The sequence below is a fragment of the Caballeronia pedi genome (genome assembly GCF_001544915.2).
In the GTDB taxonomy this organism is placed as follows: domain Bacteria; phylum Pseudomonadota; class Gammaproteobacteria; order Burkholderiales; family Burkholderiaceae; genus Caballeronia; species Caballeronia pedi.
On the sequence record NZ_FCOE02000022.1, the window covers coordinates 57,672 to 113,874 of the forward strand.

Annotated in this window: 56 protein-coding genes and 1 pseudogene (2 of these 57 only partly in view); 37 read left to right on the forward strand and 20 right to left on the reverse strand. The window is 64.4% G+C overall.

Going from position 1 to position 56,203, the window contains the following annotated elements; all coding sequences use genetic code 11:
* On the reverse strand, positions 1 to 593 hold the 5' end (the start) of the coding sequence (locus AWB80_RS27025; RefSeq protein ID WP_061177738.1) for an MFS transporter. Its footprint begins 805 nt before the window's first position; only the first 593 of its 1,398 coding nucleotides appear in the window; it begins with the start codon at positions 591 to 593; its stop codon lies beyond the left edge, outside the window.
* A 122-nt stretch (positions 594 to 715) separates the two neighbouring features.
* Here AWB80_RS27025 and AWB80_RS27030 point away from each other — a divergent pair, with 122 nt between their 5' ends.
* From AWB80_RS27030 to AWB80_RS27045, 4 genes and pseudogenes are all read left to right on the forward strand, one after another.
* Positions 716 to 928, forward strand: a complete 213-nt coding sequence (locus AWB80_RS27030) for a DUF3820 family protein (protein WP_061177739.1) — start codon at positions 716 to 718, stop codon at positions 926 to 928.
* Positions 929 to 1,621: 693 nt separating this feature from the next.
* Entirely contained in the window at positions 1,622 to 2,866 is a 1,245-nt protein-coding gene (locus tag AWB80_RS27035) for a ribonucleotide-diphosphate reductase subunit beta (protein ID WP_061177740.1), read from the forward strand.
* 103 nt (positions 2,867 to 2,969) lie between these two features.
* Positions 2,970 to 3,297 (forward strand): annotated as a pseudogene (locus AWB80_RS45015) (hypothetical protein).
* 31 nt (positions 3,298 to 3,328) lie between these two features.
* Positions 3,329 to 4,009, forward strand: a complete 681-nt coding sequence (locus AWB80_RS27045; protein ID WP_087131629.1) for a histone H1-like DNA-binding protein — start codon at positions 3,329 to 3,331, stop codon at positions 4,007 to 4,009.
* Between the two features lie 257 nt (positions 4,010 to 4,266).
* Here AWB80_RS27045 and AWB80_RS27050 read toward each other — a convergent pair whose 3' ends face one another.
* The 10 genes from AWB80_RS27050 to AWB80_RS27095 all read right to left on the reverse strand — a co-directional run bounded on the left by AWB80_RS27050 (position 4,267) and on the right by AWB80_RS27095 (position 12,481).
* On the reverse strand, positions 4,267 to 4,746 hold the full coding sequence (locus AWB80_RS27050; RefSeq protein ID WP_061177742.1) for an outer membrane lipoprotein: 480 nt from the start codon (positions 4,744 to 4,746) through the stop codon (positions 4,267 to 4,269).
* A gap of 17 nt (positions 4,747 to 4,763) precedes the next feature.
* Positions 4,764 to 5,702 (reverse strand): carbohydrate kinase family protein, encoded by a 939-nt coding sequence (locus tag AWB80_RS27055; RefSeq protein WP_061177743.1) that lies wholly within the window; start codon positions 5,700 to 5,702, stop codon positions 4,764 to 4,766.
* 120 nt (positions 5,703 to 5,822) lie between these two features.
* Positions 5,823 to 6,323 carry a thiol peroxidase gene (gene tpx, locus AWB80_RS27060; protein WP_061177744.1) on the reverse strand — a complete coding sequence of 167 codons (501 nt, stop codon included), beginning with the start codon at positions 6,321 to 6,323 and terminating at the stop codon, positions 5,823 to 5,825.
* A gap of 123 nt (positions 6,324 to 6,446) precedes the next feature.
* The gene (locus AWB80_RS27065; RefSeq protein ID WP_061177800.1) at positions 6,447 to 7,760 is read right to left on the reverse strand and encodes a DUF3426 domain-containing protein; all 1,314 of its coding nucleotides are present in this window, start codon (positions 7,758 to 7,760) and stop codon (positions 6,447 to 6,449) included.
* A 50-nt stretch (positions 7,761 to 7,810) separates the two neighbouring features.
* Positions 7,811 to 8,713 carry a 50S ribosomal protein L11 methyltransferase gene (gene prmA, locus AWB80_RS27070; RefSeq protein WP_061177745.1) on the reverse strand — a complete coding sequence of 301 codons (903 nt, stop codon included), beginning with the start codon at positions 8,711 to 8,713 and terminating at the stop codon, positions 7,811 to 7,813.
* 20 nt (positions 8,714 to 8,733) lie between these two features.
* Entirely contained in the window at positions 8,734 to 10,101 is a 1,368-nt protein-coding gene (gene accC, locus AWB80_RS27075) for an acetyl-CoA carboxylase biotin carboxylase subunit (protein WP_061177746.1), read from the reverse strand.
* 153 nt (positions 10,102 to 10,254) lie between these two features.
* Positions 10,255 to 10,731 (reverse strand): acetyl-CoA carboxylase biotin carboxyl carrier protein, encoded by a 477-nt coding sequence (gene accB, locus AWB80_RS27080; RefSeq protein WP_061177747.1) that lies wholly within the window; start codon positions 10,729 to 10,731, stop codon positions 10,255 to 10,257.
* A 75-nt stretch (positions 10,732 to 10,806) separates the two neighbouring features.
* On the reverse strand, positions 10,807 to 11,070 hold the full coding sequence (locus AWB80_RS27085; protein WP_061177748.1) for a hypothetical protein: 264 nt from the start codon (positions 11,068 to 11,070) through the stop codon (positions 10,807 to 10,809).
* A 205-nt stretch (positions 11,071 to 11,275) separates the two neighbouring features.
* Positions 11,276 to 11,815 carry a TlpA family protein disulfide reductase gene (locus AWB80_RS27090; RefSeq protein WP_061177749.1) on the reverse strand — a complete coding sequence of 180 codons (540 nt, stop codon included), beginning with the start codon at positions 11,813 to 11,815 and terminating at the stop codon, positions 11,276 to 11,278.
* 18 nt (positions 11,816 to 11,833) lie between these two features.
* Positions 11,834 to 12,481, reverse strand: coding sequence for a hypothetical protein (locus AWB80_RS27095; protein WP_061177750.1), 648 nt, complete (start codon positions 12,479 to 12,481; stop codon positions 11,834 to 11,836).
* Between the two features lie 200 nt (positions 12,482 to 12,681).
* Here AWB80_RS27095 and mpl point away from each other — a divergent pair, with 200 nt between their 5' ends.
* The 16 genes from mpl to pyrF all read left to right on the forward strand — a co-directional run bounded on the left by mpl (position 12,682) and on the right by pyrF (position 30,253).
* Positions 12,682 to 14,076 (forward strand): UDP-N-acetylmuramate:L-alanyl-gamma-D-glutamyl-meso-diaminopimelate ligase, encoded by a 1,395-nt coding sequence (mpl, locus tag AWB80_RS27100; RefSeq protein WP_061177751.1) that lies wholly within the window; start codon positions 12,682 to 12,684, stop codon positions 14,074 to 14,076.
* The gene (locus tag AWB80_RS27105; RefSeq protein WP_061177752.1) at positions 14,073 to 14,669 is read left to right on the forward strand and encodes a YqiA/YcfP family alpha/beta fold hydrolase; all 597 of its coding nucleotides are present in this window, start codon (positions 14,073 to 14,075) and stop codon (positions 14,667 to 14,669) included. The genes mpl and AWB80_RS27105 overlap by 4 nt, the downstream gene beginning before the upstream one ends.
* Positions 14,670 to 14,749: 80 nt before the next feature.
* On the forward strand, positions 14,750 to 16,804 hold the full coding sequence (locus tag AWB80_RS27110) for a ribonuclease catalytic domain-containing protein (protein WP_061177753.1): 2,055 nt from the start codon (positions 14,750 to 14,752) through the stop codon (positions 16,802 to 16,804).
* Complete coding sequence (aroE, locus tag AWB80_RS27115) at positions 16,801 to 17,643, forward strand: shikimate dehydrogenase (RefSeq protein WP_061177754.1); 843 nt, start codon at positions 16,801 to 16,803, stop codon at positions 17,641 to 17,643. Before AWB80_RS27110 ends, aroE begins: the two co-directional genes overlap by 4 nt.
* A complete protein-coding gene (gene mtgA / locus AWB80_RS27120; protein ID WP_208635693.1) occupies positions 17,643 to 18,404 on the forward strand; it encodes a monofunctional biosynthetic peptidoglycan transglycosylase in 762 nt (253 codons plus the stop codon). Before aroE ends, mtgA begins: the two co-directional genes overlap by 1 nt.
* A 340-nt stretch (positions 18,405 to 18,744) precedes the next feature.
* Positions 18,745 to 19,689 (forward strand): IclR family transcriptional regulator, encoded by a 945-nt coding sequence (locus AWB80_RS27125; protein WP_061177755.1) that lies wholly within the window; start codon positions 18,745 to 18,747, stop codon positions 19,687 to 19,689.
* Positions 19,686 to 20,648, forward strand: coding sequence for a 2-dehydro-3-deoxygalactonokinase (locus AWB80_RS27130; protein ID WP_087131631.1), 963 nt, complete (start codon positions 19,686 to 19,688; stop codon positions 20,646 to 20,648). Before AWB80_RS27125 ends, AWB80_RS27130 begins: the two co-directional genes overlap by 4 nt.
* 15 nt (positions 20,649 to 20,663) lie before the next feature.
* Complete coding sequence (locus AWB80_RS27135; protein ID WP_061177757.1) at positions 20,664 to 21,341, forward strand: 2-dehydro-3-deoxy-6-phosphogalactonate aldolase; 678 nt, start codon at positions 20,664 to 20,666, stop codon at positions 21,339 to 21,341.
* A complete protein-coding gene (locus tag AWB80_RS27140) occupies positions 21,338 to 22,117 on the forward strand; it encodes an SDR family oxidoreductase (protein ID WP_061177758.1) in 780 nt (259 codons plus the stop codon). Before AWB80_RS27135 ends, AWB80_RS27140 begins: the two co-directional genes overlap by 4 nt.
* Before the next feature lie 130 nt (positions 22,118 to 22,247).
* Positions 22,248 to 23,255 carry an arabinose ABC transporter substrate-binding protein gene (locus AWB80_RS27145; protein ID WP_061177759.1) on the forward strand — a complete coding sequence of 336 codons (1,008 nt, stop codon included), beginning with the start codon at positions 22,248 to 22,250 and terminating at the stop codon, positions 23,253 to 23,255.
* A gap of 50 nt (positions 23,256 to 23,305) precedes the next feature.
* Positions 23,306 to 24,820 (forward strand): L-arabinose ABC transporter ATP-binding protein AraG, encoded by a 1,515-nt coding sequence (gene araG, locus AWB80_RS27150; RefSeq protein WP_061177760.1) that lies wholly within the window; start codon positions 23,306 to 23,308, stop codon positions 24,818 to 24,820.
* A gap of 18 nt (positions 24,821 to 24,838) precedes the next feature.
* Complete coding sequence (gene araH / locus AWB80_RS27155; protein WP_061177761.1) at positions 24,839 to 25,855, forward strand: L-arabinose ABC transporter permease AraH; 1,017 nt, start codon at positions 24,839 to 24,841, stop codon at positions 25,853 to 25,855.
* Between the two features lie 663 nt (positions 25,856 to 26,518).
* Entirely contained in the window at positions 26,519 to 27,304 is a 786-nt protein-coding gene (locus tag AWB80_RS27160; protein ID WP_061177762.1) for an SDR family NAD(P)-dependent oxidoreductase, read from the forward strand.
* Positions 27,295 to 28,182: an SMP-30/gluconolactonase/LRE family protein gene (locus AWB80_RS27165; protein ID WP_061177763.1), complete on the forward strand. Its 888-nt coding sequence runs from the start codon at positions 27,295 to 27,297 to the stop codon at positions 28,180 to 28,182. Before AWB80_RS27160 ends, AWB80_RS27165 begins: the two co-directional genes overlap by 10 nt.
* Positions 28,183 to 28,272: 90 nt before the next feature.
* Positions 28,273 to 29,376 (forward strand): aldose 1-epimerase, encoded by a 1,104-nt coding sequence (locus tag AWB80_RS27170; protein ID WP_061177764.1) that lies wholly within the window; start codon positions 28,273 to 28,275, stop codon positions 29,374 to 29,376.
* 64 nt (positions 29,377 to 29,440) lie between these two features.
* Complete coding sequence (gene pyrF, locus AWB80_RS27175) at positions 29,441 to 30,253, forward strand: orotidine-5'-phosphate decarboxylase (protein ID WP_061177765.1); 813 nt, start codon at positions 29,441 to 29,443, stop codon at positions 30,251 to 30,253.
* A gap of 15 nt (positions 30,254 to 30,268) precedes the next feature.
* Here pyrF and AWB80_RS27180 read toward each other — a convergent pair whose 3' ends face one another.
* Genes AWB80_RS27180 through thiL form a run of 3 tightly spaced genes read right to left on the reverse strand, consistent with a single transcriptional unit; the run spans position 30,269 to position 32,326 of the window.
* A complete protein-coding gene (locus tag AWB80_RS27180; protein WP_061177766.1) occupies positions 30,269 to 30,769 on the reverse strand; it encodes a CinA family protein in 501 nt (166 codons plus the stop codon).
* A gap of 26 nt (positions 30,770 to 30,795) precedes the next feature.
* Positions 30,796 to 31,338, reverse strand: coding sequence for a phosphatidylglycerophosphatase A family protein (locus tag AWB80_RS27185; RefSeq protein ID WP_208635694.1), 543 nt, complete (start codon positions 31,336 to 31,338; stop codon positions 30,796 to 30,798).
* Complete coding sequence (gene thiL, locus AWB80_RS27190) at positions 31,328 to 32,326, reverse strand: thiamine-phosphate kinase (protein ID WP_061177767.1); 999 nt, start codon at positions 32,324 to 32,326, stop codon at positions 31,328 to 31,330. The genes AWB80_RS27185 and thiL overlap by 11 nt, the downstream gene beginning before the upstream one ends.
* Positions 32,327 to 32,579: 253 nt before the next feature.
* On the opposite strand from thiL, the gene AWB80_RS27195 reads away from it, so the two are divergent.
* The 3 genes from AWB80_RS27195 (at position 32,580) to AWB80_RS27205 (ending at position 36,355) form a co-directional block, all read left to right on the forward strand.
* The gene (locus AWB80_RS27195; RefSeq protein WP_061177768.1) at positions 32,580 to 34,874 is read left to right on the forward strand and encodes an NADP-dependent malic enzyme; all 2,295 of its coding nucleotides are present in this window, start codon (positions 32,580 to 32,582) and stop codon (positions 34,872 to 34,874) included.
* Positions 34,875 to 35,292: 418 nt separating this feature from the next.
* The gene (locus tag AWB80_RS27200; protein ID WP_244206753.1) at positions 35,293 to 35,775 is read left to right on the forward strand and encodes a ribonuclease; all 483 of its coding nucleotides are present in this window, start codon (positions 35,293 to 35,295) and stop codon (positions 35,773 to 35,775) included.
* A 16-nt stretch (positions 35,776 to 35,791) separates the two neighbouring features.
* A complete protein-coding gene (locus AWB80_RS27205; RefSeq protein ID WP_061177769.1) occupies positions 35,792 to 36,355 on the forward strand; it encodes a barstar family protein in 564 nt (187 codons plus the stop codon).
* Between the two features lie 111 nt (positions 36,356 to 36,466).
* Here AWB80_RS27205 and AWB80_RS27210 read toward each other — a convergent pair whose 3' ends face one another.
* Complete coding sequence (locus AWB80_RS27210; RefSeq protein WP_061177770.1) at positions 36,467 to 37,204, reverse strand: 16S rRNA (uracil(1498)-N(3))-methyltransferase; 738 nt, start codon at positions 37,202 to 37,204, stop codon at positions 36,467 to 36,469.
* Positions 37,205 to 37,269: 65 nt separating this feature from the next.
* The gene (locus AWB80_RS27215; protein WP_061177771.1) at positions 37,270 to 37,683 is read right to left on the reverse strand and encodes a VOC family protein; all 414 of its coding nucleotides are present in this window, start codon (positions 37,681 to 37,683) and stop codon (positions 37,270 to 37,272) included.
* 467 nt (positions 37,684 to 38,150) lie between these two features.
* Between AWB80_RS27215 and tkt the strand changes: the two genes are divergently transcribed.
* Positions 38,151 to 40,202, forward strand: a complete 2,052-nt coding sequence (gene tkt / locus AWB80_RS27220; RefSeq protein WP_061177772.1) for a transketolase — start codon at positions 38,151 to 38,153, stop codon at positions 40,200 to 40,202.
* Positions 40,203 to 40,250: 48 nt separating this feature from the next.
* Positions 40,251 to 41,261 carry a type I glyceraldehyde-3-phosphate dehydrogenase gene (gap, locus tag AWB80_RS27225; protein WP_061177773.1) on the forward strand — a complete coding sequence of 337 codons (1,011 nt, stop codon included), beginning with the start codon at positions 40,251 to 40,253 and terminating at the stop codon, positions 41,259 to 41,261.
* 69 nt (positions 41,262 to 41,330) lie between these two features.
* On the opposite strand, the gene AWB80_RS27230 is transcribed toward gap, so the two are convergent.
* Positions 41,331 to 41,720 (reverse strand): hypothetical protein, encoded by a 390-nt coding sequence (locus tag AWB80_RS27230; RefSeq protein WP_061177774.1) that lies wholly within the window; start codon positions 41,718 to 41,720, stop codon positions 41,331 to 41,333.
* A gap of 114 nt (positions 41,721 to 41,834) precedes the next feature.
* Positions 41,835 to 42,530: a FadR/GntR family transcriptional regulator gene (locus AWB80_RS27235; protein WP_061177775.1), complete on the reverse strand. Its 696-nt coding sequence runs from the start codon at positions 42,528 to 42,530 to the stop codon at positions 41,835 to 41,837.
* Positions 42,531 to 42,758: 228 nt separating this feature from the next.
* On the opposite strand from AWB80_RS27235, the gene AWB80_RS27240 reads away from it, so the two are divergent.
* The 3 genes from AWB80_RS27240 to AWB80_RS27250 are packed head-to-tail and all read left to right on the forward strand — an operon-like array spanning position 42,759 to position 45,627.
* Entirely contained in the window at positions 42,759 to 44,084 is a 1,326-nt protein-coding gene (locus AWB80_RS27240) for a C4-dicarboxylate transporter DctA (RefSeq protein ID WP_061177776.1), read from the forward strand.
* A gap of 26 nt (positions 44,085 to 44,110) precedes the next feature.
* A complete protein-coding gene (gene alc, locus AWB80_RS27245) occupies positions 44,111 to 45,121 on the forward strand; it encodes an allantoicase (RefSeq protein ID WP_061177777.1) in 1,011 nt (336 codons plus the stop codon).
* Positions 45,118 to 45,627: an ureidoglycolate lyase gene (locus AWB80_RS27250; RefSeq protein WP_061177778.1), complete on the forward strand. Its 510-nt coding sequence runs from the start codon at positions 45,118 to 45,120 to the stop codon at positions 45,625 to 45,627. The genes alc and AWB80_RS27250 overlap by 4 nt, the downstream gene beginning before the upstream one ends.
* Before the next feature lie 135 nt (positions 45,628 to 45,762).
* On the opposite strand, the gene fur is transcribed toward AWB80_RS27250, so the two are convergent.
* Complete coding sequence (gene fur, locus AWB80_RS27255) at positions 45,763 to 46,191, reverse strand: ferric iron uptake transcriptional regulator (protein WP_035507641.1); 429 nt, start codon at positions 46,189 to 46,191, stop codon at positions 45,763 to 45,765.
* A 175-nt stretch (positions 46,192 to 46,366) separates the two neighbouring features.
* On the opposite strand from fur, the gene AWB80_RS27260 reads away from it, so the two are divergent.
* The 9 genes from AWB80_RS27260 (at position 46,367) to AWB80_RS27300 (ending at position 55,537) form a co-directional block, all read left to right on the forward strand.
* On the forward strand, positions 46,367 to 47,167 hold the full coding sequence (locus tag AWB80_RS27260; protein ID WP_061177779.1) for an outer membrane protein assembly factor BamE: 801 nt from the start codon (positions 46,367 to 46,369) through the stop codon (positions 47,165 to 47,167).
* Between the two features lie 126 nt (positions 47,168 to 47,293).
* Entirely contained in the window at positions 47,294 to 48,091 is a 798-nt protein-coding gene (dapB, locus tag AWB80_RS27265) for a 4-hydroxy-tetrahydrodipicolinate reductase (RefSeq protein ID WP_061177780.1), read from the forward strand.
* A gap of 15 nt (positions 48,092 to 48,106) precedes the next feature.
* On the forward strand, positions 48,107 to 48,772 hold the full coding sequence (locus AWB80_RS27270; protein WP_061177781.1) for a MotA/TolQ/ExbB proton channel family protein: 666 nt from the start codon (positions 48,107 to 48,109) through the stop codon (positions 48,770 to 48,772).
* Positions 48,773 to 48,784: 12 nt separating this feature from the next.
* A complete protein-coding gene (locus tag AWB80_RS27275) occupies positions 48,785 to 49,225 on the forward strand; it encodes an ExbD/TolR family protein (RefSeq protein WP_061177782.1) in 441 nt (146 codons plus the stop codon).
* A 193-nt stretch (positions 49,226 to 49,418) separates the two neighbouring features.
* Entirely contained in the window at positions 49,419 to 52,013 is a 2,595-nt protein-coding gene (gene leuS / locus AWB80_RS27280; protein WP_061177783.1) for a leucine--tRNA ligase, read from the forward strand.
* Positions 52,013 to 52,606: an LPS-assembly lipoprotein LptE gene (locus AWB80_RS27285; protein WP_061177784.1), complete on the forward strand. Its 594-nt coding sequence runs from the start codon at positions 52,013 to 52,015 to the stop codon at positions 52,604 to 52,606. The genes leuS and AWB80_RS27285 overlap by 1 nt, the downstream gene beginning before the upstream one ends.
* A gap of 19 nt (positions 52,607 to 52,625) precedes the next feature.
* A complete protein-coding gene (holA, locus tag AWB80_RS27290; RefSeq protein WP_061177785.1) occupies positions 52,626 to 53,717 on the forward strand; it encodes a DNA polymerase III subunit delta in 1,092 nt (363 codons plus the stop codon).
* Positions 53,718 to 53,826: 109 nt separating this feature from the next.
* Complete coding sequence (locus tag AWB80_RS27295; RefSeq protein WP_061177804.1) at positions 53,827 to 55,098, forward strand: glutamate-5-semialdehyde dehydrogenase; 1,272 nt, start codon at positions 53,827 to 53,829, stop codon at positions 55,096 to 55,098.
* Positions 55,099 to 55,120: 22 nt separating this feature from the next.
* A complete protein-coding gene (locus AWB80_RS27300) occupies positions 55,121 to 55,537 on the forward strand; it encodes a CopD family protein (RefSeq protein WP_061177786.1) in 417 nt (138 codons plus the stop codon).
* Here the strand turns inward: AWB80_RS27300 and AWB80_RS27305 are convergent.
* On the reverse strand, positions 55,524 to 56,203 hold the end of the coding sequence (locus AWB80_RS27305; protein WP_061177787.1) for a hypothetical protein. Its footprint extends 1,186 nt past the window's final position; only the last 680 of its 1,866 coding nucleotides appear in the window; its start codon lies beyond the right edge, outside the window; it ends in the stop codon at positions 55,524 to 55,526. The two genes, AWB80_RS27300 and AWB80_RS27305, sit on opposite strands and share 14 nt — an antisense overlap.

Below are 56,203 nucleotides of genomic sequence, written 5' to 3' on the forward strand. Positions count from 1 at the left end.
AACCAGTCGAGCCGGCCCGGATGCTCCTCGTGCGAGTTGGCGATATGCCGATTGGTCAGCCAGATGCCGATGATGCCGATCGGAATGTTGATGAAGAAGATCAGACGCCAGTGCAGGTACGTCGTGATGAAGCCGCCGAGCAGCGGCCCGACCGCGGGTCCGAGCATTGCGGGCACGGAGAGATAGTTCATCGCGCGGATGAAGTCGGAGCGGCGCACCGAGCGGAAGATGATGATGCGGCCGACGGGCACCATCATCGCGCCGCCGACGCCCTGGATGAAGCGCGCGACGGTGAATGGTCCGAGCGAAGTGGAGGCCGCGCAGAGCAGCGAGCCGACGACGAACACGCCGATCGCCGTGCGGAACACGGCGCGTGCGCCGAAGCGGTCGGCGACCCAGCCGCAGATCGGTATGAAGACGCCGAGCCCGAGCACGTAGCTCGTGACGGCGACCTTCAACGTCACGGGATCGCGTCCGAAGGCGCGGGCCATTTCAGGAATCGCCGTGACGATGACATTGGCGTCGACGCTTTCCATGAACATCGCGCACGCGACGATGAGAGGGGCGATGAAAGCTTTGACGGCAAGCGGCATGGTGAATCGCGATCAACTCTTGGCGGCAAGAGCGGCGATTATGGCACCGATATGGAGCAGTCGCTGAGCGATTGCCACGCGTTGCGTGGTGCGATGAACATTGAACGAGGAGTGAAGAAGCGATGGACCCGCAGGATCTGCAGCGTCTCGTCACGCAGACGATGCCGTATGGCAAGTACAAGGACAGGCTCATCGCGGACCTGCCTGGTCACTATCTCGCGTGGTTCGCGCGTGAGGGTTTTCCAGAGGGCAAGCTCGGCAGGCTGCTCGCGTTGATGCATGAGATCGACCACAACAACTTGCGTGCGTTGCTCGATCCGTTGCGAGGCCGATGACGCGTGGCGCAAGGTTTTACGGTGAGGCGGGTCGCCGCGTAAACACGCTATAGGTTGTATTGGCGATATTTGCAAGCACAAGATATTGTGGAAATACGAGACACCAGATGCTAAACTTCGGCAACGAATTCGCGGCCGCAAGCAGGCAGTAGAGCGCGCTTCGAGATGTCTTCGCGAGAGTCTTTCGAGCGACGCGGCATGGGTTCCATGACATGCATCGAAGGTCATCGAAGAGAGCGCGCGAAGGCAGCAAGTCGATCGCTTCTCGACACATGTTTTGCATCGCATCGCGTGTCGTCGAGCAAGATGGATCGATGAACGAAGCGCGTCACGCTTCGATGCGTTCGAGATCGCACGCACAGCATTGAGCCGATGCTTGCAACGAAACACGATGTGCTTCGCACCGTGCTTTGTGCGTCGGCCGCAAAGCCTTGTGATACAAGGCTTCCAGGGCATCGATGAAGTCACTCGCAAGCACGCGGTGATGCCTTCGAAGTCACTCGATCAGGACCGCTTCACACACGATTGAAGACACGTCGCATCGAGCTTCACACACACAGCGACGAGCCAAGTGTTGTATGCAGGTAGCAACGTCGAATCTAAATCGCATGAAAACGAGAATTTTCATGAGCAAACTCTTTTATCGCTCATGAAAAGATGGTACAAACCGATCTAAATTGATGGTGAGAATTTATGCTCAACTGGGATGACGAGACCACTGCCGTAGCTCCCTCGAGCGCTTCGCAACAGAACGCGTTGCGTCACGCTCAAGGTACGACTTTCGGCACGCAAGGCGCGACGCAAGTGGCGCACGCTCATCAAGCTGCCCAGACTGCTCAGGCGAACAACATCTTCTCCGATGGCTTCGTTCCCCCCGCAGCCGCCACGCCGTCCGCCAGCGCGATCGCCGCGCAGAGCGAAGCGCGCGTCAATGTCGCCGACAAGCGCATCATCAACGGCAAGACCGACGTCAATCAGCTCGTCCCGTTCAAGTACAAGTGGGCGTGGGAGAAGTACCTCGCCGGCTGCGCGAATCACTGGATGCCGCAGGAAGTGAACATGTCGCGCGACATCGCCCTGTGGAAAGACCCGAACGGTCTCTCGGACGACGAGCGCCGCGTGGTCAAGCGCAACCTCGGCTTCTTCGTCACGGCGGACTCGCTCGCGGCGAACAACATCGTGCTCGGCACGTACCGTCACATCACCGCTCCGGAGTGCCGCCAGTTCCTGCTGCGCCAGGCGTTCGAAGAGGCGATCCACACGCACGCGTACCAGTACATCGTCGAATCGCTGGGTCTCGATGAAAGCGAGATCTTCAACGCGTATCACGAGGTCAAGTCGATCCGTGACAAGGACGAGTTCCTCATCCCCTTCATCAATACGCTGACCGACCCGGCCTTCACCACCGGCACGCTCGAAGCGGACCAGAAATTGCTGAAGTCGTTGATCGTGTTCGCCTGCATCATGGAAGGCCTGTTCTTCTATGTCGGCTTCACGCAGATTCTGGCGCTGGGTCGCCAGAACAAGATGACGGGCGCAGCGGAGCAGTATCAGTACATCCTCCGCGACGAATCGATGCACTGCAACTTCGGCATCGACCTCATCAACCAGATCAAGCTGGAAGAGCCGCAACTGTGGACCGCCGAATTCAAGGCCGAGATCCGTGAGCTCTTCAAGCAGGCTGTCGAACTTGAATATCGCTACGCTGAAGACACCATGCCGCGCGGGGTTCTCGGCCTGAACGCGTCGATGTTCAAGAGCTACTTGCGGTTCATCTGCAACCGGCGTTGCCAGCAGATCGGACTGGACCCGCTCTTCCCGAACGAGGAAAACCCGTTCCCGTGGATGAGCGAAATGATCGACTTGAAGAAGGAACGCAACTTCTTCGAGACACGCGTGATTGAGTATCAAACCGGCGGCGCGCTGACCTGGGAATAATAAAAATCCAGGACGTGTTGCAGACGAAATCGACGGGACGGACGGGCAGCAGCGTGTCGCTCACGCGCGCCCGGCCGACAAGGTTTAGGAGAACGGTCGCCTGATGCAAAGTGCGCCTACTGACTTGGCGGGCCAAGTGGCTCGAATCGAAGACAGGCGTTTTGCGTTCCCTGAAAAGGGATGGGCAAACTTCCCCCCGGAATATGCCAGCGGCAAGCTCGCTGGCTCGATCAAGCGATGGCCGGCGCCGCGAACAAGCGGTGCTGACTCAATTTGGCGCGCGGTGCCTCGGGGCACGGCGCGCCTTGCCGTATTCATTAGCGTAAGCAGGTGGGATCAGCGTACGCCGATGAATAATCCGCTTCGTAGCGTGCGCTGTGAGAGGCGACGCGTGGGAAGCGGGTTTTGACGAAGGGTGTAGTTTGAACTGACTCTCATCTGAAAACCTGAAGGAGAAAAACCATGGCAGTTGCCAAGAAAAAACCCGCCGCGAAGAAGGCTGCAGCAAAGAAGGTCACCGCCAAGAAGGCTGCGCCGGCGAAGAAGGTTGCCGCTAAGAAGGTCGCTGTGAAGAAGGTCGCTGCAAAGAAAGTAGCAGCGAAGAAGGTCGCGGCGAAGAAGGTTGCTACGAAGAAAGTCGCGGCGAAGAAAGTCGCCGCAAAGAAAGTAGCGACGAAGAAGGTCGCGGCAAAGAAGGTAGCAGCGAAGAAGGTCGCGGCGAAGAAGGCGCCTGCGAAGAAGGCCGCAGCGAAGAAGGCCGCAGCGAAGAAGGCGCCTGCGAAGAAGGCCGCGGCAAAGAAGGCTGTCGCCAAGAAGGCGCCTGCGAAGAAGGCCGCAGCGAAGAAGGCTCCTGCGAAGAAGGCCGCGGCGAAGAAGGCTGCCGCGAAAAAGGCCCCTGCGAAAAAGGCTGCTGCGAAGACCGCAGCCGCTGCGCCTGCGGCTGCGCCCGCTCCTGCTGCGAAGAAGGCCCCTGCGAAAAAGGCTCCGGCCAAGAAGGCCGCTGCTGCGAAGAAGACTACGGCTGCCGCTCCTGCAACGACGGCAACGACCGTATCGGCGCCCGCTCCGGCTCCGGCTGCGGCTGTCAAGACGGCGTTGAACCCGGCAGCAGCATGGCCGTTCCCGACGGGCAGCCGTCCGTAAGTTCTCGCAGTAGGCAACACCCAGGCACAGCGCGCTGTGCCCTTGGTCCGGGTAGGCCTACCCGGCCTGAACCCGTCGCCGGGGCAACCTGGCGGCGGGTTTTTCGTTTCGGCGAACGAATCGCATGGGGCAACTCACACGAGTCGAGCGCCCAAAGAAAAAGCGCATGCATCTTTCGATACATGCGCTCGTTTAGCAGAGGTGAGCGCCTTGTGGCGCGGCGCCTAATCCTCCGCTGAATGCCTCGGTGCCTCGGTTCAGTGAGTCACGCGCGTGACCCCGCCGCTCGACAACAGACGCACCCGCTCGCCCGCCTGGAACACTTCGCCGTTCGCGGTCTGCGTGATCGCGCGCAGATCGCCGTTATCGAGGCGTACGGTGATCTCCAGGCCGTTCTTCATCGCGACACTGTTCTCGACCGCGTTGCCCGCCACGGCGCCCGCCAGACCGCCGATGATGCCCGCGATGATCGAGCCATTGCCGCCGCCGATCGCGCTTGCCGCCGCGACGCCGCCCAGTGCGCCGCCGCCGATCGTGCCGAGCCCGGTCGGCTGACCATTGTTCGAGCTGATCTTCACGCCACGCACGCTTTCGACCGTCGCCATGCGCACCGTTTCCTCACGCTGCGCCTGCGAGGCCGTGTAGACGTCCGAAGAACTGCTGTTGTAGGCGCAGCCCGTCAGCGCCACCGAGCCGATGAGCGCCATTGCCAGCGCGATACGACTTACCGTTTTCATTCCTTCACTCCAATCATTCAGAACAGGCTGCTTCCGAAAGCCTGCTTGAAACGCTCTTCGATTTCGACGCGCGTCGGCGCGTAGGTTTGCGGTCCCTGATGTTCGATTTTCAGCGAGCCCATCAGACTTGCGAGACGCCCCGTTTTCTCCCAGCCAAGCTTGTTTTCGATGCCGTACAGCAGGCCGCCGCGGAATGCGTCGCCGCAACCGGTAGGATCGACCACCTGACGCGCTTCCACGCAGGGAATCTCAAGTACGCCATCTTCATGATAGATCTGCGCGCCGTGTTCGCCGCGCGTCACGACGACGGCATCGACCCGGCTCTTGATGTCTTCGATCGACCAGCCGGTCTTGTTGCTCAATAACTTGGCTTCGTAATCGTTGACCGCCACGTAGGTGGCGAGTTCAATCATGCGACAAAGTTCCGCACTTTCCAGAATAGGCAATCCCTGGCCCGGATCGAACACGAACGGCACGCCCGCGCGGGCCATTCCTTCGGCGTGTTCGCGCATGCCCTGTGCGCCGTCGGGCGCGACGATGCCGAGCGAGATGCCGCGTGTTTCATCGGCGCGGTTCAGGTGCGATTCCATCATCGCGCCGGGGTGGAACGCGGTGATCTGGTTATTCGCGAGATCGGTCGTGATGAAGCATTGCGCCGAGTGCTGATCGGGCAGCACGCGCACGTATTCCTTTGACAGACCGAGCGCGTCGAGCCGGTCGGTGTAGAGCTGCGAATCGGCCGCGCCGAGCGTCGCCATGATCTTCGGATCGCCGCCGAGCAGCTTGAGCGCATACGCGATATTGCCTGCGCAGCCGCCGAAGTTGCGCCGCATCGTCGGCACCAGGAAGCTGATGTTCAGCATGTGCACCTGGTCCGGCAGGATGTGGTCGCCGAAGCGGCCCTGGAAAGTCATGATGTTGTCGTAGGCGAGCGAGCCGCAGATGAGCGTAGCCAAGGCGAACGTCCTTTATGAATAGGGGCCGAGGAAAAAAATGCGCATACGGCACGCGGCGAGTGGGTCACCGCGCCTCGTATGCGCAGACCGCTTCGATGCGAAGCGGTCTGTCGCGAAGGATTACTTCAGCGCGGCGAGCGCTGCGTCGTAGTTCGGTTCGTTCTTGATCTCAGGCACGAGCTCCGAGTGCAGCACCTTGTTGTTTTCGTCCAGCACGACGACCGCGCGCGCCGTCAGGCCCTTGAGCGGGCCGCTCGTCACGTCGACGCCGTAGGCCTGCGCGAACTCATTGCCGCGGAACGTCGATGCCGTCACGACATTCTCGATGCCTTCGGTCGTGCAGAAGCGCTTCGCCGCGAACGGCAGGTCGCCCGAAACCACGACCACGACCGTGTTGTTCAGGCCCGCGGCCGCTTCGTTGAACTTGCGCGTCGAGGTGGCGCAGGTCGGCGTGTCGAGACTCGGAACGATGTTCAGCACCTTGCGCTTGCCCGCGAAGCTCGCGAGCTTGACGTCGCCGAGATCCGCGCCGACGAGCGTGAATTCGGACGCCTGCTGGCCCGCGCCCGGAAACGTGCCGCTGACGTCGATGGGGTTGCCGCCGAGGGTAACTTGACTCATGTTGCGCTCCAGAGAATTGTCAGATGCTGACAGGAAAATCGCGCGTGCCGAGCCATGAGGGCAGGCACGCGCGTCGTGTGGCACCGGGTTCGCCTTGCGCGCGACGAGGCGCCAAGGCCGTGATCACGGATAAAAGACCTGAACCCGGTAATTCGCGGCGACCGCGTCGCCCGTATCGAGCCGGACGACGACCGGCTGCGCGCTTTGCGGCGGAAGGCCGATGGCGAATATCGTACCCGGTCGCGCGTAATCCTGCGGCCAGAGCACGCGGCGGATCGCGACGTTGTTCTTGTCGTCGAGCAGCGTGAGTTCGAGCGCCGGATACGCGAGCGCGACATCCAGCCGATTGCGCAGCGACAGCTTCAATTCGAGCTTGTGCGGACCGTCCACCTGACGCAGGCCGGAACTCTCGATCTGCAATCCGTCGATGTTGCGCGGCGGCGAGATCGTGCAGCCGATCTGGTCGCAGACATCCGAATAGAGCGAGTGCGATCCGGGCACCAGCACCATCACGGATTCGCGCTGCCACCACGCGAGCTGCACCAGCAGCAGCAACGCCAGCAACACGGCGAAGATGATGCCGACGGCGCGCCCGAGTTTGCTTGGCGCGGCGCGCACGGGCGCGCGGGCCTCCCGCGGCTCCCGCGACTCGCGGATGACCGGAAACGCTTCGTTCGCGCTTGCGCGGCGCGCGGGGGCGGGCGGTTTGGCGCTGAAGGCCGGCTCCTCGTCGTTGCGCCAGGCGGATGCGGCAGGCGCTTCGGGCGCGGGGCGTGCGGGCGGCGCATCGAGTTGCGGAACCGGTCCGATGAACGGCTCGGCGCGATCATCGACGGGACCCGCGAACGGCGCGGCGGGCGGCTCGCCGAGCGGCAAACCAGCGCCGCCTTGCGCGGAGTTCGCGGCGTCGGGATGCGGCGAGCCGACGCGGATGAACTGTTTCAGACGACCCGGTTCGGAAGGCAGCGCGGACGGCTCGTTCGCTGCATCGGACTGCGCGGGCTCGGAGCGCGGAGGCGCTGGGCGCGACTGCCCCGATGCGCTGCCGAGCGCGGGGGAATCGGCGTAGACCGTGCGTTCGCTGTCTTCACCGGGCTTCGTGCCGAAGGGCGGGGCGGGCTGGGAAGGCGTATCGAGATCGAGCTTGCGCGGTGCGAACGGACGCGGCTTCAGCGGTGCTTCGGGCGTGACGGGTGCGCGGGCGGGCGTATCGGGAGAACTGGTCGTGGGCCCGACGGCGACGTCATCGTCGATGATCGCGGCATGCTGCGCGACGCCAGCCGCGGCCGGCTCATCGGGAAGCTCGAAGCGATGATGCGCGGCATCGAAGACTTCCTGGCAGTGTCCGCAGCGCACGCGGCCGTCATGCGGCGCGAGCAGGTGCGGGTCCAGCTTGAACACGGTTTCGCAGTGAGGGCAGCGGGTTGCCAGCGCCATATAAGAAGTGCCGTTGGCCTTGACGGCCATTCGTGGAGGATGGCGCTATTCTAAAGGCTTTCGCGCCGGGTTCCCGCGAGGCATACCCAGCCTTCGTGTTCGCGCCAGACGCCGATGTCGATCCACTTCGCATAGACCGCCGCGACTTCGTCGGCCTGGCGCGCGAGCACGCCCGACAGCGCGATTCTGCCGCCCGGTTTCACCTTCGCGGCGAGCATCGACGCCATCAGTTTGAGCGGATTCGAGAGAATGTTCGCGACGACGATATCGAACTCGCCGGCGGGGCACGCGTCGGGCAAGCCGTAGGTTACGTCCGCGTGATTGCGCGCGCTGTTCTGACGCGCCGACTCGACCGCTTGCGGATCGATGTCGATGCCGACGACCGGCTGCGCGCCGCACTTCTTCGCGAGAATCGCGAGGATGCCGGAGCCGCAGCCGTAGTCGAGCAGCGATTGTCCCGGCTGCACTGATTGCTCCAGCCATTCCATGCACAGGCGCGTGGTCGGATGGCTGCCGGTGCCGAACGCGAGGCCGGGATCGAGTTCAAGCACGAGCGCGTCCGGATCGGGCGCGTCGTGCCACGACGGCACGACCCAGATGCGTTCGCCAATGGCGATCGGATCGAACTGCGCCTGCGTGAGACGCACCCAATCCTGTTCCGCCACGTCACGCACGGTGAAGGCGGGCGTCGCCGCGAGGCCGATCTCGTTCGCGGCGGCGGCGAGCAGCACGTCGGGATCGGCGTCCTCGGCGAGCAGCGCGACCACGCGCGAGCGATTCCACGCGCTCTTCTCGGGCACGAGCCCCGGCTCGCCGAAGAGCGGCTGCTCGTCGGGCGTGTCGGCGTCGGCGTCTTCGACCGACACCGACAACGCGCCGACTTCGAGCAGCGCGTCCGACAGCGCTTCCGCGTGCTCGCGATCCAGCTCGGCGATCAGTTCCCGGTAACTCATGCTCGTCTCTCTCGCTCGGCTTACGACTCTTCCGCCACGGCCGCCTGTCGCGCCGCCAGCTTGTTTTCGAGGTAGTGGATGCTCGTGCCGCCCTCGACGAACTTCGCGTCGATCATCATCTCGCGATGCAGCGGAATGTTGGTCGAGATACCTTCGACGACCATTTCCGACAGCGCGATACGCATGCGGTTGATCGCCTGCTCGCGCGTCGCGCCGTACGCGATCAGCTTGCCGATCATCGAATCGTAGTTCGGCGGCACGAAGTAGTTGGCGTACGCGTGCGAATCCACGCGGATGCCCGGCCCGCCCGGCGTGTGCCACGACGTGATGCGTCCCGGCGACGGCGTGAACTTGAACGGATCTTCCGCGTTGATGCGGCATTCGATCGCGTGGCCGCGGAACTGGATGTCCTTCTGGCGGATCGAGAGCTTTTCGCCGGCGGCGATGCGGATCTGTTCCTGCACGATGTCGACGCTCGTGATGAGTTCCGTCACCGGATGCTCGACCTGCACGCGCGTGTTCATCTCGATGAAGTAGAACTCGTTGTTCTCGTACAGGAACTCGAAAGTGCCCGCGCCGAGATAGCCCATCTTCTTGCAGGCGTCGGCGCAGCGGTCGCCGATGCGCTCGATCAGCCGGCGCGCGATGCCCGGCGCCGGCGCTTCCTCGATCACCTTCTGGTGACGGCGCTGCATCGAGCAGTCACGCTCGCCGAGCCAGATCGCGTTGCGGAACGAATCCGACAGCACCTGAATCTCGATGTGGCGCGGATTCTCGAGGAACTTCTCCATGTACACCTGCGGGTTGCCGAAGGCGCGGCCCGCTTCCTCGCGCGTCATGTTGACCGCGTTGACGAGCGCCGCTTCCGTGTGCACCACGCGCATGCCGCGCCCGCCGCCGCCGCCCGCCGCCTTGATGATGACGGGGTAGCCGACCGCGCGCGCAATCTTCACGATCTCGCGCGGATCGTCCGGCAATGCGCCTTCCGAGCCCGGCACGCACGGCACGCCGGTCTTGATCATCGTCTGCTTGGCGGTGACCTTGTCGCCCATCAGGCGGATGGTTTCGGGACGCGGCCCGATGAAGGTGAAGCCCGATTGCTCGACGCGCTCGGCGAAGTCGGCGTTTTCGGAGAGGAAGCCGTAGCCGGGGTGGATCGCTTCGGCGTCGGTGACTTCGGCCGCGCTGATGAGCGCCGGCATGTTCAGGTAGGACAGGTTCGACGGCGCGGGTCCGATGCACACGGCTTCGTCGGCCAGCTTGACGTACTTCGCTTCCTTGTCGGCTTCGGAGTAGACGACGACGGTCTTGACGCCCAGCTCGCGGCACGCGCGCTGGATGCGAAGCGCGATTTCGCCGCGGTTCGCAATGAGAATTTTTTCAAACATAGTGGGTCGGCTCATCAACGGGCTCGCGCGAGCGGCCCTCGGGGATCCAATCGGCGGCGCGCTTATCGACGGATCGATGCCGCGTGAAGCGCGCCGGCGCGGTGAAGCCGGCGGCGGCTGCGAGGCGCATCCGCGGCACGGCCCGGTGCGCCCTTAGTCGCCGATCACGAAGAGCGGCTGGCCGTACTCGACCGCCTGCCCGTTCTCGACGAGGATTTCCTTCACGACGCCGGCCTTGTCCGATTCGATTTCGTTCAAGAGCTTCATCGCTTCGATGATGCAGAGAGTCTGGCCTTCCTTCACCGTATCGCCGACCTGAATGAACGGGTCCGCGCCCGGCGACGGCGCGCGATAGAACGAGCCGACCATCGGCGAGGTCACGACGTGACCCTGCGGTGCGGCGGCGGCCGGCGCGGCCGCCGAGGCCGGTGCGCCTGCTTCGCCCGCGCCGGCGAAATGCGGCGCGGCCGGCACCTGCATTTGCGGCGCGTATTGCTGCGGCGCCTGCATGTAGACGGGCGCGGCATTCTTGACGATGCGAACCTTGCCTTCGCCTTCCGTCACTTCCAGCTCCGAGATGCCGGATTCCGAGACGAGGTCGATCAGCGTTTTCAGTTTACGAAGGTCCATCGAAATTTCCCCTTTCAATACTTGGAGACCGGGGTTCGCCCGGCACTTGACTTGATTTGTGGGTGTTCTGACTGCTCAGCCGCGAACCGGCGCGGCCAGCCGGCCGACATGCGCAGACACGCCGCGCACATCCGCGCCCGTGCAAGCGCCGACGGAAACAACGGCGGCAGAATCGGTCGGCACGCGTGACGCGTTCAAATCGAACGCGTTGTCGTGGTCGCTTTGAAGCGCGCGCCCGGACGGCATGACGGCTGCGGATGCCTTGACGCGGCCGACACCCGTTTCACGGATGTCGAACTCGACAGCGAGGTAGCCTCGTGGCACCGGCAGAGTAGTCATGGTCGCTTCGGGTTGTGCGGAATTGGGCGCACTTTAGCGCCGTTTAGAGAATTTTGTCTAGTTTTACCGTGCGGACCATTCCGAAACGGCGGGAGAAATTACCATCCCACGCCGTGGGACAAGCCGAATTTCCCGCAAGATCGCCGTACTGTACCCTAACTCGCAGCTTACTCAGCGCAATACACTGCTTAAAAGCAGCGAATTTTTACAGGCTGTCGAGCGTGTGTTTCAGCTCGGTTGGATCGACTTCGCCCAGTTTTGTCGAGCGGATGTGGCCCTTGGCATCGATCACGACGGTGAACGGCAAGCCGCCGGCGTTGTTGCCGAAGCTCCGCGCAAGATCCGCGCCGCCGAAACCGGTGACGTAGACGGGATAGGCGACCGGGACTTTCTTCAGGAAGTCGTTGACGTTCTTCTCGCTGTCGACGCCGAGCCCGATGAACGTGATGCCTTTCTTCTCATAGTCGCGCTGCATCGCGGAGAGCGTCGGCATTTCCTTCACGCACGGCCCGCACCACGAGGCCCAGAAGTTGACGACGACCGGCTTGCCCCGATACGCCGCGAGCGGCTGCGCCGTACCCGAGGCGCCGGGCGGCGTCGCTTTCCAGAGTTGTTCGACGGCGTTGCCGCTCGCCTGCGTCGCGGCAACGGTATCGCTGCCAGTGAACAGATGACCCGCGTAGAAACCGCCGACGGTCGCGGCGACCGCGACCACGAGGGCCGCCAGAATGCGTGTGCTTTTCATGAGCGTCCAGAAGAAAGGTCAGCCGCCGATTTCCAGCGGCGGGACATCAGGCTGATCGAGCAGCGCGCGCACGGCCGCCGCATTCGCGCGCGCGAGCCGTCCGCGGCCGTCCGCGCGCACCGCGCCGCGCAGGTCATCGGCGCCATAGAGCGCGATATGCACGCCGACCGGCTCGTCGCCGCGCACCCGATGCAGGAAACTCAGCGTCTCGACGTAGCCGCGCCCGGCGAAATGCCGCGTCTCGGAGACGTCGTACTGCACGTTCGCGTTCAACAGATAGATCGAGACTTCCTTCGGATTGTCGCAGAAGCATTGCAAGTGGACATCGGAATGCTCGCCCGCCGTGCCGTTGAGCACCGCGCCCGTCAGGTACGGATCGAAGGGCTTCAGCCGCTCCATCCAGTCGAGCGCGACTTCGCGCATGTGGCGCAGCACGGCCGGCTGGGTGTCGCCCTGGAAAATTGCCTGATACGTGCGGATTTCCTCTTCGATCTGGTCGTTATCGGGCAGGAACTCGCCGCCGATCTTCGCTTCGCCGACCACCTGCCGCGCGGCCTTGCGCTTGGCGGTGGCGTAGTCGAGGCCGTCCTCGGCGATCATCCGCGCAGCCGCAATCGCGATTTCCTCGCGCACGCGCTGCGGATCGAAATGTGTTTTGCGAACCATGGCGGGAATGATACTAGATAACGTCGGACGGCCTTTTCCGGACCCGGGCGGCGGGCTTGCGGCGGCGGCAGAACGCCCGGCCTGCTCGGTTACAATATGCGCCTTCAGGCGCCTTTCTGCACGGGTTTGCCCTTAGGTTCCCCGTACGGCGCCGTTTCCTGTTTCGGCATCTCAATCGCCCGCGCGGCGCGACACGGTTTATGCACATCCACATCCTCGGCATCTGCGGCACCTTCATGGGCGGACTCGCCGTCCTGGCGCGCGAAGCGGGCCACAAGGTCACCGGCTGCGACGCGGGCGTCTACCCGCCGATGAGCACGCAGCTCGAAGCGCAGGGCATCGAGTTGATCGAAGGTTTCGGCGTCGAGCAACTCGCGCTCGAACCGGATCTGTTCGTCATCGGCAACGTGGTGACGCGCGGCAATCCGCTGATGGAAGCCATCCTGGATCGCGGTCTGCCGTATACGTCCGGCCCGCAGTGGCTCGGCGAGCATGTACTCAACGGTAAATGGGTGCTCGCGGTCGCCGGCACGCACGGCAAGACGACGACCAGTTCCATGCTCGCGTGGCTGCTCGAAGATGCGGGCATGAACCCGGGCTTTCTGATCGGCGGCGTGCCGCTCAACTTCGGCATTTCCGCGCGGCTGACGGATTCGAGCTTCTTCGTCATCGAAGCCGACGAATACGACACCGCGTTCTTCGACAAGCGCTCGAAGTTCGTCCACTACCGCCCGCGCACGGCGGTGCTCAACAATCTCGAATTCGATCACGCCGACATCTTTCCCGATCTCGCCTCGATCGAAACGCAATTCCATCATCTCGTGCGCACGGTGCCGGGCATTGGCCGCATCGTGACGAACGGGCGCGAGGACGCGCTGGAGCGCGTGCTCACGCGCGGCTGCTGGTCGGGCGTCGAGCGCTTCGGCGTCGACGGCGGCTGGCAGGCGTTGCCCGCGACCGATGGCGCTCCCGTCGACGAACAGTTCGCCGTGTACTGGGAGGGCGAGCGTCAGGGCGTCGTCGACTGGCAGGTGCAGGGCGAGCACAATCGCATGAATGCGCTCGCGGCGATCGCGGCGGCGCGTTCGGTCGGCGTGCCGGCGGCGCAGTCGGCGAAGTCGCTGGCGAGCTTTCGCAACGTCAAGCGGCGCATGGAAGTGAAAGGCAGCGTCGATGGCGTCACCGTCTACGACGACTTCGCGCATCACCCGACCGCGATCGACACGACCGTCGCAGGACTGAGAACGCGCATCGGCCAGGCGCGCATTCTCGCGGTGCTGGAACCGCGCTCTAACACGATGAAGCTCGGCACGATGAAGGCGCAGTTGCCCGCGAGTCTCGCCAATGCCGATCTCGTGTTCGGCTACGGCGCGCGTGAAGGCCGCGACAAGCTCGGCTGGGATCTCGCCGAGGCGCTGTCCCCGCTCGGCGACAAGGCGCGGGCATTCAACGAGATCGAACCTCTGGTGAAGGCGGTCGCGGCAGCCGCGCGCCCCGGCGACCATGTGCTCGTGATGAGCAACGGCGGCTTCGGCGGCGTCCATCAGAAACTGCTCGACGCGCTCTCGGTGCGTGGCGCAGGAGGACATTCGTGATTCTCTATCTGCACGGCTTTCGCTCGTCTCCCCAATCGTTCAAGGCGCGCGTGATGCGCGCGCGCCTCGCGGAACTCGGGAGGCTCGGCGAGTGGCAGTGCCCGGCGCTGCCGGTGTCGCCGTTCGACGCCGTCGCGCTGGCGGAATCGCTCGCGGCGGACGAGAGCCCGGCCGATGTGACCGTCGTCGGCAGTTCGCTCGGCGGCTACTACGCCACGTATCTCGCCGAAAAGCACGGCTGGCGCGCCGTGCTGCTCAATCCCGCGGTCGTGCCGCAGCGCGATCTGAGCCATTTTCTCGGCGATCAGCCGCTGTGGCACGGCGACGGCAGCATCACGGTGTTGCCGCGCCATCTCGACGAGTTGCGCGCGCTTTCCGTCGCGTCGATCACGCGGCCCGAGCGCTACTATCTGATCGCGGCCACCGGCGACGAAGTGCTCGATTACCGCACGATGCTCGACCACTATCCCGGCGTGCGCACGACGCTGATTCAGGGCGGCGATCACGCGATCAGCGACTTCCCGGCCCATCTCGCCGAAGTCCTCGCGTTCTGCGATCAGACGCCGCCGCTCGTCGCGCCGGCCGCCGCGTGACGCGGGCATCGAACCCATTCAACCACCGGCGCGCCTGCCGCACGAGCGCGGCCCGGTCCACCGTATGACGAGAGTATTGAGTGAACGTTTTCTTCGAGGAATCGGGTAGTTTCAAGGCCGGATCGGTGCTGTCCAAACAGGGCGACGCGTTCCAGGTCGAGTTGCCGGGCGGGCGGCGCGCGAAGGTGCGCGCCAAAGACGTGCTGATCGAATTCGACAAACCCGCCGCCGGCGATCTGATGCAGGAAGCCGACGCCATCGCGCAGGACATCGATCTCGATTTTCTGTGGGAATGCGCGCCCGACGACGAATTCCCGTTCGCCACGCTCGGCGCGGACTATTTCGGCGACAAGTTCGGTCCCGCCGAACGCGCGGCGCTCGTCCTGCGCATGCACGGCGCGCCGGTCTATTTCCGGCGCAAGGGGCGCGGCCAGTATCAGCGCGCGCCGCAGGAACAGTTGCAGATGGCGCTCGCCGGGCTGGAGCGCAAGCGTCAGCAGGCGCTCGTGCAGCAGGGCTACGAAGAGGAAATGAAGGCGGGCAAACTGCCCGACGCGCTGAAGGGCAAGGCGCTCGGCCTGCTCACCAAGCCGGACAAGAATTCCATCGAGTACAAGGCACTCGAGGCGGCGGCGGCCGCGCGCGGCATCTCGCAGGCGCGTCTGATGCTCGAATGCGGCGGTATTGCATCGCCGCGCGCGCTGCACGAAGCGCGCTTTCTATCGGAGTATTTCCCGCACGGCATCGGCTTTCCGTCGGTGCAGCCGGGGCCGCTGCCCGAGGATCTGCCTGAAGCGCACGTCGAAGCCTTCTCGATCGACGACGTCACCACGACCGAAATCGACGACGCGTTCTCCGTCGAGCATCTTTCCGATGGCCGCGTGCGCGTGGGCATCCACATCGCGGCGCCGGCGCTCGGCATCACGCGCGGCGACGCGATCGACGCAATCGCGCGCGGGCGTCTGTCGACCGTCTACATGCCCGGCGACAAGATCACGATGCTGCCCGACAACGTCGTCGATGTATTCACGCTCGGCGAAGGCGGGCTGCGTCCGGCGCTGTCGCTGTACATCATCGTGAATCGCGAGACGCAGGATATCGTCGCGACGGAAACGCGCGCCGAGCGCGTGTTCGTGAAGAGCAATCTGCGCCACAACCATCTCGACGAGTTCGTCACCGAGGAAAGCCTCGCGGCGGGCGCGGGCGACTATCCGCACAAGGCGGACATCGCGGTGCTGTGGCCGCTCGCGCAGGCGCTCTTCGAAAAGCGGCAGCAGGCGCGCGCCACCTATGGTTTGAAGCGCGAAGTGCAGCGCAACAACGACTTCAACTTCTATGTCGAGGGCGAGCACATCACGATCACGCCGCGCCGTCGCGGTTCGCCGCTCGATCTGATCGTCGCGGAGCTGGCGATTCTCGCGAACTCGTCGTGGGGCGCGTTCCTGAACGATCACGGCGTGCCGGGCATCTATCGCTCGCAGCGCGGTTTCGGCGGGCCGGGCCCGAAGCGCACGCGCATGCAGACGACGCCCGCGCCGCACGAAGGTCTGGGCGTCGCGCAATACGCGTGGAGCACGTCGCCGCTGCGCCGCTATGTCGATCTCGTCAATCAATGGCAACTGATCGCGTGTGTGCAGCACGGCGTGACGGCGAAGCTCGCCGCGCCGTTCAAGCCGAAGGACGCGGATCTCTTCGCCGTCGTGCAGGGCTTCGACGATACCTACACCGCGTATGCCGATCACCAGCGCCGCATGGAATATTTCTGGTGCCTGCGCTGGCTGAAGCAGGAGAACCGGAAGCAGGTTCCGGCGTCGGTCATCAAGGACGATCTCGTGCGGCTCGAAGAAATTCCGCTGATCCTGCATGTGCCGGGTCTCGGCGTGCATGCGCGCGGCACGCGCGTGATGCTGGAAGTCGTATCGATCGATGAACTGACCGTCGAAGCGTCGTGCCGTTTGCTGCACGTCATCGATGCGCCCGCCGCGAGCGCGCCGGTCGAGGAAGACGAAGCGGAAGAAGAGATCATCGAAGCGACCGATCTTTCCGCCGAAAGCGAAGCGGAAGCGCAGGCGGAAGCGTCGACGGAGCAGCCACAACCGGAAACGCCGGACAACGCGCAGGAACCGACGCCATGAAAGACCAGTACGCGGTGATCGGCAATCCGATCGAACACAGCAAATCGCCGTGGATTCACGCGAAGTTCGCCGCGCAGACCGGCGAGCCGGTCGAATACGGGCGCATTCTCGGGCCGCTCGGCGGTTTCGAGCGTGAGGTGAAGCAATTCATCGCGTCGGGCGGACGCGGCATGAACGTCACGGTGCCGTTCAAGCTCGAAGCGCATGCGCTCGCAGATTCACTGTCGCCACGCGCGGCGGCGGCGGGCGCGGTGAACACGCTGGCCTTCGGTCCCGATGGCGTGCGCGGCGACAACACCGACGGCGTCGGGCTCGTGCGCGACATCGAAGTGAATCTCGGCGTGAGCCTGAAAGGCGCGCGCATCCTGCTGCTGGGCGCGGGCGGGGCGGCGCGCGGCGTCGTGCTGCCGATCTTCGATCGCGCGCCGGCGGCGCTGACCATCGTCAACCGCACGGCGGCGAAGGCGCAGCAGCTCGTCGAGCAGTTCGCGGGCAACGCGGCCGAATGCGGTGTGCGCTTCTCGGGCGGCGGCGCGGACAGCGCCGAAGCCGGCCGTTACGACGTGATCGTCAACGCGACCGCGGGCAGCCTCGACGCCGCCTTGCCCGATTGCGACGACAGCGCGTTCGGCGCGGGCACGCTCGCCTACGACATGATGTACGGCGCGCAGCCGACCGTCTTCATGCAGCACGCATCGAGGCTCGGCGCGCGCGCGTCGGACGGCCTGGGCATGCTGGTCGAGCAGGCGGCCGAATCGTTCTTCATCTGGCGCGGCGTGCGCCCGGACGGTGGCGCGGTGCTGCACGAATTGCGCCAGGCGCTCGCAGCCAAAGCCTGATGACGACCGCGCCGCTCGGCAGCCGCACGCCTACCGGCACGCCGCGCGTGCGACGCGCGGTGCGGCTCGGCCCGGCGCGCTGGATCGCTTATGGCGTCTCGGTGCTCGGCATCGCGTTCATCGCGACGCAGCTCTACTTTTTCGCGCAGATCGGCATCTGGACGGTCGTGAATCCCGGCCCGACCGCGTTCATGCGCGCCGATGCGTGGACGCTCGCCAAGACGCATCCGGGCATTGCGCTGGAACGCAACTGGGTGCCGTACGACCAGATTTCGCGCAACCTGAAGCGCGCGATCATCGCGTCTGAAGACGCCAACTTCGTCAACAACAACGGCTACGAAACCGACGCCATCCTGCAGGCGTGGGAGAAGAACAAGTCGCGCGGGAAGATCGTCGCGGGTGGATCGACCATTTCGCAGCAGCTCGCGCGCAATCTGTTCCTTTCGCGTGAGAAGAGCTATGTGCGCAAGGCGCAGGAGCTGGTCATCACCTGGATGCTCGAATTCTGGATGGATAAGGAACGCATCTTCGAGATCTATCTGAATTCCGTCGAATGGGGCAACGGCGTGTACGGCGCCGAAGCTGCCGCGCAGCATTACTACAAGACGTCGGCGGCGAAACTCACCGCCTGGCAGAGCGCGCGGCTCGCCGTGATGCTGCCGCGTCCCAAGTATTTCGATGACCATCGCAATGCGCCGTATCTGTCGCAGCGGGCCGGCGTCATCGCGCGGCGGATGGGGGCGGCGGAATTGCCGCAGTGAAATTTAGCTTTGCCAAACTAAACAATGTAAAGCCCTGATTTATCAGGGCTTTTTTGTTTTCAAAAGGCTGTCGGTTGTCAGGTTTCCTCCCAACATCTGAGCAGTGCGATCACATATTGAATTATTCGGAGAGGCGGAACTACAATCCGACCAAGCCAAACGGCACATGCGTGCAAAGACCGGGAGAAACCGGCTCGCACGACCAGAACAACGGAGACACGTCATGCACTCGATCGCCTGCCCGCGCTCGCGGGCCTCATCGCACGAATCGCACGCTTCGACTTTGCGCGCCGCCAACCGCGCATCTCGACCGACGCGCTAATCGACGAGGACGCGCGCCATGACCCAATTTCAGAATCCGGAAACCGACACCGCCGAAGCGCAGGCCGCGCATACCAGCGGCCCGCGCGCGAAGCCGAGCGGCGCGAGCGCAACGAAACATCTGCCCGATCCCGACGCGATCGCATTGCCGAGCGCGCTCGTCGACATCACGCCGCAACAGGCCGGCACGCAGACGCTGCTGCGCGGCCTCGCGATTCTCGAAGCCGCCGCCAACGGCGCGCGCGATCTGCGCTCGTTCGGCGCGGCGCTCGGCACGACGCGCAGCACCACGCACCGGCTCGTCAGCTCGCTCGTGCAGGCGCGCTATCTGCGCCAGGTGCAGGGCGGCTATCTGCTCGGACCGAAGCTGATCGAACTGGGCACGATCGCGCTGGAACAGATGCCGCTCACGACGGTCGCGCGCCCGCATCTGCAAGCGCTCGCCGATCACACGCACGACACCATCCACCTCGGCGTGCGCGACGGCGACGACGTGCTCTACATCGACAAGATTCCCGGCACGCGCGGCCTGGAGATGCGCTCGCGCGTCGGGCACCGCATGCCGCTCGCGTCGACGGGCATCGGCAAGGCGATGATGCTCGACCTCGAAGCGAACGCGTGGAAGAGGCTGCTCGACGCGTCGCATCGCGCGCTCGCGAAGACGAGCTTCAAGCCCGATAACCGCCCCGACTTCGACACCTTCCTGCAGCGCATGACGCGCTATTCGCAAGGCGGTTTCACCTTCGATCTCGAAGAGAACGAAGCGTCGATCCGCTGCGTCGCCGCGCCCGTGCGCGATGCGTCGGGCGCGATCGTCGCGGCGTTGTCGGTGGCGAGCACGATTCCCTATATGCCGCACGAACGCATGGAAGAACTGATTCCGGTCTTGCAGCGCGAGGCGCGCGCGATCTCCGAGGAACTCGGCTGGCGCGCGCCGCAGTCCGCGCGCAGGATCAAGCGATGAGCGCGCCTGCACTGATCGCGCTCGACTGGGGCACGACGTCCCTGCGCGCCTATCTGCTCGGCGGCGATGGCGTCGCGCTCGATACGCGCGCGTCGTCGGCGGGCATCATGAACCTGCCCGCGGGCGGCTTCGATCAGGCGTTCGAGGAAACCTGCGGCGCGTGGCTCGATGCTGCCCGGTTGCCCGTCATCGCGGCGGGCATGGTCGGCAGCGCACAGGGCTGGGTGGAAGCGCCGTACGTCGAAACGCCGGCGGGCGCGGATGCGCTCGTCGCGGGCATCGTGAAGGTGAAGACCGCGCGCGGCGTCACGGTGCATGTCGTGCCGGGCGTGCTCGAGCCGGGCGCGTTGCCGAACGTGATGCGCGGCGAGGAAACGCAGATCTTCGGCGCGCTCGCCAGCGACGCCGCATCGGGTGCGGCGGGCGGCGCGCTGATCGGCTTGCCGGGCACGCACGCGAAATGGGTGTTCGTGAACGATGAGCGCATCGAGCGCTTCTACACCTTCATGACGGGCGAGACCTTCGGCGCGCTGCGCGATCACACGATCCTCGGCCGCACGATGCATCCGAGCCCGACGCACGACGAACCGGTGTTTCTGCGCGGCGTCGATACCGCGCGCGATGCCGGTCATCCCGGCGTGCTCGCGACGATCTTCAGCACGCGCACGCTCGGCCTCACGGGTCAGCTCACGGCGGAGCAGCAGCCGGACTATCTGTCGGGCCTGCTGATCGGTCACGAATTGCGCGGCCTGAACGAAGTGCTGGCGCGCCAGCAGGCGTCGCTCGCGGGCCGGACGCTGAGGCTGATCGGCAACGATGCGCTCTGCGAACGCTATCGCACCGCGCTCGCGCGCTTCGGTTGCCACGACGCCGCGACGGTCGCGCACGCCACAGAGCACGGCCTTTACCGTATCGCAGCCCTCGCCGGGCTGGTCGCCGCGCCTGCGCGCGCGGCCTGAGAAGGAGCGAAAACGATGCAGCCTCCCATCAATCTGCCCGCGCCGTACGGCATGCACGCCGGTCTCGCGAAGGCGTTCGCCGCGTGTCCGTTGATCGCGATTTTGCGCGGCGTGACGCCCACCGAAGCCGCCGAGCATGGCCGCGCGCTGTACGAAGCGGGCTTTCGCATCGTCGAGGTGCCGCTCAATTCGCCGCAGCCGTTCGACAGCATCGCGGCGATCCGTCAGACGCTGCCCGCCGATGCGATCGTCGGCGCGGGAACGGTGCTGCATCCGAGTTATGTCGACAGCGTGAAGGCCGCGGGCGGCGAACTCATCGTGATGCCGCACAGCGACGCCGATGTCGTGCGCGCCGCAAAGGCGCAGGGCCTCGCATGCGCGCCGGGCGTCGCGACGCCGAACGAGGCGTTTCTCGCGCTCAAAGCAGGCGCGGACGTGCTCAAGATGTTCCCCGCCGAACAGCTCGGCCCAACCGTGACGAAGGCGTGGCGCGCGGTGATCGCGAACGAGGTGCCGCTCGTGCCGGTCGGCGGGATTTCGCCGGACAACATGGGACCGTTCCTGAGCGCTGGCGCGAACGGCTTCGGCCTCGGTTCGGCGCTGTACAAGCCGGGCCAGAGCGCGGACGTGACCGCGCGCCACGCGAAGGCCTTCATCGACGGCCTCGCGAAAGCGCGAGGCGAAACGAGATGAACCGCCTCGCCGGCAAAGTGACGATGGTCACGGGCGCGGGACGCGGCATCGGCGCCGCGATCGCGCTGGCGTTCGCGCGCGAGGGCGCGGCGGTGGCGCTCGCCGAACTCGACATCGACACGGCGCGCGCGACGGCGGAGCGCATCGAGTCGGAAGTGGGCGGCGCGCGCGTGCTCGCGGTGCGCACGGACGTGACGCAAAGCGCGCAGGTGAAAGAGGCGGTCGAGCACGTCGAAGCATCGCTGGGCCCGGTCGACGTACTCGTGAACAACGCGGGCATCAACGTGTTCTGCGATCCGCTCACGATGACCGACGACGACTGGCGCCGCTGCTTCGCCGTCGATCTCGACGGCGTATGGAACGGTTGCCGCGCCGTGCTGCCGGGCATGGTCGCGCGTGGCAGCGGGAGCATCGTGAATATCGCGTCGACGCATGCGTTCAAGATCATTCCGGGCTGCTTCCCTTATCCGGTGGCGAAGCACGGCGTAATCGGGCTCACGCGCGCACTCGGCATCGAATACGCGCCGAACAACGTGCGCGTGAATGCAATCGCGCCGGGTTATATCGAAACGCAGTTGACGCTGGACTGGTGGGATTCGCAAGCCGACCCGAAGGCCGCGCGTGCCGCAACGCTCAATCTTCAGCCGATGAAGCGCATCGGCCAGCCGCAGGAAGTCGCGATGACGGCGGTGTTCCTCGCCTCGGACGAGGCGCCGTTCATCAACGCGAGCTGCATCACCGTGGATGGCGGGCGCTCCGCGCTGTACCACGACTGAACCACGAACTACCGAAAGAATGACGCACTGGCCGCGGTGCGGCATCACCATAAAAAACACGGCCACACACCTTCGTAGCGCCCGTGCGCGGGCATTTTTTTCGACATCGGAAAAAGTCGGGAGACAAAAAATGAAACGCAGACTGTTCCTCACGCTGATCGCCGCCGCCACGGCAACGAGTGCGACCATGATCGCCGCACCCGTCGCGCAGGCCGCCGACGAGGTCAAGATCGGCTTCCTCGTGAAGCAGCCCGAAGAGCCGTGGTTCCAGGACGAATGGAAGTTCGCCGAAATGGCCGCGAAAGAGAAAGGCTTCACGCTCGTGAAAATCGGCGCGCCGTCGGGTGAAAAGGTGATGAGCGCGATCGACAATCTCGCCGCGCAGAAGGCGCAGGGCTTCATCATCTGCACGCCGGACGTGAAGCTCGGGCCGGGCATCGTCGCTAAGGCGAAGGCCGACAAGCTCAAGATCATGACGGTCGATGACCGGCTGGTCGATGGCTCCGGCAAGCCGATCGAGTCCGTGCCGCACATGGGCATCTCGGCCTACAACATCGGCAAGCAGGTGGGCGATGGCATCGCGGCCGAGATCAAGAAGCGCGGCTGGGACATGAAGGACGTCGGCGCGATCGACGTGACCTACGAACAGTTGCCGACCGCGCATGACCGCACCGCCGGCGCGACCGATGCGCTCGTCGCGGCCGGTTTCCCGAAGGCGAACATCATCATGGCGCCGCAAGCGAAGACCGACACCGAGAACGCGTTCAACGCCGCGAACATCGCGCTCACGAAGAACCCGCAGTTCAAGCACTGGGTCGCTTACGCGCTCAACGACGAGGGCGTGCTCGGCGCGGTGCGCGCGGCGGAAGGGCGCGGCTTCAAGGCGGACAACATGATCGGCATCGGCATCGGCGGTTCGGACTCGGCACTCAACGAGTTCAAGAAGCCGAACCCGACGGGCTTCTACGGCACCGTGATCATCAGCCCGAAGCGTCACGGCGAAGAGACCTCCGAGCTGATGTACGCGTGGATCAAGGACGGCAAGGCGCCGCCGCCGCTCACGCTCACGACCGGCATGCTCGCCACGCGTGAGAACGTGGCCTCGGTGCGTCAGCAGATGGGCCTGGCATCGAACTAAAGCTTTGCGGGCCGTATGAAAGTACGGCCCGCGCGAATTCAGGAGGCGATGTGTCAGCGACGCTGCGTTTTGACAATATCGGCAAGGTGTTTCCAGGCGTGCGCGCGCTCGACGGCGTGTCGTTCGACGTCAACGCCGGCGAAGTTCACGGTCTGATGGGCGAGAACGGCGCGGGTAAATCGACCTTGCTCAAGATTCTCGGCGGCGAGTATCAGCCCGATTCGGGGCGCGTGCTCATCGACGACAACGAAGTGCATTTCGCGAGCGCGGCGGCTTCGATCGCGTCGGGCATCGCGGTGATTCATCAGGAATTGCAGTACGTGCCGGACCTGACCGTATCCGAGAACCTGCTGCTCGGCGCGCTGCCGAACCGGCTCGGCTGGGTGAACAAGCGCGCGGCGAAGGCGCACGTGCGCGAACGGCTTACGGCGATGGGCGTCGATCTCGATCCGAACGCGAAGCTGCGCAGGCTGTCCATTGCGCAGCGGCAGATGGTCGAAATCTGCAAGGCGCTCTTGCGCAACGCCCGCGTGATCGCGCTCGACGAGCCGACGAGTTCGCTCTCGCACCGCGAGACGGAAGTGCTGTTCAAGCTCGTGCGCGACCTGAAGGCGGACAACCGCGCACTGATCTACATCTCGCATCGCATGGACGAGATCTACGAACTCTGCGATGCCTGCACGATCTTCCGCGACGGCCGCAAGATCGCGTCGCATCTGTCGCTCGCGGACGTTCGGCGCGACACGCTCGTGCAGGAAATGGTCGGCCGCGAAATCAGCGACATCTACAACTATCGGGCGCGGCCGCTCGGCGATGTGCGCTTCTCTGTTGCGAACGTGCAGGGCGACGCATTGAGCGCGCCCGCGAACTTCGAAGTGAAGCGCGGTGAAATCGTCGGATTTTTCGGGCTGGTGGGCGCGGGCCGCAGCGAGCTGATGCATCTCGTCTACGGCGCGGACAAGAAGAAGGAAGGCACGATCACGCTCGACGGCCAGCCGATCAAGGTACGCAGCACGGGCGAGGCGATTCGTCACGGCATCGTGCTGTGTCCGGAGGATCGCAAGGAAGAGGGCATCGTCGCGATCGCGACGGTCGCGGAGAACATCAACATCTCGTGCCGCCGTCATTATTTGCGCGCCGGTCTCTTTCTCGATCGCAAGAAGGAAGCGCAGACGGCCGAGCGCTTCATCCAGCTTCTGAAGATCAAGACGCCGAGCCGCAAGCAGCGCATCCGTTTTCTGTCGGGCGGCAATCAGCAGAAGGCGATTCTGTCGCGCTGGCTCGCGGAGCCGGATCTGAAGGTGGTGATTCTCGACGAGCCGACGCGCGGCATCGACGTCGGCGCGAAGCATGAGATCTATAACGTCATCTATCAGCTTGCCGAGCGCGGCTGCGCGATCGTGATGATTTCGTCGGAGTTGCCGGAAGTGCTCGGCGTGTCCGACCGGATCATCGTGATGCGGCAAGGGCGGATCGCGGGCGAACTGCCGCGCGAGAAGGCGAACGAACAGGCGGTGCTGAGTCTCGCGCTGCCGCAGAGCGATAGCGTCGCCGAAGCGGCGTAAGGAAAAGAGGAGCGAATCATGGAAGCAAGAGAAAACATCGTGGGGCAGGCGACGGAAACCGTCGCGAATGCGCTGATCCCGCAGAAGAACGATAAACAGAAGTGGTGGCAGCAGATCACGGAGTACAGCCTGATCGTGATCTTCATCGTGATGTTCCTGACGATGTCGCTGACCGTGGATCACTTCTTTTCGATCGAGAACATGCTCGGTCTGGCGCTGTCGATCTCGCAGATCGGCATGGTCGCCTGCACGATGATGTTCTGTCTCGCGTCGCGCGATTTCGACCTGTCGGTCGGCTCGACGATCGCGTTCGCCGGCGTGCTGTGCGCGATGGTGCTCAACGCGACCGACAACACCGCGATTGCGATTGTCGCGGCCGTGGCGGCGGGCGCGGTGATCGGCTTCGTGAACGGCGCGGTGATCGCCTATCTGCGCATCAACGCGCTGATCACCACGCTCGCGACGATGGAGATCGTGCGCGGACTGGGGTTCATCGTGTCGCACGGGCAGGCGGTGGGGGTGTCGTCGGATACGTTCATCGCGCTCGGCAGTCTGTCGATGCTCGGGATTTCCCTGCCTATCTGGGTGACGCTTGCGTGCTTCATCGTTTTTGGCGTATTGCTCAACCAGACTGTGTATGGACGCAATACATTGGCGATCGGCGGCAATCCCGAGGCTTCGCGGCTCGCGGGGATCAATGTCGAGCGCACGCGGGTGTGGATCTTCTTGATTCAGGGCGCTGTTACCGCGCTGGCGGGTGTCATTCTCGCTTCGCGGATTACGTCGGGGCAGCCGAATGCGGCTCAGGGTTTTGAGCTGAACGTGATTTCGGCTTGCGTGCTGGGTGGGGTTTCGCTGCTCGGCGGGCGGGCGACGATTTCTGGCGTCGTGATCGGGGTGCTGATTATGGGCACCGTCGAGAACGTCATGAATCTGCTGAATATCGATGCGTTCTATCAGTATCTTGTGCGGGGAGCGATTTTGCTTGCAGCCGTGTTGCTGGATCAGTTGAAGAATCGCGGATCGCGGGATTGATGGGGTTTGGGTTGGTGCGCTTGGGGCCTTCGTGGAATCCTGATTTCGTGTTGGTCTATTGGCGTTGCCCCTGTGCGGGGCGGCACCTACTTTCTTTGCTGCTGCAAAGAAAGTAGGCAAAGAAAGCAGCTTTCCCCATCCGGAACGCTTCAAGCCGGCCGCGGCACAGGCGATAGTATTTGGTCCAGCAGTAGCGAGTGCCCTCAAAGGCCATACCGGGCATGGACCGCGCACGGTCTGACGAGCTAGTAAGCCAAGGGCACTGGTTCAGCACGAAAGAGTTCCGGCACAGCGCTACGCGCCGCCGTGGGGTATGCAAGGGAAACCGACGAGCAAAGAGAAACGCAGAAGCACAAGCATCGCCGATGTACCCATCGGCCGCGAAGCGGGCCGGAGCTATTTGGTGCTGAACCAGTTTGTTTTGCGGTGCGATATGGCAGACCGTGCGCGGTCCAAGCCCGGTGTGGCCTTTGAGGGCACTCGCTACTGCTGTGCCAAAGACGATCGCCTGTGCCGCGGCCGGTGTGAGGCGTTCCGGATGGGGAAAGCTGCTTTCTTTGGTTACTTTCTTTGCAGCAGCAAAGAAAGTGACTGCCGCCCCGCACAGGGGCAACGCTAATAGACCGACACGAGTTCAGGATTCCGCAAAAGAGACAAAGAGACATGGCAATCGAAAGCAAACTCGCCCAATACCCCAGCCTGCAAGGCAAAACCGTCCTGATAACCGGCGGCGCGACCGGCATCGGCGAGGCCTTCGTCGAGCACTTCTTCGACCAGGGCGCGAAAGTCGCCTTCTTCGACATCGACACCGACGCGGGCGAATCCCTCGCCGACCGCCTCGGCGCGGCCTTGCAGCCGACCCACACACGCCCGATGTTCCTGAACATCGACCTCACCGACATCGACGCCTTGCGCAAAGGCATCGCGGACGTGCGAACGGCGTTCGGCCCGATCACCGTGCTCGTGAACAACGCCGCCAACGACAAGCGCCACAAGATCGAGGACGTCACGCCCGAATCCTACGACGCGGGCATCGCGGTCAACGTCCGCCATCAGTTCTTCGCGGCTCAGGCGGTGATCGAAGACATGAAGCAATCTGGCGGCGGCTCGATCATCAATCTGGGCTCGATCAGCTGGATGCTCAAGCAAGGCAACTTCCCCGTCTACGTAACGGCGAAATCGGCCGTACAAGGCATGACGCGCGGCCTCGCGCGCGATCTCGGCAAGTTCGGCATCCGCGTGAACACGCTCGTACCCGGCTGGGTCATGACCGAAAAGCAGAAGCGCCTCTGGCTCGACGACGCCGGCCGCGAAGCGATCAAGCAAGGCCAGTGCATCGACGCGGAACTGCTGCCCGCGCATCTCGCCCGCGCGGCGCTCTTTCTCGCCTCGGACGACAGCAGCATGCTGACCGCGCAAGACATCATCGTCGACGGAGGATGGGCCTGATGAACTCGACTCGCGCGCAACTGCTCATCGACAGCCGATGCTCGCTCGGCGAAGGCGCGACGTGGTGCGCCGCGAGCGGCCGCTTCTGGTGGACCGACATCGAAGGCAACACGCTGTGGCGCTACGATCCGCGCGACGGCGCGAGCGAATCGTTCGCCATGCCCGAGCGGCTCGGATGCTTCACGCCGTGCGCGGATGCGCGCTTCCTGCTGCTCGGCCTCGCATCGCGGCTCGCGTTCTACGAGATCGCGACAGGGAAAATCGAGACCCTCATGGAAGTCGAAGCCGATCTGCCGACGCGTCTGAACGACGGCCGCTGCGATCGCGAAGGGCGCTTCGTCTTCGGCACGAAGCACGATGTCGAGGACGCGCAGGCGATCGGCGGGTTTTATCGGCTGAACCGGGATCTGTCGCTCGAACGGCTGCCGCTCGGAGATTGCGCGATCTCGAACAGCATCGGTTTTTCCCCCGACGGCGCGACGATGTATTACTGTGACTCGCCGACGCGCCAGATCCGCGTCTGCGATTACCCGACGTTTTCAAATGACCGCGTGTTCGTCGAGCTGACCGACGCGACCGGCGTGCCCGACGGTTCCATCGTCGATGCCGAAGGCGGCTTGTGGAACGCGCAGTGGGGCGGCGCGCGGGTCGTGCGTTATGGGCGCGATGGCCGCGAGACGGCGCGCATCGACGTGCCGAGCGCGCAGCCGAGTTGCGCCGCGTTCGGCGGCGCGGATTTCGGCACGCTGTATGTGACGAGCGCGCGCATCGGCCTCGACGATAAAGCGCTCGAAAGCGATGCGCACGCCGGCGGCGTGTTCGTCGCGACGCCCGGCGCACGCGGCATCGCCGAAGCGGTATTCGCGGGCAAGGCGTAACGAAGAGAACACCGAGACGGCGCGCAACGACGCGCCGCCCGACCTGCCCCGGCGGCGCCGGGTTTTTCGCCTCTCGATGGAGCACGAGTCATGGCTGTTGCGCGCACAGAGCAAAGACCGAATCCTGCATCGACGTCCACGGCGCAAGCGAACGTCCGCCGTTCCAGGCTGGCCGCCGCGGCCGAGCCGCCCATCCGTCCCGGCCCGGGCACGGCGGTCGTCGCGATCGGCGGATCGCACGCCGAAGGCTGCATCACTCTCGCCAACGCGCATCTGCGGCTCGAACTCGCGCCGTCGCTCGGCGGCGGCATCACGCGTTTCGACTGGCGTCACGAAGGCACGCTGGTGCCGATCTTCCGGCCCTGCGCCGAACCCGGTCCGGATACCGATCCGAATCAGCTCGCGTGCTATCCGCTTCTGCCGTATTCGAACCGCATCGGCGACGGGCGCTTTCAGTTCTCCGGACGCTCCATCGACGTGCCGTGCAATCGCGCCGGCGAACCGCTGCCGCTCCACGGCGACGGCTGGCTCGGCGCGTGGCAGGTCGAAGCGGAGGAAGCGGGGCGCGCGCGGCTCACGCTCGATCGCAGCGACGGCAAGCCGTATTCGTTTCGCGCCGCGCAGACTTACGCGCTCGACGAAGCCACGCTCGTCGTCACTCTCGATGTCGAGAACACCGGCGACGAAGCGCTGCCGTTCGGCCTCGGGCTGCATCCGTTTCTGATGCGCGAGGCGGACACGGAGTTGTCGGCGGCGGCGGGCGGCGTGTGGCTGTGCGGCGACGACTGGCTGCCGGTGCGGCATGTGCCGACGCCGCCGGCGTGGCAGTTCGGCGTCGCGTATCCGATGCCCTCCGAGATGGTGAACAACGCGTTCACGGGATGGAGCGGCCGCACGAGCGTGCTGTGGCCGAAGCGGCGTCTGTCGCTGACGATCGCCGCCGATACCGACTATTACGTGCTGTACGCGCCGCCCGGCGAGAGCTTCTTTTGCTTCGAGCCAGTCGATCATCCGGTCAACGCAGTGAATCTGCCCGGCGGCGGGGAAGCGCACGGCATGACCGTGCTCGCGCCGGGCGAGCGGCTCTCGCGGGAGTTTCGATTCACGGTCGAACGCACCGGGGAAGCGGCGCGGCGCGCACGGCCGCGCACGCGCGCGGGAGCGAAAGCGCGGGCGAGAAGCGCATCGCGCTGATGTCCGGGAGACGCGATGCCACGCACGTTAAAATGCGTGGCATCGACGTTCAACGAATCCCGCCATGTCCTTCATCCAGTCTCTCAACGCCGCGTGGTCGCGCACGCAATCGCTTCTGTGCGTCGGCCTCGACCCTGAGCCCGCGAAATTTCCCGCCGCGCTCAACGGCCGCGCCGATGCGATCTTCGAATTCTGCAAGACCATCGTCGACGCGACCGCGCCGTACGCATCGTCGTTCAAGCCGCAGATCGCGTATTTCGCGGCGCATCGCGCCGAAGACCAGCTCGAAGCGCTGATCGCGCACATCCATGAAAAACACGCCGGCATTCCGGTGATTCTCGATGCAAAGCGCGGCGACATCGGCAGCACGGCCGAGCAGTACGCAAAGGAAGCGTTCGAGCGCTATCGGGCGGATGCCGTGACGGTCAATCCGTACATGGGTTTCGATTCGATCGAGCCGTATCTGGCGCATGAAGGCCGGGGCGTGATCGTGCTGTGCCGCACGTCGAACGCGGGCGGCTCCGATCTGCAATTCCTCACGACCGACGGCAAGCCGCTGTATCAGGTCGTCGCGACGCTCGCCGCCGAAAAGTGGAACGCGAGCGGCCAGCTCGGACTGGTCGTCGGCGCGACGTTCCCGAAGGAAATCGAAACCGTGCGGGGCATCGTCGGCGATATGCCGTTGCTGATTCCCGGCATCGGCGCGCAAGGCGGCGATGTCGAAGCGACCGTGCGCGCGGGCCGCACCCCGAACGGCACGGGCATGCTGATCAACTCGTCGCGCGCGATCATCTACGCGAGCAAGGGCGACGACTACGCGCAAGCCGCCGCCGAAGCGGCGAAGAAGACGCGCGATACGATCAATCAGTATCGGTGATATGAAGGCGCGAACTCACCGTTCGCGCTGATCCAGAAACTCCAGCAGCTTGCGCAGCGCATGCGCCGCCGCCTGCGCGCGCACCTGCTCGCGGTCGCCCTTGAACAATTGCGTTTCGACGCCGGTATGAAGCCGGTTGCTCCACGCGAACGACACCGTGCCGACCGGCTTCGCGTCGCTTCCGCCCGCCGGGCCCGCGACGCCCGTGATCGCCACCGAGACCTGCGCGCGGCTGTTGCGCAGCGCGCCTTCGGCCATCGCTTTCGCGACGGGTTCGCTCACCGCGCCGTGCTGCTCGATCAGCGCCGCCGGCACGCCGATCATCTCGATCTTCGCGAGATTCGAATAGGTGACGAAGCCGCGCTCGAACCACGCGCTGCTGCCCGAAATATCCGTGATGGCGGTCGCGACCATGCCGCCCGTGCACGACTCGGCGGTCGCGAGCATCAGCCGTTCGTCGCGCAGCTTGTTGCCGACGCGAATCGCAAGTTGGTGAACGACGGTGTCGGTTGGCATGGCGGTGTTCTCGATGGATAGGAAAGTCAGACGGTCATGCGCCAGAGCGCGATCACGAGCAGCGTGAAGAACGCCGCGACGAGATCATCGAACATGATGCCGAAGCCGCCTTTCAAATGGCGGTCGAAATAGCGGATGGGCGGCGGCTTCACCATGTCGAAGAAACGGAACACGATGAACGCCCACAACTGTCCGGTAAACGTTGCGGGCGTAACGAGCAGCAGCACGAGCCAGAACGCCACGATCTCATCCCACACGACCGGCGACGGGTCCGCGACGCCCATTTTCTTGGCGGTGAAGCCAGTGAACCAGCATCCGGCGATAAAGCCGGCGACGATCAGCGCGCCCCAAGCCGCGACCGTCATATGCGGGTTGAAGACGATGAACGTCAGCCACGCGAACAGCGTCCCGACCGTTCCCGGCGCGACGGGGGACAACCCGCTGCCGCAGCCGAGCGAAAGAATATGGAGCGGATGCGTGAGCATGAAGCGCGCGCTCGCCTTGCGCGGCGCGCGCGGCGCATTGCGTGAATCGTTCGGATCGCCCGCGAGGGTCGGGTCAGTCTGCATGAAAATGATCGAAGCCTTGCAACGTCAGGGAGAGCGGCGCGCCGGCGGCATCGCGCCAGGCAATACCCGGCACACCGGATGATTCGATTGTACCGATGCGGGTCAGCGGCACTTTCACGCTCGTCGCGATATTTCCGAGCGCCGCGCGCGCGGCGGGCGGCGCGGTGAAGCAGAGTTCGTAGTCATCGCCGCCGGCGAGCGCACATTGGCGGCGCGCGGCCTCGGGCAGCGCGCGCACGGCGTCCGAGCATGGCACGGCATCGGCATCGACGACGGCGCGCACGCCCGAGCGTTTCAGGATGTGCATGAGATCGCCCGCGAGGCCGTCGGAAATATCGAGCGCCGCGTGCGCGACGCCGCGCAGGGCGAGACCCAGCGCAACGCGCGGCTCGGGCCGCTCCAGCGCGCGCCGCCAGTTTGCGGCGGTGGCCTCGTCGGGCGCGCGCCATTGGCCGCGCAGCGCGCCGAGTCCCGCGCGCGCATCGCCCAGCGTGCCGGACACCCAGATGTCGTCGCCAGGCCGCGCGGCGTCGCGGCGCAGGGCCGCGCCGTGCGGCACGTCGCCGAACACGGTGATGCAGAGGTTGAGCGGACCGCTCGTGGTGTCGCCGCCGACGAGCGCGCAGTCGTGCCGGTCGGCGAGCGCGAAGAGGCCATTGCTGAAGGCTTCGAGCCACGCTTCATCGGCGCGCGGCAGCGCGAGCGCGAGCGTGAACGCGTGCGGCTTCGCGCCCATCGCGGCGAGATCCGACAGATTCACGGCGAGCGCCTTGTGCCCGAGCGCGTAAGGATCGACATCGGGAAAGAAGTGGCGGCCTTCGACCAGCATGTCCGTCGAAATGGCGAGCTGATGGCCGGCGGGCGGCGCGATCAGCGCGCAGTCGTCGCCGATGCCGAGCGGCCTCGCGGCTTCGTCGTCATGACGTGGCGAAGGCGCGGTCGCGCGGCGTGCAAAGAAGCGGTCGATCAGAGAAAACTCGGAGAGCATCGTCGGCGATGAAGTGGTTTTTTGTGCGCTGCAAGAGAACGACGCGGGACGCGCAAGAACCCCGAAAGCATCCGTCCCGTGTCTCGAAAAAATCGAACGAAGCGCCGCGAGCCTTGCTCCACGGAGCGATCAGACCGTTTCCGGTCACGGCACTTGTAGCCGAAATGCATGGAGCGCGGCCCGAAACCGCCCCTGATTGGCGCTACAATGCGTTCGAACTTCTATTCTAATTCCCGCTCTGCTAGCCCGCCCTATGACGACTGACGCCAATACGAAGTTGCGCGAAGCCGCGCTCGATTATCACGAATTCCCGGTTCCGGGAAAGATCGCGATCGCGCCCACGAAGCAGATGATCAACCAGCGCGACCTCGCGCTCGCCTATTCGCCGGGCGTCGCGTTCGCGTGTGAAGCGATCGTGGAAGATCCGCTGAACGCCGCGCGCTTCACCGCGCGCAGCAATCTCGTGGGCGTCGTGTCGAACGGCACGGCCGTGCTGGGACTCGGCAACATCGGGCCGCTCGCGTCGAAACCGGTGATGGAAGGCAAGGCGGTGCTGTTCAAGAAGTTCGCCGGCATCGACGTGTTCGATATCGAGCTGAACGAAAACGATCCGCACAAGCTCGTCGACGTGATCGCCGCGCTGGAGCCGACTTTCGGCGGCATCAATCTGGAAGACATCAAGGCGCCGGACTGCTTCATCGTCGAGCGCGAGTGCCGCAAGCGCATGAAGATTCCCGTCTTCCACGATGACCAGCACGGCACGGCGATCGTCGTCGCGGCGGCCATCACCAATGGTCTGAAGGTCGTCGGCAAGAGCATCGGCGAAGTGAAGCTGGTCGCGTCGGGCGCGGGTGCGGCGGCGCTGGCCTGCCTGAACCTGCTCGTCGATCTCGGCATGAAGCGCGAGAACATCTACGTGACCGATCTCGCCGGCGTGGTCTACAAAGGCCGCACCGAGCTCATGGACCCGGACAAGGAACTGTTCGCCCGCGAAACCAGCGCGCGCACGCTCGCTGAAGTGATGGAAGGCGCGGACGTGTTCCTCGGTCTGTCGGCGGGCGGCGTGCTCAAGCAGGACATGGTCAAGCAGATGGCTGCGAAGCCGCTGATTCTCGCGCTCGCCAATCCGACGCCGGAAATCCTGCCGGAACTCGCGCTCGAAGTGCGCCCGGACGCGGTGCTCGCCACCGGCCGCACGGACTATCCGAACCAGGTCAACAACGTTCTGTGCTTCCCGTTCATCTTCCGCGGCGCGCTGGATGTGGGCGCGACCGTCATCACGAAGGAAATGGAAATCGCGGCGGTGAACGCGATTGCGGAACTGGCGCGTCAGGAGCAGAGCGATATCGTCGCCACGGCTTACGGCATTCAGGACTTGTCCTTCGGTCCGGAATATCTGATTCCGAAGCCGTTCGATCCGCGTCTGATCGTGAAGATCGCGCCGGCGGTGGCGAAAGCCGCGATGGATTCCGGCGTCGCGACGCGTCCGATCGAGGACATGGAAGCCTACGAGCAGCATCTGCAGCAGTTCGTCTATCACAGCGGCACGACGATGAAGCCCGTGTTCCAGCTCGCGCGCAGCGTCGAGCCGGAGAAGAAGCGCATCGTGTTCGCGGAGGGCGAGGAAGAGCGCGTGCTGCGCGCGGTGCAGATCGCCGTCGATGAAAAGATCGCGAAGCCGATTCTCATCGGCCGTCCGGCGGTCATCGCGCAGCGCATCCAGAAGTTCGGCCTGCGCCTTGCGGAGGGCGCCGACTTCTCCGTCGTCGATACGGATCACGACGAGCGTTACCGCGATTTCTGGCAGACCTACGCGAAGATGATGGCGCGCAAGGGCATCAGCGAGCAGATGGCGAAGCTCGAAATGCGCCGCCGCACGACGCTCATCGGCGCGATGCTCGTGCAGAAGGGCGAAGCCGACGGCATGATCTGCGGCACGGTGAGCACGACGCATCGCCATCTGCACTTCATCGATCAGGTGATCGGCAAGAAGGAAGGCGCGAAGGTCTACGCGGCGATGAACGCGCTCGTGCTGCCGGGTCGGCAGATTTTCATCGTCGATACGCACGTGAACGTCGATCCGACGCCCGAGCAACTTGCCGAAATCACCATCCTCGCGGCGGAAGAAGTGAAGCGCTTCGGCATCGTGCCGAAGATCGCGCTGCTGTCGCATTCGAACTTCGGCACGAGCAACGCGCCGAGCGCGCAGAAGATGCGCGACGTGCTCGCGATCCTGAAGGAGCGCGCGCCCGATCTGGACGTGGATGGCGAAATGCACGGCGACGTCGCGCTGGATTCGCGCCTGCGTAAGGAAGTGCTGCCGGAATCGACGCTCGAAGGCGATGCGAATCTGCTAATCCTGCCGAACATCGACGCGGCGAACATCTCGTACAACCTGCTGAAGACGGCGGCGGGAAGCGGCATCGCGATCGGGCCGATCCTGCTCGGCGCGGCCAAGCCGGTGCACGTGCTGACGTCGTCGGCGACGGTGCGGCGGATCGTCAACATGACGGCGTTGCTGGTGGCGGACGCGACGGCTACGCGCTAAGCGCGGCTTCGGTTTGACATGAAACGCGGCGGCGCTCCCGCCGCGTTTTCTATTGCGCAAAAAAAAAGCGTGCCGCGTTTCCACGGCACGCCCGAGAAAAAGCAAGAGGGGTGTCTGCTTTTACCCGCGAAATGCGGGATCGTCGGCGGAGCGCGTTGCCGTGAAGCTGGCGACGAGTGAGGCGGCTCGTCCAAAGGCTTCAAGATCCCACGCGTCGAATTATTATCTCGCATGAGATAAAAATCTCTCAGATTTGGGCTAAATATGGCCGACGGAGCGTGCCCGGAATTGCATGACGCGATCAAACTGAGAAAAAATTTCCGATTTTCGGCCTGACGTTGCTTCGCCCTGTCATTAGCGATACCCTTACATCTTTCATGGTCGTCGAATTCTGGTGTATCGCGAGGACAACCGTTTGGTGATACGCGCGCGGGTTCTGTGTTCCGTCATCGTCCTGAGCGTCCTGTTGGGGGCATGCGGCAAGGACGAACCTCGCAGTGGCGTTCAGGAACCGGTTGCGTCGGCGAGTCCGGCGCCGGTCGCGCCAGTGGAACCGGTCCGGCAAGCACAGTCACGGCAGCTTGACGCGACCGACGGGCAGGAGCGTGACGGGTTCGCCACCGTCCACATCGCGCAGTTGCCCAGGCAGGCGGTCGCGACCTTGCGGCTGATCGAAGCGGGCGGCCCTTTCCCTTACGAGAAGGACGGCGTCGTGTTCGGCAATCGCGAGCGTCTGCTGCCGCGGCATGCACGCGGCTACTACCACGAGTACACCGTTCCCACGCCGCGCGCGCGGGATCGCGGCGCGCGCCGGATCGTTTGCGGCGGCGCGAAGAAGCAGATCGGCGATTGCTACTACACGGACGACCACTACGCGAGTTTCAAACGCATTGCGGATTAACTACGGGATTAACGGCATGAGCGACAACATCTACGCGCACGACCACAGCGTCGCGGGTGATCTTTTCGCCACCGGCGATGGCAACCTGTTCCAGCGAGTATTGCGGCTACGCATGACAGAACACGACAACAGACCCGACGACGAGACCAGGCCTGAGGAGTTCCATTCGCAAGAGGATCCGGAAGCGCTGTTCGCCACCGTGCGGCCGAATATCGTGCAGTCGATCCGCGCGTTCCGCGTGCAGGATCTGGCGGACGAAGCGAACCGCCTCGGCCAGCATTTTCTCTACGCCTATCTCGGTCAGGCCCAGAGCAAGCAGGAAGTGCTCGAGACCATCGCCACCTCGTTCATCTTCCCCAAGCATTTCGGCAAGAACTACGACGCGCTCTACGATTCACTCACCGATCTCGTTCACAAGGCGGGCTCGCAGCCGGGTTTCGTGATCGTGCTGGAGCAGTTGCCGATCGCGCAGAAATTCGACAAGGAAGGGCGCGAAGTGCTGCTCGACGTCTTCCGCGATGCCGCGGAATTCTGGGCCGAGCGGAAAGTGGCTTTCCGCGTGTTTTACTCGTTCGTCTGAGTCCGCTCGGCCGGCGCGCTCGCGGCGGTCAGGTGGTTGCAGCAGCCCGATGGGTGTCGCCGAAAGGCGCGTTCATCGGGCTGTTTTCGTTTGCGTGTCGACGCCGGAGATTCACCAGCCGCCCCAGCGCGCGGCCAGCGCGGCGAGCACCGCGATGCCGGCCGTCTCGGTGCGCAACACGCGCGGGCCGAGGCCGAGCGTGGCAAAGCCCGCATCGACGATCGCGCTTTCTTCACCGGGCGAGAAGCCCGCTTCGGGGCCGATCAGCAACGTGACCGGGGCGCGCGGCGGATCGGCGGGCAGGGACGTGAAGCTGACTTCCGCGCGCGGCGAGAGCAGCAGGCGCAGTTCGCCATCGGTGGCGGCGGGCAGATCGGCGAGCCAGGCGTCGAGATCGCGCGGCGGGGCGACATCCGGCACGCGGTTGCGGCCGCACTGTTCGCAGGCCGCGCGCGTGAGCGCCTGCCAATGCGCCTGACGTCGCAATGCGCGCTCGCCGGCGAGACGCACGACGCCGCGCTCGGCGGTGATCGGCGCGATGGCCGCGACGCCGAGTTCCACCGCCTTCTCGATGAGCCAGTCCATCTTGTCGCCGCCCGCCACGCCTTGCGCGAGCGTCACGCGATAAGGCGGCTCGGCCTCGCGATCGCTGTGTTCGTCGAGGCGCGCGGTCGCCGCGCGTTTGGCGATATCGACCAGTTCGCCGCGATATTCGCCGCCGGCGCCATCGAAGAGCGTGATCGCGTCGCCGGTCTGCAGGCGCAAGACATGGACGTGACGCACGACGTCATCGGGAAGGGGAAGAGTCTGGCCCACGCGAAGCGGGCCGTCGACGTGAAAACGTGGCATGGATGGTCGATCGCGGACATTCGATCCGCGGATAGTAGTGATGCCTGACGGCGATGCGAGCGCGTTTAACCCAGATGCCGCGCGATGGCCCAGCGATAGCCGTCCGGGTCTTCGATCTGCGCGAAACGGTCGCCCCAGAACTGGTCCTGCGGCTCGATCAGCGCCTTTGCGCCGACCGCGAGCGCCTGCTGAAAGGTCGCGTCGACGTCGTCGACATACAGATAGAACGACTGCGGCGCCATCTGCCCCGCGCTTTTCGGCGTGCGCGCCTGCGAACCGTATGCGCCTTCGGGCGCGAACATCACGATCAATTGCCCGCGATACGCCATCTCGACGTGAATGATCGAGCCGTCGTCGTTCACGCTGTCGCGTACCGCGAAGCCGAGCGCCTTTTCATAGAACGCGATGCTCACGCGCGCATCGCGCACAGTGAGGTACGGGATCAGCCAGGGCACGTCGGCGGGGCGAGGGTCGGTCATCGAAAGCACTCCTTGAAGCCTTGCTGCTGCATTGACAGTCATTTTGCCATGAAGCCGTACGAACAATGGACCGGCAAGGATTTTGCACGTCGAGCGGCGCACCGGTCGGATTTCGCCGGATGAACGTCCGTCGATGATGCCCGTTACCGTGTAATGTGACGCGTTGTCACGAAGTCGTGACAGCGGCTGTCACGCTTGCGACGCGCGCGGCGCAACGCAGTTCCCGCAGATCGCCGACGCTCGTTTGCACGGAACATGCCCGCGCCCCGGGACGCCTGGCCGCACCCGCTTCGGCATGCTCGCGGCGCGTGTCAATCGGACCGGTCTGTTAGAATGACGGCCTCCCGATCCTCGTCGTTTCTCGTCGTTCCGGTCCTGAAAACGTTGTGTCCCGCGGGTCCGGCTCGGGTGAGAAGTACTGCAAGAGAAGCACCGTGGATCATTTCAGGACCTGCCCCAGACTCGACATGACGATCCCGACCTCCAGCCAGTCCGCCCTCATGGCCAACGCGATCCGCGCGCTTGCCATGGACGCCGTTCAACAAGCCAATTCCGGTCACCCCGGCATGCCGATGGGCATGGCCGAAATCGGCGTCGCGCTGTGGTCGCGCCATCTGAAGCACAACCCGACGAACCCGCACTGGTTCGATCGCGACCGTTTCGTATTGTCGAACGGTCATGGTTCGATGCTGCTGTATTCGCTCCTGCATCTCACCGGCTACGACCTGCCGCTCGCCGAACTGAAGAATTTCCGCCAGTTGCATTCGAAGACGCCGGGCCATCCGGAATACGGCATGACGGCCGGCGTCGAGACGACCACGGGCCCGCTCGGCCAGGGCATCGGCAATGCGGTCGGCATGGCGCTGGCCGAAGCGCTGCTTGCCGCCGAGTTCAACAAGACTGACGCGAAGATCGTCGATCACCACACGTACGTGTTCCTCGGCGACGGCTGTCTGATGGAAGGCATCTCGCACGAAGCCAGCTCGCTCGCGGGCACGCTGAAGCTGAACAAGCTGATCGCGCTGTACGACGACAACGGCATCTCGATCGACGGTCACGTCGAGCACTGGTTCCACGACGACACGCCGAAGCGCTTCGAAGCGTACGGCTGGAACGTGATTCGCGCGGTGGACGGTCACAACGTCGATGCGGTCGATGCGGCCATCGCGCAGGCGAAGAAATCGGACAAGCCGACTTTGATCTGCTGCCGCACGGTCATCGGCAAGGGCGCGCCGACCAAGGCGGGCGGTCACGACGCGCACGGCGCGCCGCTCGGCGACAAGGAAATCGCGGCGACGCGCGCGGCCATCGGCTGGAATTACGGTCCGTTCGAAATTCCGCAGGAAGTCTACGCAGCGTGGGACGCGAAGGAACAGGGCGCGCACGCTGAAACCGAGTGGAACAAGGCATTCGACGCCTACAAGGCGAAGTACGCCGGCGAAGGCGCGGAATTCGCGCGCCGCATGACCGGCGAACTGCCCGCGAACTGGGCCGAAGCTGCCGCGAAGATCATCGAGGACGCGAACCAGAAAGCCGAAACGGTCGCGACGCGCAAGGCATCGCAGAACACGATCGAAGGTCTGGCTGCGGCGCTGCCGGAACTGCTCGGCGGCTCGGCTGACCTGACTGGTTCTAACCTGACCAACTGGAAGGCGTCAAAGGCCGTTCGTGCTGCTGGCGACGCGGAGAACGCGAATCCGGATCACGCGGGCATCCAGTGGGGCAATCACATCAACTACGGCGTGCGCGAGTTCGGCATGAGCGCGGCCATCAACGGCCTCGCGCTGCACGGCGGCTATCGTCCGTTCGGCGGCACGTTCCTGACGTTCTCGGACTACAGCCGCAACGCGCTGCGCGTCGCCGCGCTGATGAAGTCGCGCTCGATCTTCGTGTTCACGCACGATTCCATCGGCCTCGGTGAAGACGGCCCGACGCACCAGTCGATCGAGCACGTGTCCAGCCTGCGCCTGATCCCGAATCTGCAGACGTGGCGTCCGGCCGATACGGTCGAAACGGCCGTCGCGTGGACGCATGCGATCGCGCACAACGGTCCGTCGACGCTGATCTTCAGCCGCCAGAACCTGCAATTCTCGCCGCGCAACGACATTCAGATCGCCAATATCGCGAAGGGCGGCTACGTGCTGCGCGACTGGAACGACGACATTCCCGCGCGCAAGATCATCCTCATCGCGACCGGCTCGGAAGTGCAGCTCGCGATGGAAGCGGTCGAGGCGCTGGCGAAGGAAGGCATCGGCGCGCGCGTCGTGTCGATGCCCTGCTCGAACGTGTTCGACAAGCAGGATGCCGAATACCGCGAGCGCGTGCTGCCCAAGGGCGTGGCGCGCGTGGCGATCGAGGCGGGCGTGACGGATTTCTGGCGCAAGTACGTGGGCCTCGAAGGCGGCGTGGTCGGCATCGACACGTTCGGCGAGTCGGCCCCGGCGGGCGCGCTGTTCAAGCATTTCGGCTTCACGGTGGAGAACGTCGTCGGGACGGCGAAGTCCGTTCTCGCCGCGTAAGCATTGACGTCAGCGAAGCAAGGTTTTTTTGAGCCAAGGAGATAGACCATGACGATTCGCGTTGCAATCAACGGCTACGGCCGGATCGGCCGCAACACGCTGCGCGCCCTCTATGAGAACGGCAAGAAGCACGATATCGAGATCGTCGCCATCAACGATCTGGGCGATGCCAAGACGAACGCGCATCTGACGCAATACGACACCGCGCACGGCAAGTTCCCGGGCGAAGTGTCGGTGGACGGCGATTACCTCGTCGTCAACGGCGACAAGATCCGCGTGCTGGCGAACCGCAACCCGGCCGAACTGCCGTGGGGCGAGCTGAAGGTCGACGTGGTGCTGGAGTGCACGGGCTTTTTCACGACCAAGGAAAAGGCCAGCGCGCACATCAAGGGCGGCGCGAAGAAGGTCATCATCTCGGCGCCGGGCGGCAAGGACGTGGACGCGACCGTCGTGTACGGCGTGAACCATAACGTGCTGAAGGCTTCGGACACGGTCATCTCGAACGCATCGTGCACGACGAACTGCCTCGCGCCGCTCGTCAAGCCGCTGAACGACAAGATCGGTCTGGTGAACGGTCTGATGACCACGATCCACGCCTACACGAACGATCAGGTTCTGACCGACGTGTATCACGAAGATCTGCGCCGCGCGCGCTCGGCCACGCACAGCCAGATCCCGACGAAGACGGGCGCGGCTTCCGCGGTCGGCCTCGTGCTGCCGGAACTGAACGGCAAGCTGGATGGCTACGCGATCCGCGTGCCGACGATCAACGTGTCGGTGGTCGATCTGTCGTTCATCGCCGCGCGCGACACGACGGTCGAGGAAGTCAACAAGATCATGAAGGAAGCGTCGGAAGGCGCGCTGAAGGGCGTGCTCGGCTACAACGACGCGCCGCTGGTTTCGATCGACTACAACCACAACCCGGCTTCGTCGACGTTCGATTCGACGCTCACGAAGGTGTCGGGCCGTCTCGTGAAGGTGTCGAGCTGGTACGACAACGAGTGGGGCTTCTCGAACCGCATGCTGGATACGGCGGTTGCGCTCGCCAACGCCAAGTAAGTTTCGGCTTGCCGAAATGACAAAGCCGCTCTTCGGAGCGGCTTTGTTTTTTGCAGCCTTTAGTCTGCGTTACGCGAGCTTCTCGCGCAGAAACGATACGACGTAAGGTGTCGCCGCCGCCGCGACCGTGGCTGCCGTGCCGGGGTCCATGCCCATGCGCGCGGCGATCGATTCGGCGATGCGTCCCGTGAGAACGCCTTCGCCACCTTCCTCCATCGATTTCAGAAAGCCGTCGCCTCGCACGAGCCCGGCGGCGAACGCTGCGAAAAAGCTCTTGCCGGGATGATCGCCCAGCAAGCCCTGGCTTTGTTCTTCGGCGTGCGCGTGCGCGGTCTGCGCGGCGGTACTGAGCATCTGCTGGCTATCTTCGGGGCTGAAGCCCTGATCGGTCAGCGCTTGTGTGGCTTGCGCGCCATGATCCGAAGACAGAAATTCCGAAACGAGTTGTTGCATGTCCATCGACGCTGCTCCTCTTGATGTTCGCCAATTGCAGGGCAGCGCAAGCGGATAGAAACCTCCATCACGCACGGCCCTTGCTGAGACTGCCGACATCAAAAGAAGTGCCGCATGCGCTCACGCTTTGTCAGGCAGCGGAAAATGCACACCGGCGCGCTGCGCCGCGTTGACGATATGCCGCTCGATCGCCATGCCGGCCTTTTCTCCGTCACGCGCCTTCAGCGCCTCGATGATTCCCGCGTGCTCGTGATACGTCGACAACACCAGCTCGCGCCGATAGAACGGCAGGCGCTGGCTTTCCTTCATGATGTCGGCGCTGCCGCGCAGGATCGATTCGATCGCCGCGTTGCCCGCGAGACTCACGATACGCATGTGGAACGCGAAATCCAGTTGCGCGGCTTCCTCCAGCGCCGATTCCGTCAGCGCAGCGTGCAGCGAACCGAGATTGTCGTCGAGCCAGTCGATGTCGGAATCGCCGATCGAATGCGCCGCGAGCCGCGCAACGAATCCCTCCAGCGCGAACCGCATCTGATAGGTATCCGGCAACGAAGCCTGATCCGCGAAACGCCACGGATGCGCGTTGCTCGCCTGCGCGTTGCTGACGTACACGCCCTTGCCGGGACGGATAAGCAGCATGCCGAGCGCTTCGAGTGTCGAGAGCGCCTCGCGCAGCGACGCCCGGCTGATCTCCAGTTCCTCCGATAGTTGCCGCTGCGCCGGCAGCAGACTCCCGACCGGATACACGCTCGATTCGATACGTTCGCGAATGGTCGCGATCGCGGCGTCGGTCACGGTGTGCGGGACATTTTTCATAGGAAGAAAACAGTATTGGCCGGTCTGACCGCCATTGTATGCGCGTGCCGCGCGCGCGTGTGAGCGACCGTGCCGTGCGCATTTTCGTGCCCGAACCGAACAGGGTATACCGCTACGAATGCGTCCTTGACTGGGTTATATCGGCTTTCTAATATTCCACATCACAGCACTGGTCCGACCAGTCGGAACAGTTGCTCAGGTCCTGAGACATTACACGAGGAGACGGTCGTGTCGAGATTTCTGAATTCGCTGTTCGGCAGGGTGATGATCGCGCTGGTCATCGGCATCGTGGTGGGCGCGCTATTTCCGCAATTCGGCCAGTCGCTGCGGCCTTTGGGCGATGGCTTTCTGAAGCTGATCAAAATGGTGATCGGGCCGATCGTGTTTTGCGTCGTCGTGAGCGGCATGGCGAGCGCGGGCGATCTGAAGAAGGTCGGGCGCGTCGGGCTGAAGGCTGTGATCTACTTCGAGATCATGACGACGCTCGCGTTGGTCATCGGCGCGATTCTGGCGTGGGTCACGCGCCCGGGCGTCGGCATGAACATCGATCTGCATACGCTCAACGCGGCGTCGCTCTCCACTTACACGGAGCACGCGAAGAGCCTGAAGGACACGGCGGGCTTCCTGCTGAAGATCATCCCCGACACTGCCATCGATGCCTTCGCGAAGGGCGACATCCTGCAAGTGCTCGTGTTCGCCATCCTGTTCGGCGCGGCGCTCTCGATGCTCGGCGACAAGGCGCAGCGCGTGACGGTGTTCATCGACGAACTGTCGAACGTGTTCTTCCGCATCATGGCGTTCATCATCAAGCTCGCGCCGCTCGGCGTGCTCGGCGCGATCGCGTTCACGACCGGCCAGTACGGCGTCGCGTCGCTCAAGCAACTGGGCCTGCTCGTGATGGTCTTCTACGCGAGTTGCTTCCTGTTCGTGTTCGTCGTGCTGGGCGTGGTAATGCGGCTCGCGGGCTTCTCGATCTTCAAGCTCGTGCGCTACCTGCGCGAAGAACTGTCGATCGTGCTCGGCACCGCGTCGTCCGATGCCGTGCTGCCGCAGATCATGCGCAAGCTCGAATGGATGGGCGTGAAGGATTCGACCGTCGGCCTCGTGATTCCGACCGGCTACTCGTTCAACCTCGACGGCTTCTCGATCTACCTCACGCTTGCCGTGATCTTCATCGCGCAGGCGACCAACACGCCGCTGTCGCTGCATGACCTGATCGTCGTCGTGCTCGTGTCGCTGGTGACCTCGAAGGGCGCGCACGGCATTCCGGGCTCGGCCATCGTGATTCTCGCCGCGACGCTGTCCGCGATTCCCGCGATTCCCGTGCTCGGCCTCGTGCTGATCCTGCCGGTCGACTGGTTCGTCGGCATCGCGCGGGCGGTCACCAATCTGATCGGCAACTGCGTGGCGACGGTGGTCGTCGCGGTGTGGGAGAACGACATCGACCGGGTGCGTGCGAAGCGCGTGCTCGACCAGGACGCCGAATATCGCTTCGTGCCCGCCGCGCCGGAACCCGCGCACGCGCACGGTCATGAAAACGCACACGCAATCTGACTCACTGCAACCGAAGGAAGACTGAAATGGCCAATCCGATTCTGCCCGACGACGCTCCCGCTTTCGCCCGCCGCTACATGAACCTCGCGGACCCGCGACTCGGCGCGCAGGCGCTCTTCGCCACCGACGAATTCTTCGCGCCGAAAGATCGCATGCTGGAACCGCAGCCGGCGGTGTTCATCCCCGGCAAGTACGACGAACACGGCAAGTGGATGGACGGCTGGGAAACGCGCCGCAAGCGCACGACGGGCTACGATCACTGCATCGTCAAACTGGCGCGCGCGGGCGTGATTCACGGCATCGACATCGATACGAGTCACTTCACCGGCAACTTCCCGCCGGCGGCGTCGATCGACGCGTGCTACAGCGAAAGCGCGAATCCGCAGCAAGACGGCGACTGGCGCGAGATCGTGCCGTCGACGACGCTGCAGGGCAATCATCATCACTATCTCGAAATCGGCGATACGCGCGCTTACACGCATCTGCGCGTGAACATCTATCCCGATGGCGGCATCGCGCGCTTGCGTGTCTATGGCCAGCCGAAGACGGACTTTTCGCGCGTCGAACGCGGCACGCTGCTCGATCTCGCGGCGATCGAAAACGGTGCGTATCTCGTCGCGGCGAACAATCAGCATTTCGGTCCCGCGTCGCAAATGCTGATGCCGGGACGCGGCGTGAACATGGGCGATGGCTGGGAAACGCGTCGCCGGCGCGAGCCGGGCAACGACTGGGCGATCGTCGCGTTGGCGAATCCCGGCGTGATCCGCGCGATCGAAGTGGACACCGCGCACTTCAAGGGCAACTATCCGGACCGCTGCTCGCTGCAGGCGGCGCGCGTGGAAGGCGGCACGGATGAATCGCTCGTCACGCAGGCGATGTTCTGGCCCGTGCTGCTTGACGAGCAGAAACTCTCGATGGACAGCGTGCATCGTTTCGAAAAGGAGATCGCCGCGCTCGGACCGGTGACGCACGTGCGCTTCAATATCTATCCGGACGGCGGCGTGTCGCGGCTGCGCATTTTCGGTGAACTGGAATGAAGACGCTGACGCTGGAACCGCTGACGCGCGAAGCCTTCGTCCCGTTCGGCGACGTGATCGAACTCGAAGGCGCGCGCCATTTTCCGATCAACGCGGGCACGACCGAGCGCTTTCACGATCTCGCGAATGTCGAAGTCGGTTTCGAAAACGGCGGACGGCCGCTCATCAACGTGTTTCGCGGCCAGCCGCGCCCGCAGCCGGTCGTGATCTCGATGATGGAGCGTCATCCGCTCGGCAGCCAGGCGTTCGTGCCGCTCGCGGACGTGCGCTATCTCGTCGTGGTCGCGCCCGCGGGCGAGTTCGACTCGGCGAAGCTGCGCGCCTTTTACGCGCACGGCTGGCAAGGCGTGAACTATGCGCGCGGCGTTTGGCATCACCCGTTGATCGTGCTCGACAAGGCCGGCGATTTCATCGTAGTGGATCGCGGCGGCGATGCGCCGAACTGCGATGAGATCGATTTGCAGGATCGATACACGCTGATCGAACACGCAGTGCACGCCGCGTGACACGCTAATCGAAATGCAACTGCGAATCGATCGCAGACGCAAATCGCAAAACGCACAGGCGAAACGAAACCGCCGTCCATCGCGAGATGGACGGCGGTTTTCATTTCCGCGCGCCGCGAAGCCGGCGCTCGAAACTCAGTGCTTGCGATGCGGGCAGTTTTCCTTCGTGCATGCGCCGTACAGCGCGAGCGCATGCTCGTGGAGCTTGAAGCCGCGATCCTTCGCGATCGATTGCTGACGGCGTTCGATCTCCGCATCGAAAAACTCTTCGACGCGGCCGCAGTCGATGCACACGAGGTGATCGTGGTGCGATCCCTCGTTGAGCTCGAAGACGGCCTTGCCCGATTCGAAATTGCTACGCGACAGCAGGCCGGCCTGCTCGAACTGCGTGAGCACGCGATACACCGTCGCGAGACCGATATCGAGCTCTTCGTTCAACAAGCTGCGATACACGTCTTCAGCGGTCAGATGGCGCACCGGACTATGCTGAAAAATTTCGAGGATTTTGAGGCGGGGCAGGGTCGCCTTGAGCCCGATATTTTTGAGATCGGCGGGATTGGTCATGGCTAGGCATCCCTAGAGTACAATTCAAGGTTCTCATAGTAATGCGTTTTTCCGATTCCCGACATCCCGCGCGGATGCAAGGCGAATCGGATGAAAAGAGCGCGACCTCGGAGCGCCTCGCGTGAAAGGTGAAATGTTCGTCAAATCTTTATCGAATTGCAGGGAGAGCCGTCGCATGCGGGGAATCGTGATCGCAGCAACCTTGGCCGCATTGCTCGCCGGCTGCTCGGCGTACGACAGCGTTACGCAGAAGATCGCGCAAAGCATCACGCCGTATCGGATCACGGTCGTGCAAGGCAATTTCGTTTCGCAGGAAGCAGCGAATCAGATGCAGGTCGGCATGTCGCGCGATCAGGTCAAGCAGCTTCTGGGCACGCCGCTTCTGAGCGACATGTTCCACGCCGATCGCTGGGACTATGTGTTCTATTTCAAGCGCGGGTCGACGTCGATCGTGCAGCAGCGTGACTTCGTCGTGAACTTCGCGAGCGATCGCGTCGTGAGCTGGTCGGGCGGCGAGAATCTGCCGTCGAACCTCGAACTGCTCGCGGAGATCGACGGCGACAAGGGCATCAAGGTCGCGAAGCCGGTGGCGCCCACGGCGGCATCGGCGCCGGTGGCGTCGACGGCTGCAGTGACCGCGCCGGTCGGCGAGCCGTCCACGCAGCCGAACACCGCAGCCGCGTTCGCGGGCGACGCCAATCAGGAAGCCGCACAGGCCGCCAATCGCGCCACGTCGCAGGTCGACATGCCGACAGGCCGCACGCAGTCGTCGGTGCGCGCGAACGTGCCGCAGACAGCGGGCGGCGCGCCCGGTTCGAGCGGCCAGAGCGGCAGCAACTCGCAGATTCAACTGAAGCGCCGGCCGCAGACCATCAACATTCCGGACAGCAGCGCGGTGGGCCCGGCGGGCTCGTCGCCCACGCCGGCCAATGCGGGCGGTCAGGCGCAGTTCTATCTGCCGCAGCAAAGTCAGTAAGCAGTTCAGCCGTTTGCGGATGAGGCCGCGCCAGGCGTTTCGACCTGGCGTCGCTTCATCCGGCCAGCCCATCCGCATCATCCATCGCGCGTCGCGCGCGCGATTCAGATTCAATACGAGACTGCCATGAAGATCGCCATTGCCGGGGCATCGGGCCGCATGGGCCGGATGCTGATCGAAACCGTTCTCAACGATTCCGAAGCGCAACTCGCCGGCGCGCTCGACCGGCCCGGCGTGCCGCAACTCGGGCAGGATGCGGGCGCGTTTCTCGGCAAGACCACGGGCGTGCTGCTGACCGACGACATCGAGCGTGTGTTCGCCGATGCCGACTATCTGATCGACTTCACGCGCCCCGAAGGCACGATGACGCACCTCGAAGCCGCGTTGCGCCACGACGTGAAGATGATCATCGGCACGACTGGGTTCTCGGACGAGCAGAAGGCGCAACTGAAGCAGGCGGGCGAGAAGATCGGCGTGGTGTTCGCGCCGAACATGAGCGTCGGCGTGAATGTCACGATGAAGCTGCTCGAATTCGCCGCGAAGCACTTCGCCACCGGATACGACATCGAGATCATCGAGGCGCATCACCGGCATAAGGTCGATGCGCCGTCGGGCACCGCGCTCGGCATGGGCGAAGTGATCGCCAAGGCGCTCGGCCGCGATCTGAAGGACTGCGCCGTCTATGCGCGCGAAGGCGTGACGGGCGAGCGCGATCCGTCGACTATCGGCTTCTCCGCGATTCGCGGCGGCGATATCGTCGGCGATCACACGGTGCTCTTCGCGGGCATCGGCGAGCGCATCGAGATCACGCACAAGTCGGCGAGCCGTCTGTCCTATGCGCAAGGCGCGCTGCGCGCCGCGCATTTCCTGCAAGGACACGACAAAGGCTTCTTCGACATGCAGGACGTGCTCGGCCTGCGCTGATCGTTTATCTCGACGATGGCAGCGACTGGCGTCATTCACTATCTGCAATCCGGCGACGCCGTCACGCATGCGGTCGCGGGCGTGCTGCTCGCGATGTCGCTCGCGAGCTGGTGCTCCCTGCTCGTGAAGGCGTGGATTCTCGCGCACGCCAAATGGCAAGGGCCACGCGCCTTGCAGCGCTTCTGGCAGGCAGCGAATCTGAAAGACGGCATCAGTGCGCTACGCAGCGCGGATCGCGAGCGCGTTTTCCTGCCGCTCGCCGAAGCCGCGTGGCACGCGTCCGAAACCGACATGCCCGGTGCAATGCTTGCGCGCGTCGAGCGCAGCGAGCGGGTCTTGCGCGCGCTGCGCGAGGCCATGCTGCGTTCGCAACGCAGGCTCGAATTCGGCCAGGTTCTGCTCGCATCGGTGGGCAGCACGGCGCCGTTCGTCGGCCTGCTCGGCACCGTTTGGGGCATTTATCACGCGCTCGGCAGCATCGCGTCGAGCGGGCAGGCGATGATCGAAAACGTCGCCGGGCCGGTCGGCGAGGCGCTCATCATGACGGCGTTCGGGCTGGTCGTCGCGATTCCCGCCGTGCTCGCGTATAACGTGCTCGGCCGCTACGTGCGGCAGATTTCCGAGGAGCTCGACGGCTTCGCGCACGATCTGCACACGTTCGTCTGCGGCCCGTCCGAGTAGGAGCGCGCGACGATGGCCTTCGGCGGACTCGACAAGAAGCCCAACGGCGCGCCGATGGCGGATATCAACATGACGCCGCTCATCGACGTCATGCTCGTGCTGCTCGTCATCTTCATCATCACCGCGCCGCTGTTCACGCACGCGATCCGGCTGGATTTGCCGAAAGTTGCGTCGCAGCCCGCGCGTGAGACGCCGCAGACCGTCACGCTTTCCATCGACGACGCCGGCAAACTCTTCTGGAACGACACGCCCGTCAGCTTCGAACAGATGCGCGCGCGCTTCGCCGATGCCGGCAAGACGGCGCAAAAACCCGAGCTGCATTTGCGGGCGTCGAGCGCGACGCGCTACGAGGTCATCGCGCAGGTGATGGGCGCGGCGCAGCAGGCGGGGCTCGAGCGCATCGGCTTCGTCACCCAGCCGGCGCGGCCGCAGGCGCAAGCGCCCGCGCGATAAGCGCGCGAGTTGCCGCGCATCGAACGGTATAATCGCGTTTTTCCCCGTTCGGCGGGCCGTGCAGAAGTCAGCAGGCCCGAATTCCGACGCCGCGCCGTGTCAGCAATGCCGCAGCGCCTGGACTCGTCGCCCAGATCAGTAGCGGCTGGTTCCAAAGTCCGTTCCCAGCATTTGCCGAAAGCCAAACCACACCATGCACGATAAATACGTACCCGCCGACGTCGAATCCGCCGCGCAGAGCAACTGGCGCGCGAACGACGTCTACCGGACGACCGAGACGTCGGCCAAGCCCAAGTTCTATTGCGTCTCGATGCTGCCGTATCCGTCGGGCAAGCTGCACATGGGGCACGTGCGCAACTACACCATCAACGACGTGATGTACCGCTATCTGCGCATGAACGGTCACAACACGCTGATGCCGATGGGCTGGGACGCGTTCGGCATGCCCGCCGAGAACGCGGCGATGGCGAACAACGTGCCGCCGGCGAAGTGGACGTACGAGAACATCGCGTACATGAAGAAGCAGATGCAGTCGATGGGCCTCGCCATCGACTGGTCGCGCGAAGTCGCCACCTGCTCGCCCGAGTACTACAAGTGGAACCAGTGGCTGTTCCTGAAGATGCTGGAAAAGGGCATCGCGTACAAGAAGACCGGCACGGTGAACTGGGACCCGGTCGACCAGACCGTGCTCGCGAACGAGCAGGTCATCGACGGGCGCGGCTGGCGCTCGGGCGCGCTCGTCGAAAAGCGCGAAATTCCGATGTACTACCTGCGCATCACCGATTACGCGGACCAGTTGCTCGACGATCTCGAAGGCCTCGGCTGGCCCGAGCGCGTCAAGATCATGCAGCAGAACTGGATCGGCAAGAGCTTCGGCGTGAATTTCGGCTTCCCGTATGAAATCGACGGCGAAGCGAAGTTGCTGCGCGTGTTCACCACGCGCGCCGACACGATCATGGGCGTGACCTTCGCAGCGGTCGCAGCGGAGCATCCGCTCGCCACGCGCCTCGCGCGCGACAACGCGGATCTGCAGGCCTTCATCGACGAATGCAAGCGCGGCGGCGTGGCGGAAGCCGATGTCGCCACGATGGAAAAGAAGGGCGTGCCCACGGGCTTCTTCGTCACGCATCCGCTGACGGGCGCGCAGGTCGAGGTGTGGATCGGCAATTACGTGCTGATGTCCTACGGCGAAGGCGCGGTGATGGGCGTGCCGTCGCACGACGAGCGCGATTTCGCGTTCGCGAAGAAGTACGGCTTGCCGATCAATCAGGTGATCGACGTCGCTGACAAGACCTATTCGACCGACGCGTGGGAAGAGTGGTACGGCGACAAGACCGCCGGCCGCCTCATCAATAGCGGCAAGTACGACTGCATGACCACCGAGGAAGCCATCGACGCGATCGCCGCCGATCTCAAGGCGAAGGACCTCGGCGACAAGCAGGTCACCTGGCGTCTGCGCGACTGGGGCATTTCGCGCCAGCGCTACTGGGGCACGCCGATTCCGATCATCCATTGCCCGAACTGCGGCGACGTGCCGGTGCCGGAGAAGGATCTGCCCGTCGTGCTGCCGGAAGACCTCGTGCCGGACGGCTCGGGCAATCCGCTCGCCAAGTCCGAAGCGTTCCTGAACTGCGCGTGCCCGAAGTGCGGCGCGGCGGCGAAGCGCGAAACCGACACGATGGACACTTTCGTCGATTCGTCCTGGTACTTCTCGCGCTACAGCGCGCCGGACGCGAGCACGATGGTCGACGAACGCACCGATTACTGGATGCCGATGGATCAGTACATCGGCGGTATCGAACACGCGATTCTGCACCTTTTGTATTCGCGCTTCTGGACCAAGGTCATGCGCGACATGGGCCTCATCAAGTTCGGCGAGCCGGCGAAGAACCTGCTCACGCAGGGCATGGTGCTGAACGAAACGTTTTATCGGGAAGACGCGGCCGGCAAGAAGACCTGGTACAACCCGCTCGACGTCACCGTCGCGCACGATGACAAGGGCCGTCCGAGTGGCGCCACGCTGAATGCGGACGGTCAGCCGGTCGTGCTCGGCGGCGTCGAAAAGATGTCGAAGTCGAAGAACAATGGCGTCGATCCGCAGACGCTGATCGACCAGTACGGCGCGGATACCGCGCGTCTGTTCGTGATGTTCGCGGCGCCGCCTGAGCAGTCGCTCGAATGGTCGGGCGCGGGCGTGGAAGGCGCGAGCCGCTTCCTGCGCCGCGTGTGGCACTTCGCGCACGACAACGCCGACGCGCTGCGCCAGCACGCGAAGCTCGACGCCTCGACGCTCAACGACGCGGACAAGACGCTGCGTCGCGAAATTTACACGGTGCTCAAGCAGGCCGATTTCGACTACGGCCGCCTGCAGTACAACACGGTCGTCTCCGCCGCGATGAAGATGCTCAACGCGGTCGACGGCGCGAAGAGCGCGGGCGCCGGCGCGCTTAACGAAACCTTCGGCGTGTTGCTGCGCGTGCTGTATCCGGTGGTGCCGCACGTCACGTTCCAGTTGTGGTCGGAACTCGGCTACGAGAAGGAATTCGGCCCGCTGCTCGACGCGCCTTGGCCGAATGTGGACGAAGCCGCGCTCGAGCAATCGGAGATCGAACTCGTGCTGCAGGTCAACGGCAAGGTGCGCGGCGCGCTGACGGTCGCGAAGGATGCATCGCGCGAAGCCATCGAAAAGGCGGCGGTCGCGCACGAAATGTTCGAGAAGTTCGCGGAAGGACGCGCGCCGAAGAAGGTGATCGTGGTGCCGGGGCGTCTCGTCAACGTGGTCGTCTGATGCGCACAACCATGGGAGTCGATGTGACCGGCAAAGTCAGCACGAGCAGGCGCTCGTTTCTCACGCTCCTCGGCGGCGCGGCGATGCTGTCCGCCTGCGGCTTCCAGCTACGCGGCCAGCAGGACTACGCGTTCAAGCGGCTCGCGATCACGGGCGGCGTGCCGCAGATGGTCGCGCGCCTCGAGCGCATGGTTCAGGGCGGCAGCGACACGGTGATCGTCAAGCCTTACGAGAAGCCGGACGCGACGCTCACGCTGTCGGAAGGTCAGGGATTGCGCACACTGAGCCTGAATGCGCAGGGCGTCGTGCAGGAGTACGAGCTCGTCTACAACGTGAACTATTCGCTGACAGGCGCCGATGGCACGCTGCTGATTCCGCCGAGCGCGATCGTGTTGAACCGCTCGATGACCTATAGCGATCAATACACGCTCGCAAAGGGCCAGGAAGCAACACTGCTCTACAACGACATGCGCAACGACGCAGTCGATCAGTTGACGCGCCGTCTCGCGACGGTGCGCTCGCTGCATCCGGCGCCGGGCGAACAGACACCGGGCGTCTCGCCGCGCGCGCCGCTGCCGGTGCCGCCGCTCTGATCGCGCGCTCGCCAGCATCATGCAACTGAAGCTCGACGCGCTCGAAGCGCACCTCGCGAAAGGCCTGAAGGGTCTGTACGTCGTCTACGGCGACGAGCATCTGCTCGCGCAGGAGGCGTGCGACCGCATCCGGGCCGCGGCGCGCGCGGGCGGCTTCACGGACCGCGCGGTATTTACCGTCGAGCGTGGCTTCGACTGGAGCGGGCTCATCGGCGCGACGCAATCGATGTCGCTGTTCGGCGACCGTCAGCTGATCGAACTGCGCATTCCCACCGGCAAGCCGGGCAAGGAAGGCGCGGAAGCGCTGAAGACGCTCGCCGGCGCCGATAACCCCGATGTCGTGACGCTCGTCACGCTGCCGCGTGTGGATGGTGCGACGCAGAAGTCGGGCTGGTTCACGGCGTTGACCGGCGCGGGCGTCGCGCTGAAGATCGATCCGATCGAACGCGCGCAATTGCCGATGTGGGTCGGCCAGCGGCTCGCGCAGCAAGGTCAGCGCGTCGCGCCCGGCGAGGAAGGTCGGCGCGCGCTGTCGTTCATCGCCGAACGGGTGGAAGGGAATCTGCTCGCCGCGCATCAGGAAATTCAGAAGCTCGGGCTGTTGTATCCCGAGGGCGTGCTCACGTTCGAGCAGATCCACGACGCGGTGCTGAACGTCGCGCGCTACGACGTGTTCAAGCTCAACGAGGCGATGCTGACGGGCGATGTCGGCCGCCTCGCGCGCATGCTCGACGGCCTGAAGGGCGAAGGCGAAGCCGCGGTGCTCGTGCTGTGGGCGCTCGTCGAAGAGGTGCGCACGCTGTTGCGCATCAAGCGCGGTGTCGCTTCTGGCAAGCCGCTCGCCACGCTGTTGCGCGAGAACCGCGTCTGGGGTCCGCGTGAACGGCTGATCGGTCCGGCGCTCTCGCGCGTGACGGACGAAGCGCTCGAAAAGGCGCTGTCGCTCGCGGCGCGGCTCGACCGGCAGGTGAAGGGGCTTTCGGGCAGCACGGGCAAGCGCGGCAGTGAGCCGCCGCCGGACCCGTGGGCCGGCATGTTCGAACTGGCGATGGCGGTCGCGCACGGCGGCAAGCCGGCGCAGGCGCCGCCAGCGCCACGACCGCGTCGCTAGAACGCTTCTGTCACGTGCTGTTGCAATTCGTGCAACGGCTTAGAATGAACGCATCGACGCTTCGGCCATGCAGGCGGCTCAGGAAAGCGGAACACGGATGAGATCCACGATGAACATCGATCAATACATGACCGACCTCGGCCGCCGCGCCCGTGCGGCGTCGCGCGCGATGGCGCGGGCGTCGACGGCGGCGAAGAATGCGGCGCTGCACGCGGTGGCGGACGCCATCGAACGCGAGCGCGAATCGCTCAAGCAAGCGAACGGACGCGATCTTGCCCGCGCGCGCGAAAAAGGCCACGACGCCGCCTTCATCGACCGCCTGACGCTCTCCGACAAGGCGCTGAACACGATGGTCGAAGGCTTGCGGCAGGTGGCCACGCTGGCCGATCCGATCGGCGAGATCAGTGGCCTCAAGTTTCGTCCGAGCGGCATTCAGGTCGGGCAGATGCGCGTGCCGCTCGGTGTGATCGGCATCATCTACGAATCGCGGCCGAACGTGACCATCGACGCGGCCGCGCTGTGCCTCAAATCCGGCAACGCGACCATTCTGCGCGGCGGCTCCGAAGCGCTCGAATGCAATACAGCGCTCGCGAAGCTGATCGGGGTCGGGCTGGAAGCGGCCGGATTGCCGCAGGACGCAGTGCAGGTCGTCGAGACGGCGGACCGCGCGGCGGTCGGCAAGCTCATCACGATGACCGAGTTCGTCGACGTGATCGTGCCGCGCGGCGGCAAGAGCCTGATCGCGCGCCTGATGGAAGAATCACGCGTGCCGATGATCAAGCACCTCGACGGCATCTGTCACGTGTACGTGGACGATCGCGCGGATCTGGCGAAGGCGTCGGTGATCTGCGACAACGCGAAGACGCATCGTTACGGCACCTGCAACACGATGGAAACGCTGCTCGTCGCGCGCGGCATCGCGCAGCAAGCCTTGCCGCAACTCGCGCGCGCGTTTCAGGCGAAGGAAGTCGAACTGCGCGTGGACGCCGAAGCGCGCGCCGTGCTCGAAGCGTCGAAGATCGGCGGACTCGTCGATGCGACCGTGGAAGACTGGAGCACGGAATATCTCGCGCCGGTGCTCGCGATCAAGATCGTCGGCGATCTGGACGAAGCGATCGAGCATATCAATCGCTACGGCTCGCATCACACCGACGCAATCTGCACCGAAGATCACGACCGCGCGATGCGCTTCCTGCGCGAAGTGGATTCGGCGAGCGTAATGGTCAACGCCTCGACGCGCTTCGCCGATGGCTTCGAATTCGGCCTCGGCGCGGAAATCGGCATTTCGAACGACAAGCTGCACGCGCGCGGCCCGGTCGGCCTCGAAGGGCTGACATCGCTCAAATACGTCGTGCTGGGGCGCGGCGAAGTGCGTCAATAAGCACGAGTCGACAAGAACAACGATGCTCTGGATCAAATCGCTGCATATCGTGCTGGTGGCCTCGTGGTTCGCGGGGCTTTTTTATCTGCCGCGCATTTTCGTGAATCTCGCGATGGAAACCGATCCGGCGGCCACCGCGCGACTGCTGCTGATGGCGCGCAAGCTGTTCCGGTTCATGACGTTCATCGCGGTGCCCGCGCTCGCGTGCGGGCTGTGGCTGTGGCTCGTCGTCGGGATCGGCGCGGGGCAGGGATGGTTGCATGCGAAGCTCACGATCGTCGCGTTGATCATCGTGTATCACGCGTATTGCGGGCGCTTGCTGCACACCTTTCAACGTGGCGAGAACAAGCGCTCGGACAAGTGGTATCGGATGTTCAACGAGCTGCCGGTGCTGGGCTTGCTCGGCACGACCTTGCTCGTGGTGATCAAGCCGTTTTGAGGCGTTGCTCTTTGACGAGATCGAGCACCATTTCGCCGAAAACTTCCGGACGCCCTTCGAAGAAGCGCTGCACGACGTTCTTTTCGAGCATGTAGCGGCGCAGCGATTCACGCTCGTCGTGATTGTTCGCGAGTCGCACGGCGGCTTCGATGTATTCCTCCGCAGTCTCCGCGACCATCCAGCCGGGCATATAGGCGCGCATGAACATCGCGCCGTCGATGCGCTCGAACACTTCGCGGCCTGTCTTGCAGATGCCCGGCAACCCGACCGAAAACGCGTCCACGATGCCGTTCGTGTTGCCGAAGGGGAATGGACTCAGGAACATGTCCATGTCGTTGAGATAGTTCACGTAGTCCATATAGGACTGGGTGGGCATGACCGTGCCGTTTTTCTTGACCATCGCCTGTCCGGCCACTTTCGCCAGATGCAGCAGCGTGACAGCATTGCCGCCACTCGTCAGAAAATGGAAGTGGACCGGAGCCTTGCTGCGCGCGGATATCTGCCGGCACGCCTCCAGAAAGCTGGGAGAGAGTTTCATCAGGCTCGCCGCGATTCCGATATTGACTCGTCCTGCCACCTTCTTCTTCCGGGGCGCGATTGCTTCCATAAGCGCCGAAGGCCGATAGGGTTGGCCATCTTTGGGAAGCCTGAGAAGCGCCTCGCTGA

Coding starts and splice junctions, on each gene's coding strand:
- AWB80_RS27030 (WP_061177739.1), top strand. CDS start 716: ATGGACCCGCAGGATCTGCAGCGTCTCGTCACGCAGACGATGCCGTAT.
- AWB80_RS27035 (WP_061177740.1), top strand. CDS start 1,622: ATGCTCAACTGGGATGACGAGACCACTGCCGTAGCTCCCTCGAGCGCT.
- AWB80_RS27045 (WP_087131629.1), top strand. CDS start 3,329: ATGGCAGTTGCCAAGAAAAAACCCGCCGCGAAGAAGGCTGCAGCAAAG.
- AWB80_RS27050 (WP_061177742.1), bottom strand. CDS start 4,746: ATGAAAACGGTAAGTCGTATCGCGCTGGCAATGGCGCTCATCGGCTCG.
- tpx (WP_061177744.1), bottom strand. CDS start 6,323: ATGAGTCAAGTTACCCTCGGCGGCAACCCCATCGACGTCAGCGGCACG.
- AWB80_RS27065 (WP_061177800.1), bottom strand. CDS start 7,760: ATGGCGCTGGCAACCCGCTGCCCTCACTGCGAAACCGTGTTCAAGCTG.
- prmA (WP_061177745.1), bottom strand. CDS start 8,713: ATGAGTTACCGGGAACTGATCGCCGAGCTGGATCGCGAGCACGCGGAA.
- accC (WP_061177746.1), bottom strand. CDS start 10,101: ATGTTTGAAAAAATTCTCATTGCGAACCGCGGCGAAATCGCGCTTCGC.
- accB (WP_061177747.1), bottom strand. CDS start 10,731: ATGGACCTTCGTAAACTGAAAACGCTGATCGACCTCGTCTCGGAATCC.
- AWB80_RS27085 (WP_061177748.1), bottom strand. CDS start 11,070: ATGACTACTCTGCCGGTGCCACGAGGCTACCTCGCTGTCGAGTTCGAC.
- AWB80_RS27090 (WP_061177749.1), bottom strand. CDS start 11,815: ATGAAAAGCACACGCATTCTGGCGGCCCTCGTGGTCGCGGTCGCCGCG.
- AWB80_RS27095 (WP_061177750.1), bottom strand. CDS start 12,481: ATGGTTCGCAAAACACATTTCGATCCGCAGCGCGTGCGCGAGGAAATC.
- mpl (WP_061177751.1), top strand. CDS start 12,682: ATGCACATCCACATCCTCGGCATCTGCGGCACCTTCATGGGCGGACTC.
- aroE (WP_061177754.1), top strand. CDS start 16,801: ATGAAAGACCAGTACGCGGTGATCGGCAATCCGATCGAACACAGCAAA.
- mtgA (WP_208635693.1), top strand. CDS start 17,643: ATGACGACCGCGCCGCTCGGCAGCCGCACGCCTACCGGCACGCCGCGC.
- AWB80_RS27125 (WP_061177755.1), top strand. CDS start 18,745: ATGACCCAATTTCAGAATCCGGAAACCGACACCGCCGAAGCGCAGGCC.
- AWB80_RS27130 (WP_087131631.1), top strand. CDS start 19,686: ATGAGCGCGCCTGCACTGATCGCGCTCGACTGGGGCACGACGTCCCTG.
- AWB80_RS27135 (WP_061177757.1), top strand. CDS start 20,664: ATGCAGCCTCCCATCAATCTGCCCGCGCCGTACGGCATGCACGCCGGT.
- AWB80_RS27140 (WP_061177758.1), top strand. CDS start 21,338: ATGAACCGCCTCGCCGGCAAAGTGACGATGGTCACGGGCGCGGGACGC.
- AWB80_RS27145 (WP_061177759.1), top strand. CDS start 22,248: ATGAAACGCAGACTGTTCCTCACGCTGATCGCCGCCGCCACGGCAACG.
- araH (WP_061177761.1), top strand. CDS start 24,839: ATGGAAGCAAGAGAAAACATCGTGGGGCAGGCGACGGAAACCGTCGCG.
- AWB80_RS27160 (WP_061177762.1), top strand. CDS start 26,519: ATGGCAATCGAAAGCAAACTCGCCCAATACCCCAGCCTGCAAGGCAAA.
- AWB80_RS27165 (WP_061177763.1), top strand. CDS start 27,295: ATGGGCCTGATGAACTCGACTCGCGCGCAACTGCTCATCGACAGCCGA.
- AWB80_RS27170 (WP_061177764.1), top strand. CDS start 28,273: ATGGCTGTTGCGCGCACAGAGCAAAGACCGAATCCTGCATCGACGTCC.
- pyrF (WP_061177765.1), top strand. CDS start 29,441: ATGTCCTTCATCCAGTCTCTCAACGCCGCGTGGTCGCGCACGCAATCG.
- AWB80_RS27180 (WP_061177766.1), bottom strand. CDS start 30,769: ATGCCAACCGACACCGTCGTTCACCAACTTGCGATTCGCGTCGGCAAC.
- AWB80_RS27185 (WP_208635694.1), bottom strand. CDS start 31,338: ATGCAGACTGACCCGACCCTCGCGGGCGATCCGAACGATTCACGCAAT.
- thiL (WP_061177767.1), bottom strand. CDS start 32,326: ATGCTCTCCGAGTTTTCTCTGATCGACCGCTTCTTTGCACGCCGCGCG.
- AWB80_RS27195 (WP_061177768.1), top strand. CDS start 32,580: ATGACGACTGACGCCAATACGAAGTTGCGCGAAGCCGCGCTCGATTAT.
- AWB80_RS27205 (WP_061177769.1), top strand. CDS start 35,792: ATGAGCGACAACATCTACGCGCACGACCACAGCGTCGCGGGTGATCTT.
- AWB80_RS27210 (WP_061177770.1), bottom strand. CDS start 37,204: ATGCCACGTTTTCACGTCGACGGCCCGCTTCGCGTGGGCCAGACTCTT.
- AWB80_RS27215 (WP_061177771.1), bottom strand. CDS start 37,683: ATGACCGACCCTCGCCCCGCCGACGTGCCCTGGCTGATCCCGTACCTC.
- tkt (WP_061177772.1), top strand. CDS start 38,151: ATGACGATCCCGACCTCCAGCCAGTCCGCCCTCATGGCCAACGCGATC.
- gap (WP_061177773.1), top strand. CDS start 40,251: ATGACGATTCGCGTTGCAATCAACGGCTACGGCCGGATCGGCCGCAAC.
- AWB80_RS27230 (WP_061177774.1), bottom strand. CDS start 41,720: ATGGACATGCAACAACTCGTTTCGGAATTTCTGTCTTCGGATCATGGC.
- AWB80_RS27235 (WP_061177775.1), bottom strand. CDS start 42,530: ATGAAAAATGTCCCGCACACCGTGACCGACGCCGCGATCGCGACCATT.
- alc (WP_061177777.1), top strand. CDS start 44,111: ATGGCCAATCCGATTCTGCCCGACGACGCTCCCGCTTTCGCCCGCCGC.
- AWB80_RS27250 (WP_061177778.1), top strand. CDS start 45,118: ATGAAGACGCTGACGCTGGAACCGCTGACGCGCGAAGCCTTCGTCCCG.
- fur (WP_035507641.1), bottom strand. CDS start 46,191: ATGACCAATCCCGCCGATCTCAAAAATATCGGGCTCAAGGCGACCCTG.
- AWB80_RS27260 (WP_061177779.1), top strand. CDS start 46,367: ATGCGGGGAATCGTGATCGCAGCAACCTTGGCCGCATTGCTCGCCGGC.
- dapB (WP_061177780.1), top strand. CDS start 47,294: ATGAAGATCGCCATTGCCGGGGCATCGGGCCGCATGGGCCGGATGCTG.
- AWB80_RS27270 (WP_061177781.1), top strand. CDS start 48,107: ATGGCAGCGACTGGCGTCATTCACTATCTGCAATCCGGCGACGCCGTC.
- AWB80_RS27275 (WP_061177782.1), top strand. CDS start 48,785: ATGGCCTTCGGCGGACTCGACAAGAAGCCCAACGGCGCGCCGATGGCG.
- leuS (WP_061177783.1), top strand. CDS start 49,419: ATGCACGATAAATACGTACCCGCCGACGTCGAATCCGCCGCGCAGAGC.
- AWB80_RS27285 (WP_061177784.1), top strand. CDS start 52,013: ATGCGCACAACCATGGGAGTCGATGTGACCGGCAAAGTCAGCACGAGC.
- holA (WP_061177785.1), top strand. CDS start 52,626: ATGCAACTGAAGCTCGACGCGCTCGAAGCGCACCTCGCGAAAGGCCTG.
- AWB80_RS27295 (WP_061177804.1), top strand. CDS start 53,827: ATGAACATCGATCAATACATGACCGACCTCGGCCGCCGCGCCCGTGCG.
- AWB80_RS27300 (WP_061177786.1), top strand. CDS start 55,121: ATGCTCTGGATCAAATCGCTGCATATCGTGCTGGTGGCCTCGTGGTTC.